This is a genomic window from Joostella sp. CR20 (assembly GCF_038433465.1).
Classification (GTDB): Bacteria; Bacteroidota; Bacteroidia; order Flavobacteriales; family Flavobacteriaceae; genus Galbibacter.
Window position 1 is genome coordinate 1 of the sequence record NZ_JAESVF010000014.1, and the last position, 41,934, is coordinate 41,934.

Annotated in this window: 34 protein-coding genes; 16 read left to right on the forward strand and 18 right to left on the reverse strand. The window is 35.3% G+C overall.

All coding sequences use genetic code 11. The features are described from left to right. Nucleotides 1–308: 308 nt before the first annotated feature. The 3 genes from JMA43_RS12950 to JMA43_RS12960 are packed head-to-tail and all read left to right on the forward strand — an operon-like array spanning nucleotide 309 to nucleotide 4,925. Nucleotides 309–1,886, forward strand: a complete 1,578-nt coding sequence (locus JMA43_RS12950) for an alpha-L-fucosidase (RefSeq protein ID WP_342157081.1) — start codon at nucleotides 309–311, stop codon at nucleotides 1,884–1,886. Between the two features lie 11 nt (nucleotides 1,887–1,897). Beyond that, nucleotides 1,898–3,376 (forward strand): arylsulfatase, encoded by a 1,479-nt coding sequence (locus JMA43_RS12955; protein ID WP_342157082.1) that lies wholly within the window; start codon nucleotides 1,898–1,900, stop codon nucleotides 3,374–3,376. Nucleotides 3,377–3,392: 16 nt separating this feature from the next. After that, nucleotides 3,393–4,925: a sulfatase family protein gene (locus tag JMA43_RS12960; protein ID WP_342157083.1), complete on the forward strand. Its 1,533-nt coding sequence runs from the start codon at nucleotides 3,393–3,395 to the stop codon at nucleotides 4,923–4,925. Between the two features lie 150 nt (nucleotides 4,926–5,075). Here JMA43_RS12960 and JMA43_RS12965 read toward each other — a convergent pair whose 3' ends face one another. From JMA43_RS12965 to tamL, 5 genes are all read right to left on the reverse strand, one after another. Further along, entirely contained in the window at nucleotides 5,076–7,283 is a 2,208-nt protein-coding gene (locus tag JMA43_RS12965) for a polyribonucleotide nucleotidyltransferase (protein ID WP_342157084.1), read from the reverse strand. 296 nt (nucleotides 7,284–7,579) lie between these two features. Beyond that, nucleotides 7,580–7,849, reverse strand: a complete 270-nt coding sequence (gene rpsO / locus JMA43_RS12970) for a 30S ribosomal protein S15 (protein WP_342157085.1) — start codon at nucleotides 7,847–7,849, stop codon at nucleotides 7,580–7,582. 216 nt (nucleotides 7,850–8,065) lie between these two features. After that, a complete protein-coding gene (accD, locus tag JMA43_RS12975; protein WP_342157086.1) occupies nucleotides 8,066–8,923 on the reverse strand; it encodes an acetyl-CoA carboxylase, carboxyltransferase subunit beta in 858 nt (285 codons plus the stop codon). 66 nt (nucleotides 8,924–8,989) lie between these two features. Further along, entirely contained in the window at nucleotides 8,990–10,057 is a 1,068-nt protein-coding gene (fbaA, locus tag JMA43_RS12980) for a class II fructose-bisphosphate aldolase (protein WP_342157087.1), read from the reverse strand. Nucleotides 10,058–10,129: 72 nt separating this feature from the next. Then, nucleotides 10,130–12,664 (reverse strand): translocation and assembly module lipoprotein TamL, encoded by a 2,535-nt coding sequence (gene tamL / locus JMA43_RS12985; RefSeq protein WP_342157088.1) that lies wholly within the window; start codon nucleotides 12,662–12,664, stop codon nucleotides 10,130–10,132. A gap of 41 nt (nucleotides 12,665–12,705) precedes the next feature. Here tamL and JMA43_RS12990 point away from each other — a divergent pair, with 41 nt between their 5' ends. Continuing rightward, the gene (locus JMA43_RS12990; RefSeq protein WP_342157089.1) at nucleotides 12,706–13,434 is read left to right on the forward strand and encodes a TrmH family RNA methyltransferase; all 729 of its coding nucleotides are present in this window, start codon (nucleotides 12,706–12,708) and stop codon (nucleotides 13,432–13,434) included. A 182-nt stretch (nucleotides 13,435–13,616) separates the two neighbouring features. On the opposite strand, the gene porT is transcribed toward JMA43_RS12990, so the two are convergent. Next, nucleotides 13,617–14,339 carry a type IX secretion/gliding motility protein PorT/SprT gene (gene porT / locus JMA43_RS12995; RefSeq protein ID WP_342157090.1) on the reverse strand — a complete coding sequence of 241 codons (723 nt, stop codon included), beginning with the start codon at nucleotides 14,337–14,339 and terminating at the stop codon, nucleotides 13,617–13,619. 25 nt (nucleotides 14,340–14,364) lie between these two features. Continuing rightward, entirely contained in the window at nucleotides 14,365–15,096 is a 732-nt protein-coding gene (gene ubiE / locus JMA43_RS13000; protein ID WP_342157091.1) for a bifunctional demethylmenaquinone methyltransferase/2-methoxy-6-polyprenyl-1,4-benzoquinol methylase UbiE, read from the reverse strand. 316 nt (nucleotides 15,097–15,412) lie between these two features. Between ubiE and trkA the strand changes: the two genes are divergently transcribed. Continuing rightward, a complete protein-coding gene (gene trkA / locus JMA43_RS13005) occupies nucleotides 15,413–16,762 on the forward strand; it encodes a Trk system potassium transporter TrkA (protein WP_342157092.1) in 1,350 nt (449 codons plus the stop codon). Between the two features lie 4 nt (nucleotides 16,763–16,766). Beyond that, complete coding sequence (locus tag JMA43_RS13010) at nucleotides 16,767–18,260, forward strand: TrkH family potassium uptake protein (RefSeq protein ID WP_342157117.1); 1,494 nt, start codon at nucleotides 16,767–16,769, stop codon at nucleotides 18,258–18,260. Between the two features lie 458 nt (nucleotides 18,261–18,718). Here JMA43_RS13010 and JMA43_RS13015 read toward each other — a convergent pair whose 3' ends face one another. Further along, nucleotides 18,719–19,906: a pyridoxal phosphate-dependent aminotransferase gene (locus JMA43_RS13015; RefSeq protein WP_342157094.1), complete on the reverse strand. Its 1,188-nt coding sequence runs from the start codon at nucleotides 19,904–19,906 to the stop codon at nucleotides 18,719–18,721. A 74-nt stretch (nucleotides 19,907–19,980) separates the two neighbouring features. Continuing rightward, nucleotides 19,981–21,087, reverse strand: coding sequence for a fatty acid desaturase family protein (locus JMA43_RS13020; RefSeq protein ID WP_342157095.1), 1,107 nt, complete (start codon nucleotides 21,085–21,087; stop codon nucleotides 19,981–19,983). A gap of 179 nt (nucleotides 21,088–21,266) precedes the next feature. On the opposite strand from JMA43_RS13020, the gene rsmG reads away from it, so the two are divergent. After that, entirely contained in the window at nucleotides 21,267–21,905 is a 639-nt protein-coding gene (gene rsmG, locus JMA43_RS13025) for a 16S rRNA (guanine(527)-N(7))-methyltransferase RsmG (protein ID WP_342157096.1), read from the forward strand. Nucleotides 21,906–21,912: 7 nt separating this feature from the next. On the opposite strand, the gene JMA43_RS13030 is transcribed toward rsmG, so the two are convergent. From JMA43_RS13030 to JMA43_RS13050, 5 genes are all read right to left on the reverse strand, one after another. After that, nucleotides 21,913–22,176: a hypothetical protein gene (locus JMA43_RS13030; protein WP_342157097.1), complete on the reverse strand. Its 264-nt coding sequence runs from the start codon at nucleotides 22,174–22,176 to the stop codon at nucleotides 21,913–21,915. 174 nt (nucleotides 22,177–22,350) lie between these two features. Further along, a complete protein-coding gene (pruA, locus tag JMA43_RS13035; RefSeq protein ID WP_342157098.1) occupies nucleotides 22,351–23,979 on the reverse strand; it encodes an L-glutamate gamma-semialdehyde dehydrogenase in 1,629 nt (542 codons plus the stop codon). 87 nt (nucleotides 23,980–24,066) lie between these two features. Beyond that, entirely contained in the window at nucleotides 24,067–24,453 is a 387-nt protein-coding gene (gene apaG / locus JMA43_RS13040) for a Co2+/Mg2+ efflux protein ApaG (RefSeq protein WP_342157100.1), read from the reverse strand. 6 nt (nucleotides 24,454–24,459) lie between these two features. Next, nucleotides 24,460–25,554, reverse strand: coding sequence for a DUF3667 domain-containing protein (locus JMA43_RS13045; RefSeq protein ID WP_342157101.1), 1,095 nt, complete (start codon nucleotides 25,552–25,554; stop codon nucleotides 24,460–24,462). Next, nucleotides 25,555–26,811: a type IX secretion system plug protein gene (locus JMA43_RS13050; RefSeq protein ID WP_342157102.1), complete on the reverse strand. Its 1,257-nt coding sequence runs from the start codon at nucleotides 26,809–26,811 to the stop codon at nucleotides 25,555–25,557. It abuts the gene before it with no gap. 160 nt (nucleotides 26,812–26,971) lie between these two features. On the opposite strand from JMA43_RS13050, the gene JMA43_RS13055 reads away from it, so the two are divergent. From JMA43_RS13055 to JMA43_RS13090, 8 genes are all read left to right on the forward strand, one after another. Then, nucleotides 26,972–28,315 carry a Na(+)-translocating NADH-quinone reductase subunit A gene (locus tag JMA43_RS13055; protein WP_342157103.1) on the forward strand — a complete coding sequence of 448 codons (1,344 nt, stop codon included), beginning with the start codon at nucleotides 26,972–26,974 and terminating at the stop codon, nucleotides 28,313–28,315. A 13-nt stretch (nucleotides 28,316–28,328) separates the two neighbouring features. Next, nucleotides 28,329–29,486: an NADH:ubiquinone reductase (Na(+)-transporting) subunit B gene (locus JMA43_RS13060; RefSeq protein ID WP_342157105.1), complete on the forward strand. Its 1,158-nt coding sequence runs from the start codon at nucleotides 28,329–28,331 to the stop codon at nucleotides 29,484–29,486. Between the two features lie 2 nt (nucleotides 29,487–29,488). After that, nucleotides 29,489–30,211, forward strand: a complete 723-nt coding sequence (nqrC, locus tag JMA43_RS13065; RefSeq protein WP_342157106.1) for an NADH:ubiquinone reductase (Na(+)-transporting) subunit C — start codon at nucleotides 29,489–29,491, stop codon at nucleotides 30,209–30,211. Nucleotides 30,212–30,217: 6 nt separating this feature from the next. Then, on the forward strand, nucleotides 30,218–30,940 hold the full coding sequence (locus JMA43_RS13070) for an NADH:ubiquinone reductase (Na(+)-transporting) subunit D (RefSeq protein WP_342157108.1): 723 nt from the start codon (nucleotides 30,218–30,220) through the stop codon (nucleotides 30,938–30,940). 28 nt (nucleotides 30,941–30,968) lie between these two features. Beyond that, on the forward strand, nucleotides 30,969–31,583 hold the full coding sequence (gene nqrE / locus JMA43_RS13075; RefSeq protein WP_008612184.1) for an NADH:ubiquinone reductase (Na(+)-transporting) subunit E: 615 nt from the start codon (nucleotides 30,969–30,971) through the stop codon (nucleotides 31,581–31,583). Nucleotides 31,584–31,605: 22 nt separating this feature from the next. Continuing rightward, complete coding sequence (gene nqrF, locus JMA43_RS13080; protein ID WP_342157110.1) at nucleotides 31,606–32,898, forward strand: NADH:ubiquinone reductase (Na(+)-transporting) subunit F; 1,293 nt, start codon at nucleotides 31,606–31,608, stop codon at nucleotides 32,896–32,898. A gap of 303 nt (nucleotides 32,899–33,201) precedes the next feature. Further along, on the forward strand, nucleotides 33,202–33,519 hold the full coding sequence (locus tag JMA43_RS13085; protein WP_342157118.1) for a Na(+)-translocating NADH-quinone reductase subunit F: 318 nt from the start codon (nucleotides 33,202–33,204) through the stop codon (nucleotides 33,517–33,519). Next, nucleotides 33,500–34,543, forward strand: a complete 1,044-nt coding sequence (locus JMA43_RS13090; protein ID WP_342157111.1) for an FAD:protein FMN transferase — start codon at nucleotides 33,500–33,502, stop codon at nucleotides 34,541–34,543. The genes JMA43_RS13085 and JMA43_RS13090 overlap by 20 nt, the downstream gene beginning before the upstream one ends. Nucleotides 34,544–34,559: 16 nt before the next feature. Here JMA43_RS13090 and JMA43_RS13095 read toward each other — a convergent pair whose 3' ends face one another. The 4 genes from JMA43_RS13095 to JMA43_RS13110 form a co-directional block, all read right to left on the reverse strand. Then, nucleotides 34,560–35,336, reverse strand: a complete 777-nt coding sequence (locus JMA43_RS13095) for a class I SAM-dependent methyltransferase (protein ID WP_342157112.1) — start codon at nucleotides 35,334–35,336, stop codon at nucleotides 34,560–34,562. A 9-nt stretch (nucleotides 35,337–35,345) separates the two neighbouring features. Continuing rightward, on the reverse strand, nucleotides 35,346–36,161 hold the full coding sequence (map, locus tag JMA43_RS13100; protein WP_342157113.1) for a type I methionyl aminopeptidase: 816 nt from the start codon (nucleotides 36,159–36,161) through the stop codon (nucleotides 35,346–35,348). Between the two features lie 214 nt (nucleotides 36,162–36,375). Further along, a complete protein-coding gene (locus tag JMA43_RS13105) occupies nucleotides 36,376–37,416 on the reverse strand; it encodes a response regulator (RefSeq protein WP_342157114.1) in 1,041 nt (346 codons plus the stop codon). A gap of 10 nt (nucleotides 37,417–37,426) precedes the next feature. Next, nucleotides 37,427–38,641, reverse strand: coding sequence for a PAS domain-containing sensor histidine kinase (locus tag JMA43_RS13110; protein ID WP_342157115.1), 1,215 nt, complete (start codon nucleotides 38,639–38,641; stop codon nucleotides 37,427–37,429). A 524-nt stretch (nucleotides 38,642–39,165) separates the two neighbouring features. Here JMA43_RS13110 and JMA43_RS13115 point away from each other — a divergent pair. After that, nucleotides 39,166–41,934: hypothetical protein (locus JMA43_RS13115; protein ID WP_342157116.1), on the forward strand; the 2,769-nt coding region annotated here is incomplete at its 3' end.

A 41,934-nucleotide genomic window follows, 5' to 3' on the forward strand; every position in this document is an offset into this window, starting at 1 on the left:
TTTTTTTTACTGTAAAGTATCAAAGGTGCAAAGGGTCATAGACTCACAGAGTGAATAAACATTGAACTATAAACAATAAACTTCAAACTTTTTAAACCTCAAACAACTTCCGCGTTAGGGATTGGAGCAAGCTACCGTGTAGCGCGTAAAGCCCGACCCGATAGGGGAACGCCCTTATAATTATATTTTCTTTACTATTTACCTTTTTGGTTATAAAATCACGATTTCAATATTTTAAATATTCTTGTTATTTTAATACGAAATTTATTATCTTTCGAATTATTATTTTTTGTTAACTAATATCCTTTATGAAACCACTTAAAATTTTCATCTTATTACTTTTTATAGTTTTAATTGCGGGTTTTGTATCTTTTAATTTTTTTAAAGATGCTTTAGATCCTCAATCTTCTGTTTCTATAGTTGAAGATAGTTCTAGGAAAATACCACTTACTAAAAATCCTATTTCAAGCTATAATCCTCCAAAGCAGAATTGGAAACGATTATCTCCTGACTATAGTTTAGATTCTACCGAACTTAACAGTGAAAGTGAAATAGAATTCAATAAAAGAATGCAATGGTGGAGAGATGCAAAGTTTGGGATGTTTATTCATTGGGGTTTGTATTCTGGAGCAGAAATACATCCTTGGGCAATGGTTGGTCGATATACAGAGCATTCTGATACTAGTCAAGGCATCACTGCCAAAGCGTATGAACAATATTTGGATTTATTTACGGCAGAGAACTATAACCCACAATTATGGGCACAACTTGCTAAAACCGCAGGAATGAAGTATGTTGTTTTGACTACTAAGCACCATGAAGGTTTTAATTTATGGGACAGTAAGTTTTCTGATTTTGATGTCGCTAATACTCCAAAAGGAAAAGATGTTGTTGCTCCTTTGGCTGAAGCTGTTCGAGCGGAAGGGCTTAAATTTGGGACATATTATTCTGTAATGGACTGGCATCACCCTGAGTTTGGTGAACCTGTGGAGCGTTGGGGTTGGTTTAGAGGAGCTTTTCAGTATTCTTTTCAGTTTAGAGGGAGTGATCCCGAAGTGACAGGTAGAATGCCAAATCCTGAGATTTATAGAGATTATTTAATGGCGCAAATTACTGAATTGGTAGATAATTATAACCCCGATATTATATGGTTTGACGTTGATAGAGACCCAGGTTGGAGCGTTAAAGACGGTGTTATTGCTCATAATTATTTACGCTCTATTAGTCCAAATGTTATTATAGATGATAGATTGACAAAAACTAGAATGGTAAAAGAGGATCCTTTGTTTATGGAAGGTAAAAGAAACGGAAGCGATTATCAAACTTTTGAACAACAAGCAGGAAGAAACAAAAATTTAAGATATCAAGATTGGGAGGGATGTATGACTATGAATGATAGTTGGCATTATGATTCAGAAGATACAAATTGGAAAAGTACAAAGGAAATAATTGAAATTCTAACTTCTACGATGAGTAGAGGAGGAAATTATCTGTTAAATGTTAGTCCCAACGGAAAGGGAGAATTACCACCCGAAAATATTTCACGATTAAAAGAAATCGGTGATTGGATGAAAGTAAATTCAGCATCAATTTATGAAACCGAAGCTGGAGCCTATTTATTTCCTGAAATTGCTTTTGATGGTGCCGTATCAATTAAACAAAATGAAAAGGGCACGACTACAGTTTTTTGCTACATTTATAAGTGGCCAGACAATGATACGTTGCAAATTCCTACTATTCCAAATGAGTTAAATGTTTCTGATGCAACACTTTTAGGAGACGATAAATCATTAAAAATTGAAGGGAATAAAGTTTACATAGGGCAAAATCCTAATCAAATTGTACCTGTGGTAGCATTAGAGTTAAATGGAGTATTAAAAGATTAAAAAAAATAATTATGCTGAAAAAGTTTATACATAGTGTTATTTTATTATCTGTAATTGGTTCTTTTTCTTGTAAAGGAAATCAAGAGCATACAGATGTGAAGGAGATTGTAGTTTCAGAAAAAAATAAAAAACCTAATATAGTTTATATACTTGCAGACGACATGGGGTATGCGGATGCTGGTGTGTATGGGCAAGCTAAAATCAAAACTCCGAATATCGATAAACTAGCCAGTAAAGGGATGCTTTTTACGCAACATTATGCTGGCAGTACAGTTTGTGCACCTTCGCGAGCAGTTTTAATGACGGGTATTCAAACTCCCAAAAATCCAATTAGAGGGAATAAACCTAATCCAGGTGAGGGGCAAGCTCCAATGCCTGCAAATACTTTTACGGTTGCACATATGCTAAAAAATGCCGGGTATGTAACTGGTGCTTTTGGGAAATGGGGGTTAGGTTTTCCGGGTTCTGTTTCTGCTCCTAATAAAATGGGGTTCGATGAGTTTTATGGGTATAATTGTCAACGCTATGCACATCGCTATTATCCTCCTTTTTTAAGAAAAAATGGTGAGAAAGTCATTTTAAATAATGTCCCTGAAAAGAATACCTATGCGCCTACTTTAATTTTTGAAGAAGCGATAAATTTTATTAAAAAGAACAAGGACACTACTTTTTTCGCATTCTTGCCAATAGTTGAACCACATGCAGAACTTGCGTCTCCTAAAGATAGTATTTGGCAATATTATGCAGATCTTAATTGGGAAGAGACTCCTCGAATTACTCCAAAATTTGATTATGACGCAGAGCCATTTATAATTCCTGGTTATCAATCTCAGCCAAAACCTAGAACGACCTATGCAACCATGGTTAGTCGTGTAGATGCTTATGTTGGTGAAGTTGTTGCTGAATTAGAAAATCAAGGTGTTTTAGATAATACTATTGTAATTTTTACAAGTGATAACGGTCCGCATGTAGAAGGAGGAAATGATCCTGAATTTTTTGATAGTAATGGAGTGCTTAGAGGTCATAAACGAGATTTGTATGAAGGGGGAATCCGTGTGCCACTTATTGTGAGTTGGAATGGGAAAGTTCAACCAAATACTAAAACTGATGCTGTAACAGGTTTTGTTGATATAATGGCAACACTTGCAGATATTCTTGATGTTGAAGCACCAGAAAATGAAGGTGTATCTTTTTATCCTACACTGCTTGGAGATATCCAATCTGATTTAAACGAGCGTATTTTAAGTTGGGAATTTTATGAGGCTAATGGTCGTCGTGCGCTAAGAATGGGAAAATGGAAAGCGGTGCAATATCACGTAAATAAAGATGAAAACGGAGCTATAGAATTGTATGATTTATCTGTTGATGTTGGAGAGTCAAATAATTTAGCTACTCAATACCCTGAAATAATTAAGCAAGTCAGTACTTATTTTAAAGAGCAACATATTTATAATCCAGACTTTAAATTTAAGTGGGAAAACAATAATTAATTTTTACACCATACTAATGAAAACTAAACAAACACTTTTATTATTTCTTTGTTTTATAGGATTTGCCTATGCGCAGCAAAAGCCAAATGTTATTATCATTTATGCTGATGATTTAGGCTATGGAGATGTAAGCGCTTATGGAGCAAAAGAAATACAAACTCCAAATATCGATAAATTAGTAGCTGAAGGTTTAATGTTTACTAATGGGCATTGTGCTTCTGCAACCTGTACACCTTCTAGGTATGCAATGTTAACTGGAAATTATGCCTTTAGAAAAAAAGGTACCGGAGTGCTTAACGGAAATGCGGGACTTATTGTTCCTACTGATAAAACTACGTTGCCTAAAGTATTTAAAAAAGCAGGCTATCAAACTGCGGTAGTAGGGAAGTGGCATTTGGGTGTTGGCGACGGTGGCGAACTCGATTGGAATACTGCTATAAGTCCTGGGCCAAATGAAGTAGGTTTTGACTATTCTTTTATTTTTCCAGCTACGGCTGATAGAGTTCCTACGGTTTATGTAAGGAATCACGATATTATAGGGTTAGAAAAAGAAGATCCGATTGTTGTGAATTACCGTAAAAAAGTGGGAGAAGAACCAACAGGGAAGGAAAATCCGGAGTTGTTAAAAATGGATTATACTCCAGGTTTGGCACACGACGGGACTATAGTAAACGGAATTTCCAGAATGGGATGGATGGAAGGTGGAACTCGAGCCCGCTGGACAGATGAGGAACTTGCGCACGATTTTTTTAGTGAAGCAGAAAATTTTATTATTCAGAATAAAGAGAAACCTTTTTTCTTGTTCTTTTCTCTAAGTGATATTCATGTTCCGCGAATGCCCGATACACGTTTTAAAGGAGCAAGTAAACTAGGGTATAGAGGTGATGCTATTTTACAACTCGATGATACTACAGGTAGAATTCTACGTTTGCTTGAATATTTGGATATAAAAGATGATACCATGGTTATTTTTTCGAGTGATAACGGACCTATTTTGGATGACGGTTATGTTGATGGTGCTATAACAGAAATTAACAATCATAAACCAGCTGGAATTTATCGTTCTGGGAAGTACAGTATTTTTGAAGGTGGAACACGTGTGCCAACAATTATTAGTTGGCCAAATAAAATAAAACAAGGAAAGGTGTCGGATGCTATGGTAAATCAGGTAGATTTTTTAGCCTCTTTTGCTAGTTACTTTGGACAGAATTTAACTACTGATGAAGCTGTTGATAGTTTTGATATTTGGGAAGCTATGATTGGTAAATCTGATATGGGTAGAGTTGAAATGATTGAGCATGCTAGAACTTTGGCATATATAAAAGGAGACTGGAAATACATTCAGCCGAAAAAAGGAGCTAAAAGACTTAGTTGGGCTTTTGATGTTGATGGAGGACAAGAAACTGGAATTAGTGAAGAAGTACAGTTGTATAACTTAAAAGATGATCCTTCGGAGTTGAAGAATGTAGCAAGCAAGTATCCAGATGTGGTAAAAGAATTGGCTAAGGCATTGGAAACCGCATTAAACGAAGGAAGAACTCGTATATAGTAGTAGTTTGCGTTAGGGATTGGAGCAAGCTACCGTGTAGCGTGGAAAGCCCGACCCGATAGGGGAACGCCCAAAAACTGAAGTTATAAAAAAAGTCCGGTACATAATATACCGGACTTTTTTACCACACTTTAAAAATTAAATAAATATTTAATCTCTTCGAGGTTTTCTATCGCCTCTATTATCTCTCGATTTGTTATCTCTGTTACCGTCTTTTTCACGTGGAGGTCTTTCTGTATAACCTTCAGGTTTTGGTAAAAGAGCTTTTCTCGATACTTTATCTTTTCTAGTTTTTGGATCTACACCGAAGTATTTCACTTCAAAAACATCACCAATATTTACAACATCGGTAACGTTGTTGGTGCGCTCCCAAGCTAGCTCAGAAATGTGTAATAAAACTTCATTTCCTGGGGCTTTTGTGTATTCTACAACCGCTCCGAAATCTAAAAGCTTAATTACTTTTACTTCGTAAACTTCTCCTTTTTCTGGTTTGAAGGTAATCGAATCGATTTTTGCTAATACAGCATCAATTCCAGCTTGATCGGTACCAAGAATTTCAACAACACCTTGTTCGTCAACTTCTTGAATAACAATTTCTGTGTTTGTTTCTTTTTGAAGCTCTTGAATAACTTTTCCTCCAGGACCGATAAGTGCTCCAATAAAATCTCCAGGGATTGTAACGCTAACCATTTTTGGTGCGTGTGCTTTAACCGTTGCGTTTGGCTCTGCAATAGTATCGGTAAGTTTGCCTAAAATGTGTAATCTACCGTCTCTTGCTTGGTTAAGTGCTTGTTCTAAAATTTCGTATGAAAGACCTTTAATTTTGATGTCCATTTGGCAAGCAGTAATTCCGTTTTCGGTACCTGTTACCTTAAAGTCCATATCTCCTAAGTGGTCTTCATCTCCTAAAATATCTGAAAGTACAGCAAATTTTTCACCATCGGTAATAAGTCCCATAGCGATACCTGAAACAGGTTTTTTAAGCTGAACCCCAGCATCCATAAGTGCCATTGTGCCCGCACAAACAGTTGCCATAGAAGAAGAACCGTTTGATTCTAATACTTCTGAAACAACTCTTACAGTGTAAGGACAATCTGCAGGAATCATATTTTTAAGTGCGCGTTGCGCCAAGTTTCCGTGTCCTACTTCTCTTCTTGAAGTTCCTCTTAACGGACGAGCTTCTCCTGTTGAAAATGGAGGGAAGTTGTAGTGTAGGTAGAAATTTTCTTCAGACTGCTCTGTTGGTAAATCAATAACATTTGCTTGTTTTGATGTTCCTAAGGTTACAGTTGCCAAAGCTTGTGTTTCTCCACGTGTAAAGATTGACGAACCGTGTGTAGATGGTAAGTAGTTTACCTCACACCAAATCGGACGAATATCGGTAGTTTTACGACCGTCTAAACGGATGTTCTCGTCTAAAATTAAATTACGTACAGCTTCTTTTTGTGCTTTACCGAAGTATTTCCCGATAAGAGCAGCTTTTTCTTCAAGCTCTTCTTCTGTGTATGTTGCTAAGATTTCTTCTTTTAATTCGGCAAATTTCTCACCTCTTTCTTGTTTTGAAGTATCTTCTTTTGCAATGGCATAACATTTATCGTAAGCTAGTTCGTGTATTTTTGTAGCTAATGCTTCGTCTTCATCTTCTGGCTCGTATTCACGAACTACTTTTTTACCAACTTTTTCAGCTAGTTTACGTTGTGCCTCACATTGAATTTTAATAGCCTCGTGAGCAAATTTAATTGCGTCTGCCATTTCTTTTTCAGAAACTTCGTGCATTTCTCCTTCTACCATGGCAACAGAATCTTCTGAAGCTCCTACCATCATGTCGATATCTGCTTTTGCAAGTTGTTCTTTGCTAGGGTTGATGATGAACTCTCCATCTACTCTTGCAACTCTTACTTCTGAAATTGGATATTCAAATGGAATGTCTGAAAGTTGAATACATGCTGATGCAGCTAACCCTGCTAACGCATCTGGCATTACGTTTTCGTCGTGCGACATTAGTTGAATCATTACCTGCGTTTCTGCGTGGTAATCTTTCGGGAAAAGTGGTCTAAGTACACGGTCTACCAAACGCATTGTTAAAACTTCGCTGTCGCTAGGTCTTGCTTCACGCTTAAAAAATCCACCTGGAAAACGTCCAGCAGCGGCAAATTTTTCGCGGTAATCTACAGTTAATGGTAAAAAGTCAATACCTGGGTTTGCAGTTCTTGCAGAAACTACGGTGGCAAGTAACATGGCATTTCCCATTCTTACTACAACAGACCCGTCTGCTTGTTTTGCTAATTTTCCCGTTTCTAAAGAAATGGTTCTTCCATCTCCTAAGTCAATAATTTCTTGTTTTACTTCAGGAATCATATAGTTTTTAATTTTCCTGCTTGTTTGCAGGGTGTTAAACATAGGGTTCCGCATAAATACGGAGTTGTTGTGTTGTTGTAGTTGTTGTTACCCAATGAAAAACTATTAATTTTTAAGCTTTTTTATCCACTTGGTGGACTGTCTTTTTCAGAAACAAAAAAATATTTCAGAAAAATATTTAATAAAAATTAGGCTAAAGGTACTAATTATAGTTTGAATATCTGTAAGAAATTCTCTTTCAGCTAATTTCTATTTTTATCTTATAAAAAAAGGGAGCAAATTTGCTCCCTTGTATCTTACTTTCTTAATCCTAATTCTTTGATGATAGCACGATATCTTGTAATATCTTTCTTCTTCAAATAATCAAGTAGGCTTCTTCTTTTACCTACTAATTTAACTAATGAACGCTCTGTGTTAAAATCTTTACGATTTTGTTTTAAGTGTCCAGTTAAATGGTTAATTCTGTGTGTGAACAAAGCAATTTGTCCTTCAGCAGATCCAGTGTTTTTTGCATCACCGCCATATTGTTTAAATATGTCTGCTTTTACTTCTTTAGCTAAATACATGCCAATATTATTTAAATGATTTTTATGTATTTGATAGACTTTCTATCAAGTGGGCGCAAAGATAAGAATTAATTTGAAGAAAGAAGTTTTATATCTGAATAATTTTCAGCGGAATATATGTCTTTCTTCAGTAGAAAATAAAAAGTCCGAAGTTGAAGATTAACTGCGGACTTTTTGTGAATCGATTGTTAGGTCGAAATACGTTGTATTCGTTCTTTAATCTCGTATTGGTTGATTTAAGATAAGATCGATATACTGGTTTATTTTGTTTTTTAAATCTCTACGGTGTGTAATGAAATCTAAAAATCCGTGTTCTAATAAAAACTCAGAAGTTTGAAAGTTTTCAGGAAGGTCTTTCCCTGTAGCTTCCTTAACAACACGTGGCCCTGCAAAACCAATTAATGCGCCTGGCTCGGCAATATTAATGTCTCCAAGCATAGCGTAAGATGCAGTGGTTCCTCCAGTTGTTGGATCGGTACATAAAGAAATATACGGAATACCAAGATCTGAAAGTTGCGCAAGTTTAGCAGAAGTTTTTGCCAATTGCATAAGCGAAAGGGCAGCTTCCATCATACGGGCACCTCCCGATTTTGAAATCATTACAAACGGAAGTTTCTTCTTGATAGCATAATCAATAGCGCGTGCTATTTTTTCTCCTACAACACTTCCCATAGAACCTCCAATAAACGCGAAGTCCATACAAGCAATAACAACATCTTTACCTTTAGATTTTCCAACGGCTGTACGAACAGCGTCTTTTAAGGCAGTTTTTTCTTGCGCTTGCTTTAGACGGTCAGAATATTTTTTGGTGTCAACAAACTCTAATGGGTCTTTAGACTCGATATTAGGGTTGAGTTCTTTAAACTTATTGTCATCAAATAAAATTGAAAAATATTCTTTACTACCAATACGAACGTGGTAATCGTCTTCAGGGCTTACATAAAAGTTTTTAGCGAGCTCGTCGGCTTCAACTATTTTACCTGTTGGCGATTTGTACCAAAGTCCTTTGGGGGTGTCTTTTTTCTCTTGGGTACTGGTTTGTATACCTTTTTCTTTTCTTTTGAACCAAGCCATATTCTTAGTATAATTTAAAAACATCCAGTAGCGCAATGGTGGCTACTGGATGTACAATCGGTTTTATTATAACGTGTTTACGTTGTTTAAGTCTTCGAAAGCCTTTTTAAGTCGAGTAATAAAAGTTTTCTCACCTTCTCTTACCCAAACTCTAGGATCGTAATATTTTTTGTTTGGAGCATCTTCTCCTTCTGGATTACCAATTTGAGCACCTAAATAATCAGCTTTTGCACTCATGTAATCTCTAATTCCTTCTAAATATGCATATTGAAGATCGGTATCGATATTCATTTTGATAACTCCGTATCCAATAGCTTCTCTAATTTCTTCTACTGTAGAACCAGATCCACCGTGGAAAACAAAATCGATAGTGTTTGCTGGAACGTTGTATTCTTTAGAAATATACTCTTGAGAATTTTTTAAGATTTTTGGAGTGAGTTTTACATTTCCTGGTTTGTACACTCCGTGTACATTTCCGAAGGCAGCAGCAATTGTAAATCTAGAAGATACTTTAGAAAGTTCTTCGTAAGCAAATGCTACTTCTTCTGGTTGTGTGTATAGTTTAGAATCGTCTACATCAGAATTATCAACACCATCTTCTTCTCCTCCTGTAATTCCTAATTCGATTTCTAGGGTCATTCCCATTTTCTCCATTCTTTGAAGATATCCACAACAAATTTCGATGTTTTCTTTGATGTCTTCTTCTGAAAGGTCAATCATATGTGAACTGAAAAGTGGCTTTCCTGTTTCAGCAAAATGCTTTTCACTTGCATCTAGCATTCCGTCAACCCAAGGAAGTAATTTTTTAGCACAGTGATCTGTATGAAGAATTACAGGAACACCATATTTTACTGCCAATTCGTGTACGTGTTTTGCACCAGCAACAGCACCAGCAACAGCCGATTGTTGATTTTCGTTTGAAAGTCCTTTTCCAGCATTAAACTGTGCGCCACCATTTGAAAATTGAATGATAACTGGAGCGTTTAGCTCGGCAGCCGTTTCTAAAACTGCGTTAATAGAGCTGCTTCCAATTACATTTACTGCAGGAAGAGCGAATCCTTTTTCTTTGGCATAGTTAAAGATTTTTTGTACTTCATCTCCTGTGGCTACACCAGGCTTAATGTTATGACTCATAAATTTAAGTTTCTAATTTTTATTTAGTTGTTCTAATCAAATGCGTTTGCAAAAATAATAAATTTAGCTCGCTTAGAAAGGATAATTAATACCAATATTATATACAGCATTACCAAAATTGTAATCTGTAAACCATCTTTTGCTTGTTTCGTAAGATGGGTCGTAGGTTTTAAAGCCTATATCGAAGCGAAGGACAAAGAAACTAAAATCGTATCGAAGTCCAAAACCTGTTCCTAAGGCAATTTCAGAAAGGGAACTTAGGTCTTCAAAAACTGCAGCTTCGTCTTCTACATTGTCTAAAAAGTTCCAAATATTACCAGCATCAGCAAAAAGGGCGCCTTTAAAATCGCCAATAATATTAAATCGGTATTCTAAGTTGAAAGCTATTTTTAAGTTTGCTTCGTTAAAATCGTTCTCGTTATCGGTTCTTCCTGGCCCGAGAGAGTATGGTTGCCAAGCACGATTGTCGTTAGAACCTCCAGCAAAATAACTACGGATAAAAGGAATGTTGTCTGCATTTCCGTAGGGAATAGCCGCACCGATAAAACTTCTGAAAGCAAGGACATTGCTTCGAGATAATCGCCAATATTTAATATAATCTAATTCGGTTTTTACGTATTGCGAATACTGAACTCCAAAAATTAAATTATCACCGTTTTCGTTTTCTTCAAAATTAACAAGTGGGTCGAGTGCCGAAAGTAAATTTCCAGCGAGTTCTATTTTTCCTCTAAACTGAAAAAAGTTATTGTCGTTTACATTTCTTCGGTTGTTTTTGTAATAAGTATAATTACTCGAAAAAATTAAATTGTTTGCGGTTAATCGTTCTCGGCGGTCTTCTAGGCGTGCTACCTCGTTGTAATCGTCTTGTGAGGTTGTAATATTTCCGTCTAAAACATCCGAAGTAAAACCTGTGGTTCCGTCTGGAATTGTTAAGTTTCCGTTGGTGTCGTAATAACTCGAATCGGCTACCTGAATGTAATTATCTGCAACGCTATTTAAATCGCCATAACTATTGTCGTACACATCGTAATACCTGTCGATGTTTAAGTTTTTTACATACTGAATATTCATCAGTTCGACTGTGTTTCTGCGTTGCGTGGTAGGACTCCATTTGTAGCGTAAAATTCCGTTGAAAGTTTGTTTGTCTAGTCCGATATTCTTCTGAAGTGTCGTACCTAATGAAATTCGAGTTTCGGGCGACATAGACTTCGGAATGATTTTATCTGTTTTAATCGGAAAAAATATCCGCGGAAAATTCAAACCAATATCTGCTCCAAATTCAGCAAGATTGAAAAAGCTACTACTCGAACTTTTAAAATCTGAAGACGAACCAACGGTACCACGAAGGGCAATATCGAGGGTTTCGGCTCCTCTAAAAATATTTCTACTTACCAACGAAGTACTAAACGAAATACCGATATCTTGAATGTTTGAATGTAGCAAATCGGTACTAAAACCTAACGAAAATCGCGAACGTGGTGCGAGGTAAATATTTGTATTGAGTTGGTTGTCGGTGCTATCGGCATAGGTGTAGCTAATGTTGGGGTATTTAAAAACCTTTAAGTTGTTAATCTGTTTTGACGTAAGTGCTCTGTCGGCGTCTCGGTAAATACTTCCTGGCAAAATTGCAATTACATCGGTAAGTGCGTTGGGGCGGTATTTTAATTTGTCTTTAAAATAAATAGTGTAGCCGTCGTTTTCAACCGATTGTAGTGAGTCGGGGTTTGTTCCGAAGGAATAATCAGCATAAATATTTACACTGTTAATATTGTGTATTTTGTAAGCTGTTTCGGCATTCGAACTCTCACCAATTTTATTCGAAATATTTACTTCTACAGGCATTTTATAATCTTGCCCTGTGGTGGTGTCTCTTTCGATGTCAAAACTAATATTGTTTGGCTGAAATTGATAAATACCGTTGTTGGCAAACAACGAAGTTAACCGTTCTTTTTCAGCTTGAAATCTATCCAAATCGAATTGCTGTCCAGCTCGAATTCGCGAAAATCTTTTGTAATGTTGGTAAATTGAATCTAAATCTTTTGAAGCAATTGCAGTAGAAATTGTGTCGAGGTAATAAGTTGGGCCTGTAGTAATTTTGTAGTTTACAGCGGCTCTTTTTTCTTTTTGCTCGGTAGTATCAATCTCAAAAGTAACATCGTTGTTAAAATAACCTTTTGTTTCGTAGTATTGTTGAAGTCTTTCGGCCGATTTAAGTGTTTTTGCCTTGTCGATAATAACTGGAGCTTCCCCAGTTTTTTTAAGCCAATTATTAAAATTGATTTTATAATCGGCTACTTGAACCAATTGTTTTTTAGAAATAATACGTTCAAAAAAATTAATGTCTTTTAAAGAATTATCGAGTTTTGCAGTGTAAAAAGAGTCGGCATTTTCTCGAGCTAAATTATAAAGCGCCAAACGTCCCATATTGTTTGGTTTTTGAGAGAGGAGCCCTTGAACTTCTTCATTTTTTATCTTCTCATCATTAACCAAAATGTTATTTTTGCTCAGCAGTAATTCACCATCGTTTACCCGTTTTATGGTATTACAAGAACTTATAAATAGTATTACATAAAATAATACTGTTATTTTTACAAAAAAGTGTCTCAATCGGGTACTCATTAATTTAACTTCAAAAATACATTATTTGAATGGTTAGCAAAAACGAAATAAAACTTATAACGAGCTTACATCAAAAAAAGTACAGAAATAAAGAGGGGCTTTTTATTGCTGAAGGTGTAAAAGTAATTAATGAATTGCTGAAATCTGATTTTAAGCTTTATAAAATTTTTGTAGCTACCGAAAGTGATGTATCATTTAATACTGATAAAGAAGTACGAGTGCCTCAAATGGTGTTGAAAAAAATGAGTGCTTTGAAAACTCCGAGTCCGGCATTGGCTGTTTTCTATATAAAGGAAGCAGTGCAAGAAACTTTAGAAGGACTTACCCTTGTTTTAGATGATGTAAGAGACCCTGGGAATTTAGGAACGATAATTAGACTGAGCGATTGGTTTGGAGTTTCTTCGGTGGTTTGTAGTGCAAACACGGTAGATTGTTACAATCCAAAAGTTGTGCAAGCTACCATGGGTTCTTTATCGAGAGTGCAAGTAGTTTATACTGATTTGGAATCCTACCTCGAAGATGAGAGTCGCCCAATATATTGCGCTACGATGGAAGGCGAAAATATTTACACAGCCGAAGTGCCTAAAAATGCGGTTTTAGTTATGGGAAATGAAGCCAATGGAATTTCTGAATCTATTTTGAAATTGGTAAAAAACAATATAAGTATTCCTCGTTTCGGAACAATTCAAGCAACCGAGAGTTTAAATGTCGCTACCGCAACTGCTATTTTGTTAAGTGAGTTTAAAAGGAGGTTATAAAATTGAAAAATTAAAGGATTGAAAAATTCAATTACTTACAATCAATTATAAACAAACTGTCACCTCGAGCGGAGTCGAGAGGTCAGGGATGTTGAATTAAAGGATTAAAAGATTAAAAAGAATAAATCCCTATTTTTCAACTATCAACTATCAACTATCAACTATCAACTATCAACTATCAACTACTCAAACGTAAAATTCACAAAAACACCTCTCGAATACATATGATTAATGTTTTCGGTCCAGTTTGGGTCAACAGCATTCGTTGAAGGGTTATCTTGCACTAATTCGTCTGTTAAAGCAAACACTCCTCTAATTGAAGGTGAGAATTTGAAATAGTGTAAGTAAAAGTCAATTCCGAAGCCAAGCTCATAATAGTAGGTGTTTTTTTTCATTCTAAAAGTACCAGTGCTATTATCTTCTTTACTGTCTTGACTACTACTTAGGTTGAATGAGGTAGAAACACCACCAACGATAAAAGGTTTAAAATTTCCCAGACGTTTGGTACTCGCTTTTAGAAGTAGCGGAACGTGTATGTAGGTAGATTTTACTTCGCGTATGGCGTCGTTTTCATCAGCGAAGCCAGGAAATAATAAGTCTCTTTGTGTGTAATAAAGTCCAGGTTCTAAACGAACATCAAAATAATCATTGAGGCGCAATTCTCCAATCAATCCAACATTAAAACCAATACTTTTTCCAACAAGTACATCTGTTTTATATGCACTCGGGTCGTATTCGTTATAATCAAACTTAAAATCGTATTGGTTGAAGCCTAAAAAATATCCCCAATTGAGTCGTTTTTTATCTTCGTTTTCTAAGTTTAAAATCGGATTTTCATTGAACTGAGCGGTAACAGATTGGAAACCGCACAGTAAAACAGTCATCGCAATAATAAGGTTTTTCATGTTTTGGTTCGTTGGGGTTTGTATGTTATTTGTATGCTTCATAAATAGTTGCAACGCCAAATGTTTGAGGTTTGTCGTTCACATTAGTAAACCCAATTTTACGCAAAATATTGTTGAACTTTTCTCCGAAAGGAAAAACAGAAGCCGATTCTGATAAGTAGGCGTAAGCAGAACGGTCTTTCGAAAAGACTTTTCCAATAGTTGGTAAAATGTTTTTAGTATAAAAATTATACCCTTGTTTGTATGGTGTTTTTGTTGGGTTGGATGTTTCGAGAACAACAAAAATACCTCCAGGTTTTAGTACTCTGTAAATTTCTGAAAGCCCTTTTTCGAGGTCTTCAAAATTTCGTACACCAAAGGCAACAGTAATCGCATCAAAAGTATTGTCGGTAAACGGTAAGGCTTCGCTATCGCCAATAACCATTTCTATTTTATTGCTTAGATTTTTTTGAGCTACTTTTTGTTTTCCAACTTCAAGCATTCCAGGAGAAATATCAAGTCCGGTAATTTTCTCGGCATTGGTTTTTAGTGCCATATTTATAGCGAGGTCGCCCGTTCCTGTAGCAATATCAAGAATGTTTGTAGGGTTGGTGCTATTAACTAGTTTTACAACTTTTTCGCGCCATTTAATATCAATTCCAAATGAAATCACACGATTTAAACCATCGTATTTTTCAGAAATGGCATCAAACATTTGCGTTACTTGCTGTTTTTTACCAAGTTCAGAGTCTTTATATGGGGTTACTTTCTTCTCCATCTTCAAAATTTTGGTAAATATACTACTTCCATTTTATCTAGTCTACTTAATTTGAAGCAACTATTTGTAGAAATTCACTTCCGTTTTCCATTTTTTAAAGTTTTTCGTTCTTTACTAACTACAGATGTAAACTAATATTCTTATACAAACAACCATTAATTTTGAGGTATGCACTGGAAGTCGATAATATTCGCACATATCTATATTTAATATATATTTGTAATTCAATATACTGTAAATCGATGTGGTGTAAGATTTTAGCTTTATTCACATTGATGAAAAAACCAGCAGTTATTGAAAAATTAGAACTATTTATATGAAAATAATCATTGCAGGTGCTGGAGAGGTAGGGTTTCATTTAGCTAAATTATTGTCGTACGAATCACAAGATATTACCTTGATTGATACAGACAAAGAGAGTTTGAATTATGCCGATACGCATCTGGATATAAAAGTACTACGTGGCGATGCAACTTCGGTTTCAGTTTTAAAAGAAGCAAGAGTGGATACTTCCGATTTAATGATTGGGGTTACTTCTTCAGAAACTACCAATATTACACTTTGTTTGTTGGCAAAACAATTGGGTTGTAAGCGTACCATTGCCCGAATTTCTAACACCGAGTTTATTCACCATAAAGATGAAGTTAAGTTTGATACCCTTGGGATTGACGAATTGATTTCTCCTGAAAAACTAGCTTCTGAAGAGATTCAGTTATTACTCGATCAATCAGCTTTTAATGATAGCTATGAGTTTGAAGACGGAGCCTTAATTATGGTAGGAACTGCGTTGCAACGTACAGCGCCCTTTGTTGGGAAATCGGTAAAAGAGGCCGCTAATATTTTTCCTGAATTGCATTTTGTGCCGATTGCCATTCAACGCTTCGGAACGCAATACACGTTAATTCCTAGAGGAGATACTGTTTTTAAAGAAGGCGATCAAGCTTATTTTGTAACCTTAAAAGAAGGTGTTGAAGAACTGTATAAACTTACAGGGAAAACCAAAGAAGATATTAAAAATGTAATGATTTTAGGCGGAAGTAAAATCGGATTTAAAACCGCTCGCGATCTTTGCAGTAGTAAGTTTAGAGTAAAACTTATTGAAAAAGACAAGAGTAAGGCTTTCGACTTGGCAGACGATTTACCAAATGCACTTATTATTAATGGCGACGGAAGAAATGTAGATTTACTCGAAGAAGAAGACATTAGCGAAATGGATGCTTTTATTGCCGTTACAGGAAATTCGGAGACTAATATTATGTCTTGTTTGATGGCAAAATCTAAAAACATCAAAAAAACAATTGCCTTGGTGGAGAATATGGATTATTTCCAGCTTTCTCAATCTATCGGAATCGACACGCTTATCAATAAAAAGCTTCTTGCTGCCAATAATATTTTCCGTCATATTCGAAAAGGAGAAGTGGTAGCACTTACCAAATTAAACAATTTAAATGCCGAAATGTTGGAGTTTATTGTAAAGCCAACTTCCAACGTTACAGGAAAAGTTATTAAAGATATCGACTTCCCGCGCTCTGCAATTATCGGTGGGGTTATCAGAAATGGAGAAGGGGTTATCGCCTTGGGAGATTTCGAAATTAAAGCAGGCGATAGAGTAGTGGTTTGTTGCTTGCCACGTTCGATTTCGAAAGTGGAAAAACTTTTCTTTTAAAATGATGAAGCGTCTCAATACAAAAATATTATTCCATTTTATGGGCTTGCTGTTGCTTTGCAATGGTGGGTTTATGATTCTTTCTGCTATTGTTAGCGGAATTTATAAAGATGGCGTAACAACCGAAATCAGCTTTGCAGGGATAACAACAATTTTCTTAGGGATTTTGTTGATGTATACCACCAAAGACCATAAAAAAGAAATTAAAAAGCGCGAAGGATATATGATTGTTACTTTCGGATGGGTTTTTATGACAATCTCCGGAATGCTTCCGTATTTGTTTACAGGTTCCATTCCATCGGTTACTAACGCCTTTTTTGAAACGATGAGTGGATATACCACTACTGGAGCTTCTATTTTAAATGATATTGAAGTGCTTCCAGAAGGAATTCTCTTTTGGCGAAGTACCACGCATTGGATTGGTGGTATGGGAATTATCGTGCTTGCAATTGCTATTTTACCTTTACTCGGAATTGGAGGAATGCAGTTGTTTGCTGCGGAAGCTCCTGGACCGAGTGCCGATAAGTTACACCCTAGAATTACAGATACAGCCAAACGATTATGGTTTATTTATGTAGGGTATACGTTAGCAGAAACTTTATTACTGAAGCTTGCTGGGATGAGCTTTTTTGATGCAATTAACCACGCAATGGCAACGCTTTCCACAGGAGGGTTTTCTACTAAAAATGCGAGCTTGGCTTATTGGAACGACAATCCTTTAATTGAGTACATTGTAATCTTTTTTATGTTTGTTGCTGGAGCTAACTTTGTATTGAGCTATTTTGCTTTTAAAGGAAAAATTCAGAAAGTAATAAACGATTACGAGTTTCGGTTTTACGGATTACTTGTGTTTTGTGTAAGTGTTGTAGCGGCACTTGTAATTTATTTTAAAGCCAATGTTCCTGTAAGCGAATACCATCCTATGGTGTTGGGCGCTGCCGAAAGTTCGTTTCGACATGCTTTGTTTCAAGTAATATCTGTCATCACAACAACGGGTTTTGTAACTGCCGATTTTACAAGTTGGACACCTTTTTTAACTATTGTTTTCTTCGGATTGATGTTTGTTGGTGGCTCGGCTGGTTCTACAGCGGGAGGTGTAAAAGTGGTTCGTCATTTGTTGATGATCAAAAACGGATTGTTAGAGTTTAAACGAACCCTACATCCAAATGCTATTATTCCTGTTCGCTATAACGGAAAAACAGTTCAAGAACATATCATTTACAACATCCTTGGTTTCTTCATCATTTACATGTTGTTGTTTATTATTGGAGCGGTGGTATTAGGTGCTTTAGGGCTCGATTTTGAGTCGGCCATTGGTGGCTCTGCATCTTCTTTAGGGAATATAGGTCCTGGGTTGGGGTCTTTACATCCGCTTACAAATTTCGATTCGTTACCAGTACTTGGAAAGTGGTGGTGTTCTTTTTTGATGCTTTTAGGTAGATTGGAATTGTTTACCGTATTGATATTGTTTTCTCCTTTCTTCTGGAAACGCACGTAATTAATGTGAGCTTGCCGTAATAATGATGAATGTGCGGTAAAATTGACCTATTAAAAAATATTGAAAATCAAGGAAGCAGCATGGGCTGATAGATAAAAAGCTGTTTGAGCGCAGAGAGTTCTTTTTATCTGTGGCGGTTGTTTCCGTAGATTTTCTTATGCTTTTTTAATCAGTCTTGACTTTTTTGTTTCGTTTTTGTGTCAAGACAAAAATGAAAGTATAGTTAAGTGATTTAAAAACAAATAGCTAAAGGTGTTGTATGTTGATGTTTTTATCAAACAGAGGTTAATAATGAAATTATAAAGGGTGATTTTCCTCTGTCTTTGCTGAGATGTTTTACTGATTTTTGTAGTGTAATAGTCTTCAAAAAGCAATAATGAGATTTGAAGGGGAATTAAGTTTAAAAAAAATGCGAAGTGGGGACTTCGCATTTTTGTTTTATAAGCTTGAAAGAAGTGTTACGATAATACTTCTTTTATTCTTTTAATGGCTTCAATTAATTCTTCTTCTGAAGCTGCATAAGAAATTCTAATACAACTAGGGTTTCCGAATGCTTCACCCGTTACGGTAGCAACATTTGCTTCTTCTAAAAGTAATAAAGAAAAATCTGATGCATTTTCAATTTTCTTTCCGCGGATAGTTTTTCCGAAGAAATCAGCAATATTTGGGAATACATAAAAAGCTCCTTCAGGAACGTTTAATTGGAAACCTTCAATTTCTCCTAGTAATTTAAGTACAAGATCTCTTCTCTCATGGAATTTGTCAATCATGTATTTAATTTTACTTACTGGAGCTTCCAAAGCTGTAATAGTAGCTCTTTGTGCAATACAGTTGGCTCCACTAGTAATTTGACCTTGCATTTTGTTACAAGCTCTTGCAATCCAATCTGGTGCTCCAATGTAACCAATTCTCCATCCTGTCATGGCAAATGCCTTTGAAACTCCATTTACAGTAACTGTACGGTCGTACATTCCGTCGATAGAAGCAATACTTGTGTGGCCATCGCCAAAGTTGATGTGCTCGTAAATTTCGTCAGAAACAATAATAATATTTGGGTGTTTTCTAAGAACAGCTGCAAGTGCCTCAAGTTCTTCTTTGCTGTACACAGAACCACTTGGGTTGCATGGCGAGCTATACCAAATCATTTTTGTTTTTGGTGTAATGGCAGCTTCGAGTTGCTCGGCTGTCATTTTAAAATCGTTTTCAATAGAAGTTTGTACTTCAACTGGAACTCCTTCAGCAATTTTAACAATATCAGAATAACTTACCCAATACGGTGCTGGTAAAATTACTTCATCACCTGGATTAATTACAGCGAGCGCTACATTGGCAAGCGATTGCTTAGCTCCTGTAGAAACTACAATTTGGTTTGGAGTGTAAGTAAGGTTGTTGTCTCTTTTAAATTTGGTAATGATTGCTGCTTTTAAATCGGCATAACCATCAACAGGAGAGTAGCTGTTGTAATTTTGATCGATGGCTTCCTTTGCAGCATCTTTGATAAAATCTGGAGTGTTAAAATCTGGTTCTCCTAAGCTCAATCCTATAATGTCTTTTCCTTCGGCTCTTAATTCTCTTGCTTTTGCAGCCATGGCAAGGGTTGCAGAAGTTGCCATGTTTAAAACTCTTTCAGATAGTTGTTGTTTCATCTGTGTTTATTTAATGTTTTTTCTGGTCAGATTAGCATGCCTTTTCACTTAAAAAGTTGAAGGCAATTTTTTGTTTAGTTGTATGCGTATGTAGGTTTTTGTCCTAACGCTTTTAAATGTTTAAAGTGCGAAATTATAGCTTTTCTGGTAGTTTTATACTCGTAATACGGTAAATTAAACTCCTTTGCTGTTTCTCTAACAATTTTAGCAATATTTGTGTAATGTATATGGCTAATATTTGGAAAAATATGATGCTCAACTTGATGATTTAACCCTCCAGTAAACCAATTTACAATTCGGTTTTTAGTTGAAAAATTGGTGGTTGTAAATAGTTGATGTATCGCCCATGTGTTTTTAATGGTTCCCGTATTATCTGGAATAACAGTTTCTGCTTCTTCAACAATATGCGCCAATTGAAATACAATACTTAATATTAAACCAGCGGTGTAGTGCATTACAAAAAAGCCTAATAAAACTTTCCACCAAGCAATATCAATAAAAAACATTGGGATGACAATCCAAATAGTAAGGTAGATAATTTTAGTGATGATAAGTACGCTCCATTCTTTTGCAGGGTTTGGAAATTTACCATAAGATAGTTTTCTTTTAAGGTAACGTCTCATTTGTTTAAAATCGGTAGTAATAGCCCAATTTAGGGTGAGTAAACCGTATAAAAATACCGAATAGTAATGCTGAAATTTATGAAATCTACTCCACTCTGAATGTTCGCTAAAACGAATAATTCTACCTGCATCTAAGTCTTCATCGTGCCCTGGGATGTTTGTGTACGTATGATGAAGTACATTGTGCTGTACTTTCCAGTTGTAAACATTTCCTGCCAAAATATAAATGCTGGCTCCCATTATTTTGTTAATCCATTTTTTTGATGAATACGAACCGTGGTTTCCATCGTGCATAACATTCATACCAACACCTGCCATTCCAACACCAATTACTACGGTAAGTAATAATTGAAGCCATTGATTCATTTCAATAGTGAGTAATAAAAAATACGGCGTAAGGAAAATAGCAAACATAATGGCTGTTTTTAAATACAGTTTCCAATTTCCTGTTTTTTTAAGTTGATTCTCTTGGAAATAATTGTTTACTCGGCTGTTTAATGTTTTGAAGAATTTTGCTGGGTCTTTTCTTGAAAACCTGATATCTGTTGTTGTATTCATTTGTATGCTATTTATTTTTTTGAAGTTTCTGAAAAGAATAAAATACTTTTCAAATTCTTCTTTCATTTTTGAAAATGAAGCTATGCAGACAAAAATAGAAATAATTAAAGTGTTTGTGAGCCAAAAAACTTGAAAAGTGCCGTATTTAATACGTATTTTTGTTAAAATTTTAAAATAACATGTCAGTATCCATTATTCGTAAGTACTTTCCTTCTTTGACTGAAGATCAGATTACTAAATTCACCGAACTTGAAAGTTTGTATAAAGATTGGAATAGCAAGATTAACGTCATCAGCAGAAAAGATATAGACGAACTGTATATTCGCCATGTGTTACACTCATTAGGAATTGCAAAAGTACAGCCTTTTAACCCTGGAAGTTATGTACTAGACGTAGGTACAGGTGGCGGATTTCCTGGAGTGCCTTTGGCAATTATGTTTCCAGAAACTCAATTTTACTTAATTGACGCCATTGGTAAAAAAATCAATGTAGTTAATGAAGTAGTTACTGCTTTAGGATTGGAAAATGTAAAGGCAGAGCAAATTAGAGCTGAAAAGGTAAAGGCACAATTCGATTTTATTGTGAGTAGAGCCGTAACCAATATGCCCGATTTTGTAAAATGGGTAAAAGGGAAGGTTAAGAAAGAGTCGTCTCATAGTTTGAAAAACGGAATTCTTTACCTTAAAGGTGGCGATTTATCCGAAGAACTTGCTGTGTACAAAACAGCGACTTTGTACGATTTACCAGACTTCTTTGAAGAAGATTTTTTTGAGACAAAAAAGGTGGTTCACCTTCCGTTAAAATATACTGGAAAGTAATAGAAAATTACATTCGTAACATAGAATTATAAGTGTATCTCCAGCTTTGCAAGAAATGTTGTACGTACTCCATTTTTCTGCTGAAATAACTTTTGCGAGGTCTTTTACTTAACGTGTCTTCAAACTCTTGAATTTTTTCTAGTAAAGAATTTTTGTTCTTTGCTACAAATACACGTTTTATCTTAGTCACTTTCTTTTCGTTGTTACTTGTGCTATCAAGTATAGAATATTTTATACTTAAAATGCACTTTTTGTTTTCATCTTTCATCATCTTCAACTTTTTGATTATCAGCAAATATACAAAAATATTTTACAATAAATATACAATTTGGTAACATTAAATTAACATTGAGTTGTTTTGATTGCTGATTTTAAGCGAAGTATATAGAATAAAAAAACCCTTTAAGCAAACTTAAAGGGTTTTGAAAATATAGTAAAGTGATTATTATTCTCCTAAAAAAGGATAACGATAATCTACCGGAGTAACAAAAGTTTCTTTTATTAATCTTGGAGATACCCAACGAAGTAGGTTTTGAGATGAACCTGCTTTGTCGTTTGTACCAGAAGCTCTAGCACCTCCAAATGGTTGTTGTCCAACTACGGCACCTGTTGGTTTATCGTTAATGTAGAAGTTTCCAGCACAGTTTTCAAGTGCTTTTGTAGCTTCTTCAATAGCGTAACGGCATCCAGAGAAAACAGCTCCAGTTAAAGCGTATTCAGATGTTCCGTCAACCAATTTAAGTGTTTCTTCCCATTTTTCATCTTCAAAAACATATACAGTTACAACAGGTCCGAATAACTCGGTTGTCATAGTTTTGTATTGAGGATCTGTAGTAAGAATAACAGTTGGGTGGATAAAATATCCTTTTGATTTATCGTAAGTTCCACCAGCAATAATTTCAGCATCTTTGTCTGCTTTTGCTTGGTCGATGTAACTTGCTAATTTATCGAAAGAACCTTCGTGAATTACCGCAGTAATGAAGTTCTCCATATTGTTTGGAGCTCCAATTTTAAATGAAGCAATATCTTCTTTTACAAACTCTAAAACTTCGTTTGCTAACGATTTTGGTAAGTACACTCTAGATGCTGCACTACATTTTTGACCTTGGAATTCAAAAGCTCCTCTAGTAATTGCTGTTGCAACTTGCTTTGCGTTTGAAGTTGGGTGTGCAATGATAAAATCTTTTCCACCAGTTTCTCCAACAATTCTTGGGTACGTTCTGTAAGTATCGATATTGTTACCAATTTTCTTCCAGATATCTTTAAATACATGTGTAGATCCTGTAAAGTGAATTCCAGCAAAATCTGGACTTGCAAGTACAGTATCGGTAATCATTACAGGGTCTCCGTAAACTACATTGATAACCCCGTCTGGCAATCCAGCTTCTTTGAAAATATCAACAATAACTTTTGCTGAATATACTTGGCTGTCGCTTGGTTTCCAAATAACAACATTCCCCATCATTGCAGCACTTGCAGGAAGGTTTCCAGCAATGGCAGTAAAGTTGAAAGGAGTAATTGCGTATACAAATCCTTCAAGTGGTCTGTATTCTACTCGGTTCCAAATTCCTTCGTCTGATTCTGGTTGATCATCGTAGATTTTTGACATGTATTCTACGTTGAACTTTAAGAAGTCAATTAACTCACAAGCAGAATCAATTTCAGCTTGATGGATATTTTTTGACTGCGCAATCATAGTTGCAGCATTGATTTTTGCTCGGTATGGTCCAGCAATTAAATCGGCAGCTTTTAAGAAAATAGCAGCACGTTGCTCCCAATTTAAAGCAGCCCATTTTTTGCGTGCTTCTAAGTTGTTTGCAATTGCTTTTTCTACATGCGATTTTTCAGCTAAATGATAGTGTCCTACAACATGTTGATGGTCGTGAGGAGGAGTCATAGGCTTTGTGTTGCCTGTTCTTATTTCTTCACTTCCAATATACAATGGTACATCTACGGTGCTGTTAAAAAATTCGTCATACTGCTTTAAAACAGCCTCTCTTTCGGGTGATCCTGGTGCGTACGATTTAACGGGCTCGTTAACCGCAGTCGGAACATGAAAAAAGCCTTTTCCCATATGTTTTCGATTTAATACATTAAAATTTCATCAAAGGTACTAAATGCTAAAGGGTTTAAAAAGTAAAATTGTGTTAAAGAAACTTTCTCAGTTTAATGCAAACGGAGCGTGTAATTTAAATGTAGGAATAATCACTCTAAACTTTCTTGTTGAGGTGAAATTAATCATGTTGTAATGCCCGCGCATAGCGCCAATAGGCGAGGTAAGTAAGCAACCCGAACTGTAGGTGTGAGACTCTCCTGGTTTTAATACAGGTTTTTTCCCAATAACACCTTCGCCATCTACAATTTCGATATTGTTTAAAGCATCGAATATTTGCCAATGTCTCGAGGTGAGTTGTACCGAATCTTTGCTCTGGTTTTCAATAGTTATTTTGTAACCAAACGCATAGTGAAGCTTGTAGTTCTTGAAGAAAGTGCCTTCAAAACTAGTCTTTACAGAAATTTTTATGCCTTTGGTAATTTGTGTTATCATACGTTTTTAAAATGTAAATGCACCAATTAAAATAACCAACGATGTAGATACAGTAGCTAAAATAAGGAAAATTGTGTTAAGATAAACGAATTTAACAATTGTTTTAAGTCTGCCTTCTTTGTAAAAACCACGCATGGCCTTATAAAGGTAGAAGAAAAATATAATTAATGTAATGCCGTGTAAATCAATATTGAATATCCATTTTATAATTAGTGTGGTGATGAGTAAGATGGTAAAAAGTGTTTGTGTATGGAAACTAAAAATTAAATGGTCGATGTAGTGATATTTTTTAGATGAATAAACAAGCCAAATAAAAATGGTGAAAAAAGGGATGTAAAAGAAAATTATAAACGGAAGCTTGGAAATAAGTGTTGTGAAAAATCTTCCAGGATCGTTATATGTTTTATGCGCACTTTTGGCAATATTGAAAGTCATGTGGTTTTCAAGACTTTTAGGAATATTTAATGATACAATTGCCTCTGGGTAGGTTTTGTATTTTTTTCTTTGAAGGTCTTCGTAGAAAAACTCTGTTTTGTCGTACAAACGTTGCGCAATAAGGTTGTTTTGATCTAGTTTTTTAAAATATTCTTGCGGGAGTTCGTGCAATTCAATTTCGCGTTTCGGATTGTATTTTGCAATCATAGAATCGATAATCGCAGCGTCTTTCTTATCGAGATTATTAGCTTTAACTTCCATGAGAGCACTTTCAATAAAAATACTGTCTCTCATGCTTACAGCGCTATTGATGCTGTCTTCCAAATTATCAAAGTTGCTGCTGTAACTTATCATTAAAAAATACAATAGTGTTACACTGAAGAAAAACCGAAACGGATTGGTGTATTTAGCTCTTTTTCCGCTTACAAATTCGGTTGTTATTTTTCCTGGCTTTAAAATTAAAGCAGCTAGTGTTTTATGGAGTTTTGAATCGTACGATAAAATACTCGACATAAACTCTTCGAGCATATCGAGGAGTGTTAACTTTTTGGTGCTGTTAATTTGGCCACAATTAGGGCAGTATCCATCACTTTTTTCTAGCGGGAGTTCGCAATTTAAGCATTTAGTGCCTCGGTATTTACGGGATGTTCTGTCGCTGTGTTCCATTTAGTTTGAAATATTAACAGAAGTTGCGCTTCCAACACCTATTAAACTATCGTATACAGTACCAAAATCTCGGTAGTATACCAAAATAGTATAGTTGTTTTCGGTTTCCCAGAAGCTTCCGCTAACAAAATTTAGGTCGATTTTTCCGTCTTTGTCCGCTTTTACAAATTTATAATTGTAAAATCCTTGTTTCAGTAAAATGGCGGTATTCAAGGTGTTGGTTTTTTCGTTGTAGGTGAGTTTGTTTTCTTTTGTAAGTTGATAGTTGTTAAATTTTCCGTAGACATAAATATCGTCTAAACCAATGGTGTTGTCGTAAGCTAAACTAAATCTAACAAACGAGTAGTCGGCTTCTCGATTGGCACTTTGATCTACGCCGTCGATGGTTCTAATAAAATAATCGCCGTTAGTGTCGGGATTGTAAGTGTAGGCGTTGTTTTTTCGTATTTCGTTGGTGTACAAATAATGGTTGTATCGATTGGTGAGATCTACGCGTGCAATGGCATTACTCGATACTCTAATTTCTTTGGTGTCGAACCAAAAATATTCGTTTCCGCCTTCAAAAGATGCTTCGGCGTCGTATTTATAAATAAGCTGATCGCCCGACATAAATTGTGGTTTTAAACCAGAAACAACATTGTTGAAATTGCTATTTTGAAGAATAACTACTTTTACTTCTTGCTGTGGATTTACAATGTCGTAATCGGCATAATTTATAAAAAATTCCAAGCGCTGAAGCTTGTCGATAAGTTTCATATTTCTAGAGCGCTTTACCGTTGCGCCCACTGTAACACCATCTTTATAAATTAAAAATCGTCTGGAAAAAATGAGTTCTCCAGTGTTATCTTTTACCTTTAAAATATAGTTTCCGCTCACCCTAAATTTTGTTTGTTGGTTGGGCAGTGTTAATTGGTAATTTGTATACGGTTGAATGGTTGAAAGCGAATTGTTGTAGTTTATAATTCGTTGGTTGTCGATGCCCGACAGATACTGCGATTTTAAAAGTTTTGAAGGCGTCCAGTCGATATTGCAATGTTCAATTTCGTAATAATAATCTTTTTCATCAGCATACAAATCATCAAAAGAAAGTGTGAAAGTTTCGCCCATTTTCACGATAGGAAATTGATCGCCATCGTTTTCAGATTTAAAAACGACCGACTTTATATTTTCTGGCGGAGCGACTTCTTGCAAAATTTGTGCTCCGCAGTAGTTTCCGAAGAAAAAAATAATAGCGAAAAGGTTGTAGTTGAAATTCATGCTTTCAAAAAAAATTTGCGATAAATATACACAAAATACTATGTGTATTGTGTTTCAAAGGAATCGGTCCGAAAAATATAGGTTTTTATTATGCGAACAATGTTTTAATTATTAAATTTGCACGAATTTTTGAGTTAACTAATTTCATTAGATAGATAGCATGTCAAACGACATTAAGATTAGAAAAGGCTTAGATATTAAGCTAAAAGGCGAAGCGGAAAAATTAATTTCTGACGCGCCAAGATCTAAAACCTTCGCTATTAAGCCTACCGATTTTCATGGGGTAACCCCAAAGATGATTGTTAAGGAAGGTGAATCTGTAAAAGCCGGAGATATTATTTTTTATTCAAAGTACAATGAAAAGGTGAAGTTTGTTTCGCCAGTGAGTGGTACTTTAAAAGAAATTAAACGCGGTGCGAAGCGAAGAATTTTAGAGGTTATCATTGAAGCTGATACAGCTGATACGTACAAGGAGTTTGGTCAGAAAGATGTAGCAACTATGTCTGGAGAAGAGGTAAAACAACACTTACTTGATAGTGGTTGTTGGCCTTTTGTTAAGCAAAGACCATACGATATTGTAGCCAATCCAGATGATGCTCCAAAAGCAATTTTTATTTCAGGTTTAGCAACGGCTCCTTTGGCTGCCGATGTTGAGTTTGCAATAGGAAAACGCAAGGAAGATTTTCAACTTGGTATTGAAGCAATATCGAAACTTACCTCTGGGAAAACACATCTTTCTATAGACAAAAGATCGGCTTCGTTTTTTAGCGAAGTTAAAGGTGTTCAGATTCATAAAGTGTCTGGTCCGCATCCTGCAGGGAATGTTGGAGTTCAAATTCATCACATCGATCCTGTAAATGCAGGAGAGCGTGTGTGGGTTATCAATCCAGAAGATGTAGCAATTATCGGGTCTTTATTTAGGACCGGGAAGTTCGATGCAACACGTGTAGTTGCAGTTGCTGGATCTGAAGCGCCAAAAGCACAATATTTTAGATTTAAAATAGGATCGAATGTAGCAGATGTTGTTGGGCAGTTGCCAGCAAACGTCAGAATTATTTCTGGGGATGTGCTTACAGGAGATAAAATAGCTAACGATGGTTATGTTGGATATTACAGCAATACCATTTCTTTAATTCCTGAAGGAAATACGTACAGAATGTTCGGATGGTTACCTTTTAAAGATAACAATATTCCGAGTATGTCTAGAACTTCTCTTTCTTGGTTATTTCCAAACAAGAAATATACCGTTGATACCAATTTAAATGGTGAAGAAAGAGCGCTAGTAGTTACTGGAGAAATGGAAAAAGTAATGCCAATGGACGTATATCCTATGCAGTTGCTTAAAGAATGTATGGCAGGAAACATAGAGAAAATGGAAAACTTAGGAATCTACGAAGTAGCTCCAGAAGATTTTGCATTGATCGACTATGTTAACACTTCAAAAATTGAAGCGCAAGTCATCATTAGAGAAGCATTGGATATAATGATAAAAGAAGTTGGTTAATAAAAACTAAGATATGAACGCTTTAAGAAAAAAGTTAGATCAACTAAAAAAGCCTTTTAATAAAGGAGAGAAGTGGGAGAAATTTGGTCCCGCTTTTAATGCATTCGATACCTTTTTGTATGTGCCAAATCATACTACAAAAAAAGGAGCGCATATTCGTGATGCAGTAGATTTAAAAAGAACTATGATTGTCGTGGTTTTAGCGCTTTTACCAGCGTTATTCTACGGAATTTATAATGTAGGATACCAACACTTTTCGCAATTAGGAGATACATTCTCGTTCTGGGATGCTTTTGCACACGGAGCATGGAAAGTGTTACCAATGGTAGCGGTATCGTATATAGTAGGTTTAGGTATTGAGTTTGTGTTTGCTATTTATAGAGGACACGAAGTAAACGAAGGGTACTTGGTAACCGGACTTTTGATCCCTATGATTATGCCGGTAGATATTCCACTTTGGATGGTGGCAGTATCTGTTGCATTTGCAGTAGTTATCGGGAAAGAAGCTTTTGGAGGAACAGGGATGAATATTTTAAATCCTGCGTTAACTGCAAGAGCTTTTGCATTTTTTGCATATCCAACATTTATGTCAGGTAACAAAGTATGGGTTTCCGATGCAACAAACGTAGATGCAATTTCTGGAGAAACAATATTAGGAACACTAGCTGCTGGTAAAGAAGTAGCACACAACACATGGTCGATGTTCTCGGGGGCAATTCCAGGATCTATTGGAGAAACTTCAACATTATGGATTTTAGTTGGAGCAGCTGTTTTAATTTTAACAGGTGTTGGAAGTTGGAGAATTATGGCTGGTGGAGTTATAGGAGGTGCATTTATGGGCTTCTTGTTCAACCTTTGGAGCGCTAACGAATTAATGGCTTTTCCTTGGTACCAACAACTTATTGTAGGAGGATTTGCTTTTGGTATTGTGTTTATGGCTACAGATCCAGTATCTGCTGCACAAACACAAAAAGGAAAATGGATCTACGGAATCTTAATCGGTATTTTCTGTATTATGATTCGTGTATTCAACCCTGCATATCCAGAAGGAGTAATGCTTGCCATTTTATTAATGAACGTATTTGCTCCTACGATTGACCATTACGTTGTTCAATCAAGCATTAAAAGAAGAAAGAAACGTTTATCTGCCGCTACGGTAAAATCTGCTTAATTATGAATAGAGATAGTAACGCATATACTTTTATATTCGCTGGAATTATGGTAGTTATAGTAGCTTCTGCTTTAGCATTTGCAGCTACATCTTTACAACCTATTCAGGCTAAGAATATAAAAATCGAAAAGATGCAAAACATTCTTGCTACTATTGGTATTGAAGCTTCCAAAGAAGAAGCTGAAAATACATACCATAAGTATATCAAAGAAGAAATTGCATTAGACAATAAAGGTGAAGTACAAACAGATGTAAATGCATTTGATGTAGACCTTGCCAAAGAACTTAAGAAAGACGAAAGTAAACAACGTTTTCCTTTATACGTAGCTGAAGTAGAAGGAAAAAAATATTACGTTATTCCACTTAGAGGTGCCGGTTTATGGGATGCTATTTGGGGATATGTGTCTTTAGAAGACGATGTAAATACCGTAAAAGGCGCAGTATTCGATCATAAAGGAGAAACTCCTGGATTGGGTGCAGAAATTACACAAGCGTGGTTTCAACAACGATTTGAAGATGAAAAAATCTACAACAAATCTGGAGACTTCGTAGGTATTACAGTTCAGAAAGGATATTCTGGAGGAAGTGATAAAGATGATAACGCAGTAGATGCTATTTCTGGAGCTACCATTACAGGTGATGGTGTAACAAAAATGATTCACAACCGTTTATCATACTACCTTACTTTTCTTAAGAAACAAAACACTAAAGTAGCTTTAAATTAATATACGATGGCTGATACAAAAAACAAAAAAGAGAAATCACCAGTGGTGCTTTTTGTAGCTGAAGAAAAAGAGCCGCTTTTCTCTAAGAAAAACAGAAAATTATTATCAGATCCTTTAAACGATAACAACCCAATTACAGTACAAGTATTAGGTATTTGTTCTGCATTGGCAATTACAGTACAATTAAAGCCGTCTATCGTAATGGCAATTGCGGTAATGGTAGTAATGGCATTTAGTAATGTTATTGTTTCTTTAATCAGAAATTTAATTCCAAACCGTATTCGTATTATCGTTCAATTGGTAATCGTTGCAGCTTTAGTAATTTTAGTAAACGAGGTCTTAAAAGCATTTGCTTACGATGTAAGTAAAGAGCTTTCGGTTTTTGTCGGACTTATTATTACCAACTGTATCGTTATGGGACGTTTAGAAGCTTTTGCGCTTGGTAACGGACCATGGAAGTCTTTCTTAGACGGAATCGGAAACGCTGCAGGTTATGGATTAATACTTGTAATTGTTGCATTTTTCCGTGAGCTTTTAGGTTCTGGTAAATTATTAGGATTTGAAATTTTAGGTCACAAAGGAGCAACACTAGCAGAGTCAACAGGATTGTATGCTTTAGGATATGAAAACAACGGATTAATGTTGTTATCGCCAGCTGCATTACTTGTAGTAGGAGTTATTATTTGGGTGCAACGCTCAAGAAATAGAGAACTAATTGAAAAACACTAAGCTATAGGCTTTTAAAAATATATATACAATGGAATATGTAAACCTTTTTGTAAGAAGTATTTTTATAGAGAACATGATTTTTGCCTATTTCTTAGGAATGTGTTCTTACTTAGCAGTTTCTAAAACAGTTAAAACAGCTGTTGGTTTGGGGGCTGCGGTAATTTTTGTACTTGCAATTACAGTACCTATTAACTTCTTACTAGATAATTATTTATTAAAGCCAGGTGCTTTAACATGGTTAAGTCCAGAATATGCAAACATCGATTTAAGTTTCTTAAGCTTTATCATGTTTATTGCAGTAATTGCATCTATGGTGCAATTGGTAGAAATGATTGTTGAAAAATTTGCTCCTGCACTTTACGGTGCGCTTGGTATTTTCTTACCACTTATCGCGGTAAACTGTGCTATTTTAGGAGGATCTTTATTTATGCAACAAAAAGATTTTGGTGGTGTTTCAGAAGCATTTACTTACGGTCTTGGTTCTGGTATCGGGTGGTTTTTAGCAATTTTGGCTATTGCGTCAATCAGAGAAAAAATCACGTACTCAAATGTGCCAGCTCCGTTAAGAGGTCTAGGGATTACCTTTATCATCACAGGACTTATGGCGCTTGGATTCATGAGTTTTATGGGAATTAAATTATAAATTATATTAGTTAATTAACAATATGGATTATTCAGTAATCATAGCAAGTTTAGTAGTTTTCTTAACACTTATTTTTGTGTTGGTAATTATATTATTACTTGCAAAGGCTAAGTTAGTGCCTTCTGGTCCTGTAACTTTAAAAATTAATGGCGAAAAAGATGTAGAGGTTTCTTCTGGAGGCACACTACTTTCTACGCTAGGAAATAATAAAATATTTTTACCATCGGCTTGTGGTGGTGGAGGTACTTGTATTCAGTGTAAATGTGTTGTAAAAGAAGGAGGAGGAGAAATTCTTCCTACGGAAGCACCTCACTTTACGCGTAAAGAAGTAGCTGAAGGTTGGCGTCTTGGATGTCAAGTAAAAGTGAAGCAAGACATGGTAATCGAAGTGCCAGAAGAAGTATTCGGTATTAAAAAATGGGAAGCAGAAGTTGTTCGTAACTGGAACGTTGCATCTTTTATTAAAGAGTTTGTAGTACGTATTCCAGAAGATATGGATTACCAAGCGGGAGGTTATATTCAAATTGAAATTCCACCAGTTGAGGTAAACTATTCAGATATCGATATTACTGCGCACCCTGAAGAGCACGAAGACCCAAAGAAATTCCAATTAGAATGGGATAAATTTAACCTTTGGCCGTTAACAATGAAAAATGCCGAAACTGTAGAAAGAGCTTACTCAATGGCTTCTTACCCTGCAGAAGGTAGAGATATTATGTTGAACGTACGTATTGCTACGCCACCATGGGATCGTAACAAAAACGGTTGGATGGATGTGAATCCAGGAGTTGCTTCTTCTTATATTTTCTCAAGAAAACCAGGAGACAAAGTAACTATTTCTGGACCTTACGGTGAGTTCTTTATCAACCCAAGTGAATCAGAAATGCTTTACGTTGGAGGGGGAGCTGGAATGGCACCAATGCGTTCGCACTTATACCACTTGTTCAAAACACTTAAAACAGGTAGAAAAGTTACGTATTGGTACGGAGGTCGTTCTAAGAGAGAGTTATTCTACTTAGAGCACTTTAGAGAATTAGAAAGAGATTTCCCTAACTTTAAGTTTTACATTGCACTTTCTGAACCTTTAGAAGAAGACAATTGGAAAGTAAAAGATGGAATTGATGGTGAAGGAGATGGTTTTGTAGGATTTGTTCACCAAGTGGTAATCAATAACTATTTAAATCATCATGAGGCTCCAGAAGATATAGAATTCTATTTCTGTGGACCGCCATTAATGAACAAAGCAGTTGAAAAAATGTGTGACGATTTTGGTGTTCCACCAGAGAATGTACGTTTTGACGACTTCGGAGGATAATAAATTGATATTTCAATATAAAAACGGCTACTTTTTAAGTAGCCGTTTTTTTGTGTTCTATTTTGATGCTGATTTTATATACTATGGATTTTCAGTTGTTTATGCAGAATCAAGGACTGTGCCATTTCGTGTTTGTTATTGGCGAGCAGTATGTTAAGAATTTCTTTTCTTTTATTTCTGATGCCTTTCCATAGCTACGATACTGAAAGATTTATGTACTTTTGTTTTGTTATTTTTTAAAATTGAAATTTTATTTTGACTACTTCGGAAGAATTTACTGAACAAGAATTACACAATCTAGCCATGAATGTGGTAGGAAAAGACTTGAAGAAAATGGGGTTCGAATTTATGTCTGTAAATAGCCAGTTAAAAAAAGATCCTCAATTTGTATGTTTGAAAAATAAGAAGCTTCATTTTGTAGTTGTAAAAGCAATTTTGTATCCCGAAAATCCGCAGAAGTACAATGTTACTTATATGGAAACCATGAGGGAACATGCGCTAAAATTTAAGGCGAGAACGTACTACGCAGGTGTAGGCATTGCAAATGCTAAAAACTATGAAGCTCCAGTGGTAAAAGGCGAAAAATATATAATTAATTATAATGGCATCATTGAAATTTAAATGTGGGATTTTCACAGTATTTATAGCGAGCTTAATTATTTTAAGTTGTGCAAATACTGATGATGAAGCAAATTTTAAAGTTGAACAGGGGTACGCTTTAGGAACCACTTACACTATAAAATACGAGGTGAAAGACGACACTGTAAGCTTAAAACCTCAAATTGAAGCGGTGTTTGATACCGTAAATGCTTCGATGTCGACGTATCTACCAACTTCAGATATTTCTGCAATTAATCGAGGAGATTCTACTTTGGTGGTCGATGCTTACTTTCAAGAGGTGTATTTAAAAGCCAAAGAAGTGTATCGCAACACACAAGGTTTTTTCGACCCTACAATTGGAGCTTTGATTAACGCATGGGGTTTTGGACCAGAAATGGCTTTAGACCATATGGAGCAACACGAAGTTGATAGCCTTTTGGAGTTTACAGGTTTTGATAAAGTTTTTATGTCTGATGACAAACGAATTATTAAAAAGAATAAAAACATTTATTTAGATTTTAATGCGCTTGCCAAAGGATATACCATCGATTTAATTGGTCGTATGTTTGATGAAAATGGGGTTGAAAATTATTTAATTGAAGTAGGAGGCGAAATTCTAACCAAAGGAAACAGTAAAAAAACAAGTAAGGTTAAAAACTGGGTTGTGGCAATTGATAGTCCGATGCAGGATAAAGATCAACGCGTACTTATTGCAAAAGTTCAGTTAGAAGATAAAGCGATGGCAACAAGTGGAAATTACAGAAAATTCCGTGTTGATGAAAAAACTGGCGAGCACTATGTCCACATTATAAATCCGCTTACGGGTTATCCTCAAAAAAGTAATGTATTAAGTGTTTCTGTAGTTGCCAATACATGTATGGAAGCCGATGCTTATGCTACAGCTTTAATGGTAATGCCGTTGGATAAAGCCAAAGAATTACTTAAAAACACACCCACAATCGATGCTTATATAATTAGCGCAGATAAAGATGGAGATTTAGTTGAATACAAAACAAAAGGCTTCCAAGAATTACTTTTAGATTAAAAAGTAGTTGCAAGGTTTAAGCAATCGGTTTAAAACAGACTGGAAGAATTTCGTTTGGATTAAGTGCGTATTTTTTAATTTCTTCTGAAGTTAAAAAGTCTTTTGCAAAGTGTACTTCTTTTACATCAAAACCAACATTTCGTAATCTGTCAAAATAGTCGAGGCCGTAAACCCGCACATGATCGTATTGTCCAAAAATTTCGGCACGTTTCTTTTTGTCTACAATGCTGTCGTCTTCAAAAGTCACACTTCGGTTAATGTCCTGCGGAATTTGGAATATTCCCCATCCGCCAGGTTTAAGCACTCGGTATAGTTCTTTCATGGCAGTTTCGTCGTCTTTGATATGTTCTAAAACATGATTACAAAATATAACATCGTAACTGTTGTCTTCAAAAGGAAGATTGCAAATATCAGCTTTTACATCTGCCAATGGCGATTCGATATCTGTAGTAGTATATTCAAGATTTTTCTGATTTCTAAAAAGGTTGTAAAAAGCCTGTTCAGGAGCAAAATGGAGCAACTTTATTGGCTTGGTGAAGAAATCTGTTTCAGTTTTTAAATACAACCACAATAACCGATGACGCTCCAAAGATAAAGTTCCCGGTGCCAAAACATTTTCGCGTTGTGTTCCGTATCCGTAGGGTAAAAAAGCTTTGTAACTTTTATTGTCAATCGGGTCGGTAAAATTATCTCCTTTGTAATATGCCGATATAAGTGGACGAGCCCAATAACTCATTTTTATAAGTAATGGGCGAGGAATCGTATTTAAAACAAATTTGAAAAGCTTTTTCAAGGGGGCAAATTATTCTGTAGCTACATTTTTAAACTCGTCTTCTTCGGTGCTCGAAATTCCAAGAGCATCGTACACATATTTAAATGTAGAAAGAATTTCAGGTTTCCCATTGACAAGTGCAACATCGTGCTCAAAGTGCGCACTTGGTTTTCCATCAGCAGTAACAATTGTCCAACCATCTTTCAATTGCTTAATACGGTGTGTTCCCATATTAATCATTGGTTCGATTGCAACCACCATTCCGTCTACAAATTTCTTTCCGCGACCGCGTTTACCGTAGTTTGGCATTTCTGGATCTTCGTGCATTTTTTTACCAAGACCATGACCTACCAATTCTCTTACAACTCCGTAGCCTTCTTTTTCGCAATAGTTTTGAATAGCAAAACCTACATCTCCAACTCTGTTCCCAGCTTTAAATTCTCTAATTCCTACGTACAACGATTCTTTGGTAATTTGTAATAGTTTTTTTGTTTCTGGAGCTACTTCACCAATTTCAAAAGTGTAAGCATGATCGCCGTAAAAACCATTTTTTAAAGCACCACAATCTACCGATACCACATCACCTTCTTTAAGCGGAACGTCGGTTGGTAAACCATGAACTACAGCTTCGTTGGTACTAGTAAGTAAGGTAGAAGGGCAACCGTAAAGACCTAAAAATCCAGGCTCGGCTCCTTGCGAACGTATAAAATCTTCAGCTATTTTGTCGAGATATTTTGTTGTTACACCCGGCTTTATTTCTGTTGCCAACATCCCTAAAGTTTTAGAAACGATAAGGGCACTTTCTCTCATTAATTCAATTTCTTCGAGTGTTTTTATTTGAATCATATTTCGTTTTTTTAAACTGAAAATTATACTTTGAATCGTTAATCGCATAACAAGATGCAAAAGTAAGTATTATTTTTGTTTTACTCGATAATCGGGATTTAAATGCTCCGACGCTTTCGTTGAAATCAGAATTGAGGTTCCTTTTAATATCTCGTGGTAGTTTACTGTTGAAGTAAGATTTATAAAGTCAATGACTTATATGCCACTTATAATTTTAATGAAGACTTTGTAGTTCTTGCTTTAGCGCTTCGATGTTCGGAATGATGATTTTTCGTTTGTTGATTTCTACTAAAGATTTTGCTTTTAATTTTTTTAATTCTCTAATGAAAGTTTCTGTGGATAAACCAGCAAAATTTGCAATGTCGTTACGGGATAAATTGATGAAATTTCTGTCGTTAGAACAAAAGATTTCATACAGCCGAGTGAGTGATGAAACAGTTTTTACTGTAGCACTTCCGTAGGCAATTGGCATAAATTGATCTAAAATGTTGTTGATGTAATTACTAAGAAAGTTGATAAACTCTTTACCTAGGTTTGGATTGTTGTCTATGAGTTTTGAAATCTTGCTTTTTTCAAGACTGTAGATTTCAGTTTTTTCAATACAAATGGCTTTTACATTATTGTTTTCAATGTTTTTTAAGGTTCCCAGATTTCCAATAAAACTATCGTTTGTGTAAAAATAGAGTCCTAAAATTTTACCATTTTCATCCAGTTTGTACGATTTTATAAGTCCGTTTTTTACAAGATATACACAACCGTATTTCGATTCGATATTTTCTATGATATGTCCCTTTGGTAAAACATTAAGTTCTGCATGCTTAACAAAAAGTTCCTTGGGATCTACCTTTTCAAATACCGATTGACTTTGAAGATCTTCTTTTTGTTTGTTGAATTTTTCAAGTCTTTTTTCGAGAGTTTCCAATAAATCTTCCTCAGTAAAAGGTTTCACTAAATAATCGTCCGCTCCCAGATTCATCCCTTGGCGGATGTCTTTATATTCGCTTTTGGCAGTTAAAAATATAAACGGAATGGTACACGTTGCTTGGTTTTTTGAAAGCTCATCAAGTACTTCGTATCCATTCATCGGATTCATCATGATGTCGCAAATAATAAGGTCTGGCCTTGAATTTTCTGCAACCTTTATTCCCTCCATTCCATTTTGTGCGCTTAACACGTTGTAGTTTGAGAGCGATAAAAGTTCTACCGTATTTTCACGAAGCATTTCGTCATCTTCTATGAGTAATATTGTTTTCATAATGCTTGTTTTAAAGTGGGATATTGACGTTGAAGGTTGTTCCTTGGTTAACTTTACTTGAAAATTGAATATTTCCACCTAAATTTTCAAGGTGTTTTTTAATGATGTTGAGTCCGATGCCGGTTCCTTCGGCTAGACTCCCATTTTTACCTCGAAAATATCTGCTAAAAACGTGTTTTTGATCAGCTTCAGGAATTCCGTAGCCATTGTCTTTCACTGTTAGGTTTAAATTGTTTTCTTCGAGGTGTAGAGAAACAGTTATAGTGGTGTCGTTTGGAGAATATTTTATGGCATTAGTAATTAAATTGGTTAATATTAAATCGAAGGTTTTTATATCTGTGTTGATGTTTAAAACAGACTCTTGATGGTCGAAAATAATAGCTTGCCCCTGTTTGAGAGATATTTCAAATTCGTCGATTATTTTTTGAGAATAATAAATTGAATCAAACAAAGTCTTGTCGTATTTTACATTTCCTTTTTCTAATTTTTCAATTGACAGGAAATCGTTTAAAATTCCTGTTAGGTAATGTATTTTCTTCTGAATTCCTTGAATATGACGTTCTCGGTTTGCTTGTTGCTCTGCAAGTTTATATTTGCTTATGAGTGTGGAAGAAATTAAAATATTACTTAATGGTGTTTTAAATTCATGAGAAACCAATGTTAGAAACTCCGATTTTAAATCGTTTAATTCTTTTTCTTTTTCTAGAGCTTTTGTGATTTGTTTTTCTATTTCTTTTCTCTTTGAAATTTCTTTTTCAAGTTGTGTAACCGATTGCTGAAGTTCGGCAGTTCGTTGTTTAATTTTCACTTCGAGTTGTTCGTTTAACTGAATAATCTTTTTTTCAGCCTCTAGAGATTCTGTTACATCAATTACCAGAGCTACGATGTATGTTTCGTCGCTATATTTAAAAGGATTTAATCCGATTTTCACAGGAATTTGTGTGCCATCTTTTTTGATGCCCCATAATTGTCTTCCTCCAGCCATTTTTCTTTTGGTTGAAGTTTCGTAATAATGATTAAAGTGACCTCCGTGTTTTCCGTGAAATTTAGTAGGAATAAGTTTGTTTAATTCTGCGCCAACCAATTCCTTTTTGTCATAACCAAACATAGATGTGAGCATAGAGTTCACGATGATAATCTCTTGTTTTGAGTTTACCACAATTAATCCTTCGGAAATTGATTCGGAAACAATACTGAATATGTTTTTCTGGGGGAGTTTAGACATTCGGAATATTGATGTGTAAATAGCTTAACTGTAAATTTTTATGCAAAATTAGCTGTGAAAGAGACATTGTAACTTGTAAAAATTTGTTTAAAAATTGCTACTTAGCAAAGCTTTAACATATTCTGCAAAAAAAATCTGATCACGGTCAATTTTAAAGAAGAATTTTTATTAAATGATTTTTAATATTTTGATGTAAGTGTTTTCTAACTGTTTTTAATAAGCTGTTTTTTAACGATATAAATTACATTTAATAGAATATTTATGAAAATATATACACCAATATTGGTGTATATAAAATCAGTATAAAAATATAAATACTTGATTTTCAATTTTTTGACTAAAAACTAAATAATAAGCTTTTAAGACTATTGACGCCTGTCATTTAACATCCTTTTAAATATGTAGACTTTTGTCTTGTAGATATTTACCCAACTTCTTGTCTATATAATCCTACACATATTTAATAGGGGGCAATTTTAACAATTGTCTATTTAAAACGATTTTCAATTAAAAAGATTTGTTAAATGAAAAGAAAATTACAGAAAGCAATGTTATACTTTCTTTTATTGGCTAGTGCGGTACAGTTGTATGCGCATTTGGATTTTGAAGGTATAAAGAAAAGAGATGTTAACCCTTTTCCAAAAGAAGCAATGTTTACTTCTTTAAGTGCAAGCGCTACTGGTGCTACTTGTTCTGGAAATGGAAGTGTTAGTTTTGAAGTAACAGATGCCGAAAATGGTGATTTATATGATTTTAGTATTCGAAATTCTTCAAATAATAATGAAGTGGATAGTGGGAGCTTTACTTTTGATGGAACTTCATTTTCTCATACTAAAGGGCAATTATTATCTGGGGAGTATGCAGTTACAGTTGCGAATAGAAGTAACCCAACAGATGTAGAGACTTCAAATGTAACTGTTGCAGACGAGCGTGAAAGTATTATTTTTAGTTTAAATAGTACCGTGTCTTGTGGTGGGAGAGATATTGAGGCTATTGTAACTTCTGGAAATGTACAAGATTACAGATTGTTAAACTCAGATCTATCGGTATATAGAGGATATCAAGCTTCTAATGTTTTTACAGGTGTTCCGCAGGGGAACTATATTGTAGAAGTGAGAGATGTCTGCGGAGACTCAGAAACTCAAGGGATTACAATTCCAAATACAGATTATGGTTTTCAATTTATGAGAAGAAATAATGTTGATGGAGAGTTGTTTAATTTGCTAAGTAGTTGTAATGAAATCTATCATATTGAAAGGGTTAGGTTGTCTGGAGGAGCTGAGTTGCCAGAAGCGTTGTATCCTATTTCAGTAAGTTATACCGTTACTGGAAATCAAGGTACAAATATTAATGATTCTTATGTAATGAATTCTTCAGCCGAAAATGATAGAGAGATTTTAATTCCATTTAATAATAATGGTGAAGCATTAAATTATAGCATTACTATTGTAGATGCATGTGGAAAAACAGTAACACATGGTACAAATTTTACGGCAGAGAAAGATTTTACTTTAGCTAGAGCACAAGGGTTATGTGGTGGGTCTTATTTAAGACTAGATGATTTTGCTAATATACAGGCGCCTTATACGATTGAGTTTGTAGATTTTCCTACGGGTTTTGATGCTTCAGACTATTCTAACGATTTTACGCCAGGTACAAATACTGCAACCATTACAGATCCAGTAAATGTTAATACAGCGTTTGATATCGGAAACAGAGAGAATGGGGTTCCAGATTATGATAGTTACCGAGTTAAAATAACAGACGCTTGTGGAGAAGAAGTACTTTCGGAGCCACTTAAAATAAGCACTACTATAGTTTTAGATTTGTTTGCTTCAAGAATATATAATGGTTGTGATTTTAATGAAGGGTCTATAAGAATATATATCAATAATGGAACAACAAGTGCTAAAGCAGCCGATATTGAAGAAATGTATATTATAGAGGCTCCCGATGCGTATAAAAATATGCACACACTACCTAGCGATGTTAGTGAAAATGTAAATAAAGTGATGTTGAGTGGAAACTTTGGACAGTTTATAATGAATTCGTTACCAGTAGGGACATATAAATTCCAAGCAATTACAAGTTGTGGCACTACATTGGAGAAAGAGTTTACAATTGAACCAACAGTCTTGGAGTATGAAATCACTCCAAAGTTTAATTGTAATAATTACGATTTAGATGCTTCTGTAACAACAAACTTAGCTAGTCCAATTGTATTTTTGCAAAGATATGATGAAACAACAGGTTTATGGGGACACCCCATGACAGATGCAAATGAAGGAAATAATGATGTAGTAAATGAAAACTCTGGGCTTCAATTATTATTATTTGCAAATAATGATGGGGTTCAGACAATGTCTACCAGTGTGAATAATATTACTACTTCGGGCTTATTTAGAGTTGTTTTAAATTCTTTTGAATACGAAAATGCTGTAAATTCTTTACAGTCTTGTGGTATACGAGTTATTGAAGAGTACGACATTCCTACATCTGGAATAGCATTAAACAATTATTATGTATACAGTTGTGATGATGGGACCAGAGAAATTGCCATTGATGCAGCAGGGAGTGCTCCTTTAACTTATGAGATTACTGCTAAAGATGGAGAGCCTTATTCAATAGTAAATGGAGAAAATCCAATTTTTACTGTGTTAGAAGAAGCTACTTATACGTTAGAAGTACATAATGGCTGTGGAGCAACTAGAGTATTTAACATCAGCACAAATGTATTGCGTTCTCCAAGAGTAACACCTCAAAATCTGTGTGAAGGGCAAAGTGGGTCATTATTTGTAGATGTTCCTTTATTCTATAATGTAGAATGGTTTAAAGATGGTGTTTCTGTAGGAACAGGGAACCGTTATTCTTTTGCTTCTTTTGATCGAATTGCCGATGCAGGGACTTACGAGGCTTCTATACAAACTTCCGATCCTACATCTTGTTCTAATACAACAGTTTCATACGAAGTTTCTTCTACAGATGATGGATTGGCAAATGCAGGAACAGGGCAAACAATAACGTTATACCAAGGAGCAGTTAAAGAACCTATAGATTTATTTAATTATGTTGAAGGAGAATATGATGACTACGGGAGTTGGTCTGAAACTACTGCAACAGGTAGTAGCGACCTATTGGTAGATAATGTTTGGGATGCACAACTTGCGGAAGAAGGAGAGTACACTTTTATGTACACAGTTGATGGATCTTGTGGAGGAACAGATGCAACTACGGTTACAATAATAATTGAAGAGGCAACTGCCGATATTGTAACTGTTAAAACAGATAATTCG

Coding starts and splice junctions, on each gene's coding strand:
- JMA43_RS12950 (WP_342157081.1), top strand. CDS start 309: ATGAAACCACTTAAAATTTTCATCTTATTACTTTTTATAGTTTTAATT.
- JMA43_RS12955 (WP_342157082.1), top strand. CDS start 1,898: ATGCTGAAAAAGTTTATACATAGTGTTATTTTATTATCTGTAATTGGT.
- JMA43_RS12960 (WP_342157083.1), top strand. CDS start 3,393: ATGAAAACTAAACAAACACTTTTATTATTTCTTTGTTTTATAGGATTT.
- JMA43_RS12965 (WP_342157084.1), bottom strand. CDS start 7,283: ATGATTCCTGAAGTAAAACAAGAAATTATTGACTTAGGAGATGGAAGA.
- rpsO (WP_342157085.1), bottom strand. CDS start 7,849: ATGTATTTAGCTAAAGAAGTAAAAGCAGACATATTTAAACAATATGGC.
- accD (WP_342157086.1), bottom strand. CDS start 8,923: ATGGCTTGGTTCAAAAGAAAAGAAAAAGGTATACAAACCAGTACCCAA.
- fbaA (WP_342157087.1), bottom strand. CDS start 10,057: ATGAGTCATAACATTAAGCCTGGTGTAGCCACAGGAGATGAAGTACAA.
- JMA43_RS12990 (WP_342157089.1), top strand. CDS start 12,706: ATGGTTAGCAAAAACGAAATAAAACTTATAACGAGCTTACATCAAAAA.
- porT (WP_342157090.1), bottom strand. CDS start 14,339: ATGAAAAACCTTATTATTGCGATGACTGTTTTACTGTGCGGTTTCCAA.
- ubiE (WP_342157091.1), bottom strand. CDS start 15,096: ATGGAGAAGAAAGTAACCCCATATAAAGACTCTGAACTTGGTAAAAAA.
- trkA (WP_342157092.1), top strand. CDS start 15,413: ATGAAAATAATCATTGCAGGTGCTGGAGAGGTAGGGTTTCATTTAGCT.
- JMA43_RS13010 (WP_342157117.1), top strand. CDS start 16,767: ATGAAGCGTCTCAATACAAAAATATTATTCCATTTTATGGGCTTGCTG.
- JMA43_RS13015 (WP_342157094.1), bottom strand. CDS start 19,906: ATGAAACAACAACTATCTGAAAGAGTTTTAAACATGGCAACTTCTGCA.
- JMA43_RS13020 (WP_342157095.1), bottom strand. CDS start 21,087: ATGAATACAACAACAGATATCAGGTTTTCAAGAAAAGACCCAGCAAAA.
- rsmG (WP_342157096.1), top strand. CDS start 21,267: ATGTCAGTATCCATTATTCGTAAGTACTTTCCTTCTTTGACTGAAGAT.
- JMA43_RS13030 (WP_342157097.1), bottom strand. CDS start 22,176: ATGATGAAAGATGAAAACAAAAAGTGCATTTTAAGTATAAAATATTCT.
- pruA (WP_342157098.1), bottom strand. CDS start 23,979: ATGGGAAAAGGCTTTTTTCATGTTCCGACTGCGGTTAACGAGCCCGTT.
- apaG (WP_342157100.1), bottom strand. CDS start 24,453: ATGATAACACAAATTACCAAAGGCATAAAAATTTCTGTAAAGACTAGT.
- JMA43_RS13045 (WP_342157101.1), bottom strand. CDS start 25,554: ATGGAACACAGCGACAGAACATCCCGTAAATACCGAGGCACTAAATGC.
- JMA43_RS13050 (WP_342157102.1), bottom strand. CDS start 26,811: ATGAATTTCAACTACAACCTTTTCGCTATTATTTTTTTCTTCGGAAAC.
- JMA43_RS13055 (WP_342157103.1), top strand. CDS start 26,972: ATGTCAAACGACATTAAGATTAGAAAAGGCTTAGATATTAAGCTAAAA.
- JMA43_RS13060 (WP_342157105.1), top strand. CDS start 28,329: ATGAACGCTTTAAGAAAAAAGTTAGATCAACTAAAAAAGCCTTTTAAT.
- nqrC (WP_342157106.1), top strand. CDS start 29,489: ATGAATAGAGATAGTAACGCATATACTTTTATATTCGCTGGAATTATG.
- JMA43_RS13070 (WP_342157108.1), top strand. CDS start 30,218: ATGGCTGATACAAAAAACAAAAAAGAGAAATCACCAGTGGTGCTTTTT.
- nqrE (WP_008612184.1), top strand. CDS start 30,969: ATGGAATATGTAAACCTTTTTGTAAGAAGTATTTTTATAGAGAACATG.
- nqrF (WP_342157110.1), top strand. CDS start 31,606: ATGGATTATTCAGTAATCATAGCAAGTTTAGTAGTTTTCTTAACACTT.
- JMA43_RS13085 (WP_342157118.1), top strand. CDS start 33,202: ATGAATGTGGTAGGAAAAGACTTGAAGAAAATGGGGTTCGAATTTATG.
- JMA43_RS13090 (WP_342157111.1), top strand. CDS start 33,500: ATGGCATCATTGAAATTTAAATGTGGGATTTTCACAGTATTTATAGCG.
- map (WP_342157113.1), bottom strand. CDS start 36,161: ATGATTCAAATAAAAACACTCGAAGAAATTGAATTAATGAGAGAAAGT.
- JMA43_RS13105 (WP_342157114.1), bottom strand. CDS start 37,416: ATGAAAACAATATTACTCATAGAAGATGACGAAATGCTTCGTGAAAAT.
- JMA43_RS13110 (WP_342157115.1), bottom strand. CDS start 38,641: ATGTCTAAACTCCCCCAGAAAAACATATTCAGTATTGTTTCCGAATCA.